At 69.3% G+C, this 55,439-nt stretch carries 56 protein-coding genes, 5 tRNA genes and 2 pseudogenes (2 of these 63 only partly in view); 35 read left to right on the forward strand and 28 right to left on the reverse strand.

Annotated features, from left to right (window positions below; translation table 11 throughout):
• Positions 1-133, forward strand: the 3' end of a protein-coding gene (locus OG417_RS47865) for an MFS transporter (protein ID WP_329244481.1). It extends 1,097 nt beyond the left edge of the window; 133 of the gene's 1,230 nt are visible here — the last part of the coding sequence; its start codon lies off the left edge, out of view; it ends in the stop codon at positions 131-133.
• Here the strand turns inward: OG417_RS47865 and OG417_RS47870 are convergent.
• Positions 123-1,142: an NADPH:quinone reductase gene (locus OG417_RS47870; protein ID WP_329244484.1), complete on the reverse strand. Its 1,020-nt coding sequence runs from the start codon at positions 1,140-1,142 to the stop codon at positions 123-125. The genes OG417_RS47865 and OG417_RS47870 overlap by 11 nt on opposite strands.
• Positions 1,143-1,217: 75 nt before the next feature.
• Positions 1,218-2,075, reverse strand: a complete 858-nt coding sequence (locus OG417_RS47875; RefSeq protein WP_329244487.1) for an aldo/keto reductase — start codon at positions 2,073-2,075, stop codon at positions 1,218-1,220.
• Between the two features lie 245 nt (positions 2,076-2,320).
• On the opposite strand from OG417_RS47875, the gene OG417_RS47880 reads away from it, so the two are divergent.
• Positions 2,321-2,908 carry a TetR family transcriptional regulator gene (locus OG417_RS47880; protein ID WP_329244490.1) on the forward strand — a complete coding sequence of 196 codons (588 nt, stop codon included), beginning with the start codon at positions 2,321-2,323 and terminating at the stop codon, positions 2,906-2,908.
• A 70-nt stretch (positions 2,909-2,978) separates the two neighbouring features.
• On the opposite strand, the gene OG417_RS47885 is transcribed toward OG417_RS47880, so the two are convergent.
• Positions 2,979-3,052, reverse strand: a tRNA-Met gene (locus tag OG417_RS47885).
• A gap of 85 nt (positions 3,053-3,137) precedes the next feature.
• Between OG417_RS47885 and OG417_RS47890 the strand changes: the two genes are divergently transcribed.
• Both OG417_RS47890 and OG417_RS47895 read left to right on the forward strand, forming a co-directional pair.
• Positions 3,138-3,275, forward strand: coding sequence for a hypothetical protein (locus OG417_RS47890; protein ID WP_329244494.1), 138 nt, complete (start codon positions 3,138-3,140; stop codon positions 3,273-3,275).
• Positions 3,257-3,583 (forward strand): LysR family transcriptional regulator substrate-binding protein, encoded by a 327-nt coding sequence (locus OG417_RS47895; RefSeq protein WP_329244497.1) that lies wholly within the window; start codon positions 3,257-3,259, stop codon positions 3,581-3,583. Before OG417_RS47890 ends, OG417_RS47895 begins: the two co-directional genes overlap by 19 nt.
• Positions 3,584-3,784: 201 nt before the next feature.
• Here OG417_RS47895 and OG417_RS47900 read toward each other — a convergent pair whose 3' ends face one another.
• Positions 3,785-4,834 carry an aspartate-semialdehyde dehydrogenase gene (locus OG417_RS47900; protein ID WP_329244500.1) on the reverse strand — a complete coding sequence of 350 codons (1,050 nt, stop codon included), beginning with the start codon at positions 4,832-4,834 and terminating at the stop codon, positions 3,785-3,787.
• A gap of 747 nt (positions 4,835-5,581) precedes the next feature.
• Between OG417_RS47900 and OG417_RS47905 the strand changes: the two genes are divergently transcribed.
• Complete coding sequence (locus OG417_RS47905; RefSeq protein ID WP_329244503.1) at positions 5,582-6,022, forward strand: hypothetical protein; 441 nt, start codon at positions 5,582-5,584, stop codon at positions 6,020-6,022.
• A 733-nt stretch (positions 6,023-6,755) separates the two neighbouring features.
• Here OG417_RS47905 and OG417_RS47910 read toward each other — a convergent pair.
• On the reverse strand, positions 6,756-7,463 hold the full coding sequence (locus tag OG417_RS47910; protein WP_329244505.1) for a hypothetical protein: 708 nt from the start codon (positions 7,461-7,463) through the stop codon (positions 6,756-6,758).
• A 202-nt stretch (positions 7,464-7,665) separates the two neighbouring features.
• Between OG417_RS47910 and OG417_RS47915 the strand changes: the two genes are divergently transcribed.
• Positions 7,666-8,088, forward strand: coding sequence for a DUF4259 domain-containing protein (locus tag OG417_RS47915; protein WP_329244508.1), 423 nt, complete (start codon positions 7,666-7,668; stop codon positions 8,086-8,088).
• Positions 8,089-8,299: 211 nt separating this feature from the next.
• Here OG417_RS47915 and OG417_RS47920 read toward each other — a convergent pair whose 3' ends face one another.
• Positions 8,300-8,830, reverse strand: a complete 531-nt coding sequence (locus tag OG417_RS47920) for a flavoprotein (RefSeq protein ID WP_329244511.1) — start codon at positions 8,828-8,830, stop codon at positions 8,300-8,302.
• Positions 8,831-9,869: 1,039 nt separating this feature from the next.
• Here OG417_RS47920 and OG417_RS47925 point away from each other — a divergent pair.
• Both OG417_RS47925 and OG417_RS47930 read left to right on the forward strand, forming a co-directional pair.
• The gene (locus OG417_RS47925; protein WP_329244514.1) at positions 9,870-10,268 is read left to right on the forward strand and encodes a hypothetical protein; all 399 of its coding nucleotides are present in this window, start codon (positions 9,870-9,872) and stop codon (positions 10,266-10,268) included.
• Positions 10,269-10,307: 39 nt separating this feature from the next.
• Positions 10,308-12,386 (forward strand): WD40 repeat domain-containing serine/threonine protein kinase, encoded by a 2,079-nt coding sequence (locus tag OG417_RS47930; protein ID WP_329244517.1) that lies wholly within the window; start codon positions 10,308-10,310, stop codon positions 12,384-12,386.
• A 33-nt stretch (positions 12,387-12,419) separates the two neighbouring features.
• On the opposite strand, the gene OG417_RS47935 is transcribed toward OG417_RS47930, so the two are convergent.
• From OG417_RS47935 to OG417_RS47945, 3 genes are all read right to left on the reverse strand, one after another.
• Positions 12,420-13,157 carry an aminoglycoside phosphotransferase family protein gene (locus OG417_RS47935; RefSeq protein ID WP_329244520.1) on the reverse strand — a complete coding sequence of 246 codons (738 nt, stop codon included), beginning with the start codon at positions 13,155-13,157 and terminating at the stop codon, positions 12,420-12,422.
• A 100-nt stretch (positions 13,158-13,257) separates the two neighbouring features.
• Positions 13,258-13,839: a DUF4303 domain-containing protein gene (locus OG417_RS47940; protein WP_329244524.1), complete on the reverse strand. Its 582-nt coding sequence runs from the start codon at positions 13,837-13,839 to the stop codon at positions 13,258-13,260.
• 453 nt (positions 13,840-14,292) lie between these two features.
• On the reverse strand, positions 14,293-15,303 hold the full coding sequence (locus OG417_RS47945) for an Lrp/AsnC family transcriptional regulator (protein WP_329244527.1): 1,011 nt from the start codon (positions 15,301-15,303) through the stop codon (positions 14,293-14,295).
• A 102-nt stretch (positions 15,304-15,405) separates the two neighbouring features.
• On the opposite strand from OG417_RS47945, the gene OG417_RS47950 reads away from it, so the two are divergent.
• From OG417_RS47950 to OG417_RS47970, 5 genes are all read left to right on the forward strand, one after another.
• Positions 15,406-16,644 (forward strand): M20 metallopeptidase family protein, encoded by a 1,239-nt coding sequence (locus tag OG417_RS47950; protein WP_329244529.1) that lies wholly within the window; start codon positions 15,406-15,408, stop codon positions 16,642-16,644.
• On the forward strand, positions 16,644-17,957 hold the full coding sequence (locus tag OG417_RS47955) for an MFS transporter (RefSeq protein WP_329244532.1): 1,314 nt from the start codon (positions 16,644-16,646) through the stop codon (positions 17,955-17,957). The genes OG417_RS47950 and OG417_RS47955 overlap by 1 nt, the downstream gene beginning before the upstream one ends.
• Positions 17,944-18,738: a cyclase family protein gene (locus OG417_RS47960; RefSeq protein ID WP_329244535.1), complete on the forward strand. Its 795-nt coding sequence runs from the start codon at positions 17,944-17,946 to the stop codon at positions 18,736-18,738. The genes OG417_RS47955 and OG417_RS47960 overlap by 14 nt, the downstream gene beginning before the upstream one ends.
• A 279-nt stretch (positions 18,739-19,017) precedes the next feature.
• Positions 19,018-19,452, forward strand: a complete 435-nt coding sequence (locus OG417_RS47965) for a MarR family winged helix-turn-helix transcriptional regulator (RefSeq protein ID WP_329244538.1) — start codon at positions 19,018-19,020, stop codon at positions 19,450-19,452.
• Positions 19,449-19,889 (forward strand): hypothetical protein, encoded by a 441-nt coding sequence (locus OG417_RS47970; protein WP_329244540.1) that lies wholly within the window; start codon positions 19,449-19,451, stop codon positions 19,887-19,889. Before OG417_RS47965 ends, OG417_RS47970 begins: the two co-directional genes overlap by 4 nt.
• Before the next feature lie 159 nt (positions 19,890-20,048).
• Here OG417_RS47970 and OG417_RS47975 read toward each other — a convergent pair whose 3' ends face one another.
• On the reverse strand, positions 20,049-20,903 hold the full coding sequence (locus OG417_RS47975) for a hypothetical protein (RefSeq protein WP_329244543.1): 855 nt from the start codon (positions 20,901-20,903) through the stop codon (positions 20,049-20,051).
• A 393-nt stretch (positions 20,904-21,296) separates the two neighbouring features.
• On the opposite strand from OG417_RS47975, the pseudogene OG417_RS54700 reads away from it, so the two are divergent.
• Positions 21,297-21,512 (forward strand): annotated as a pseudogene (locus tag OG417_RS54700) (alpha/beta fold hydrolase); the annotation flags it as partial.
• 88 nt (positions 21,513-21,600) lie between these two features.
• Positions 21,601-21,900 carry an alpha/beta fold hydrolase gene (locus tag OG417_RS47980; protein WP_329244545.1) on the forward strand — a complete coding sequence of 100 codons (300 nt, stop codon included), beginning with the start codon at positions 21,601-21,603 and terminating at the stop codon, positions 21,898-21,900.
• 20 nt (positions 21,901-21,920) lie between these two features.
• Here the strand turns inward: OG417_RS47980 and OG417_RS47985 are convergent, their stop codons facing one another.
• Genes OG417_RS47985 through OG417_RS47995 form a run of 3 tightly spaced genes read right to left on the reverse strand, consistent with a single transcriptional unit; the run spans position 21,921 to position 23,979 of the window.
• Positions 21,921-22,373, reverse strand: a complete 453-nt coding sequence (locus tag OG417_RS47985) for a cupin domain-containing protein (RefSeq protein WP_329244548.1) — start codon at positions 22,371-22,373, stop codon at positions 21,921-21,923.
• A 5-nt stretch (positions 22,374-22,378) separates the two neighbouring features.
• Positions 22,379-23,317: an NADP-dependent oxidoreductase gene (locus OG417_RS47990; RefSeq protein WP_329244551.1), complete on the reverse strand. Its 939-nt coding sequence runs from the start codon at positions 23,315-23,317 to the stop codon at positions 22,379-22,381.
• Positions 23,318-23,340: 23 nt separating this feature from the next.
• Entirely contained in the window at positions 23,341-23,979 is a 639-nt protein-coding gene (locus tag OG417_RS47995) for an HD domain-containing protein (protein WP_329244553.1), read from the reverse strand.
• A 356-nt stretch (positions 23,980-24,335) separates the two neighbouring features.
• Here OG417_RS47995 and OG417_RS48000 point away from each other — a divergent pair, with 356 nt between their 5' ends.
• On the forward strand, positions 24,336-25,310 hold the full coding sequence (locus OG417_RS48000; RefSeq protein WP_329244555.1) for a GlxA family transcriptional regulator: 975 nt from the start codon (positions 24,336-24,338) through the stop codon (positions 25,308-25,310).
• A gap of 115 nt (positions 25,311-25,425) precedes the next feature.
• Here OG417_RS48000 and OG417_RS48005 read toward each other — a convergent pair whose 3' ends face one another.
• From OG417_RS48005 to OG417_RS48020, 4 genes are all read right to left on the reverse strand, one after another.
• Positions 25,426-26,787 carry a HEAT repeat domain-containing protein gene (locus OG417_RS48005; protein ID WP_329244560.1) on the reverse strand — a complete coding sequence of 454 codons (1,362 nt, stop codon included), beginning with the start codon at positions 26,785-26,787 and terminating at the stop codon, positions 25,426-25,428.
• A 27-nt stretch (positions 26,788-26,814) separates the two neighbouring features.
• Entirely contained in the window at positions 26,815-27,231 is a 417-nt protein-coding gene (locus tag OG417_RS48010; RefSeq protein WP_329244563.1) for a nitroreductase family deazaflavin-dependent oxidoreductase, read from the reverse strand.
• A 166-nt stretch (positions 27,232-27,397) separates the two neighbouring features.
• Positions 27,398-27,982 carry a hypothetical protein gene (locus tag OG417_RS48015; RefSeq protein WP_329244565.1) on the reverse strand — a complete coding sequence of 195 codons (585 nt, stop codon included), beginning with the start codon at positions 27,980-27,982 and terminating at the stop codon, positions 27,398-27,400.
• Positions 27,983-28,077: 95 nt separating this feature from the next.
• The gene (locus tag OG417_RS48020; RefSeq protein WP_329244568.1) at positions 28,078-30,621 is read right to left on the reverse strand and encodes an ATP-binding protein; all 2,544 of its coding nucleotides are present in this window, start codon (positions 30,619-30,621) and stop codon (positions 28,078-28,080) included.
• Positions 30,622-30,766: 145 nt separating this feature from the next.
• Between OG417_RS48020 and OG417_RS48025 the strand changes: the two genes are divergently transcribed.
• From OG417_RS48025 to OG417_RS48035, 3 genes are read left to right on the forward strand one after another with little or no spacing between them, the layout of a single operon-like run.
• Complete coding sequence (locus OG417_RS48025) at positions 30,767-31,114, forward strand: FAD-dependent oxidoreductase (RefSeq protein WP_329244571.1); 348 nt, start codon at positions 30,767-30,769, stop codon at positions 31,112-31,114.
• Positions 31,114-32,268, forward strand: a complete 1,155-nt coding sequence (locus OG417_RS48030; protein WP_329244573.1) for an FAD-dependent monooxygenase — start codon at positions 31,114-31,116, stop codon at positions 32,266-32,268. The genes OG417_RS48025 and OG417_RS48030 overlap by 1 nt, the downstream gene beginning before the upstream one ends.
• A gap of 50 nt (positions 32,269-32,318) precedes the next feature.
• Positions 32,319-32,981 (forward strand): SGNH/GDSL hydrolase family protein, encoded by a 663-nt coding sequence (locus OG417_RS48035; protein WP_329244575.1) that lies wholly within the window; start codon positions 32,319-32,321, stop codon positions 32,979-32,981.
• Between the two features lie 22 nt (positions 32,982-33,003).
• Here the strand turns inward: OG417_RS48035 and OG417_RS48040 are convergent, their stop codons facing one another.
• Positions 33,004-33,681 carry a hypothetical protein gene (locus OG417_RS48040; RefSeq protein ID WP_329244578.1) on the reverse strand — a complete coding sequence of 226 codons (678 nt, stop codon included), beginning with the start codon at positions 33,679-33,681 and terminating at the stop codon, positions 33,004-33,006.
• Between the two features lie 183 nt (positions 33,682-33,864).
• On the opposite strand from OG417_RS48040, the gene OG417_RS48045 reads away from it, so the two are divergent.
• From OG417_RS48045 to OG417_RS48055, 3 genes are read left to right on the forward strand one after another with little or no spacing between them, the layout of a single operon-like run.
• Positions 33,865-34,167 (forward strand): VOC family protein, encoded by a 303-nt coding sequence (locus OG417_RS48045; RefSeq protein WP_329244580.1) that lies wholly within the window; start codon positions 33,865-33,867, stop codon positions 34,165-34,167.
• 17 nt (positions 34,168-34,184) lie between these two features.
• On the forward strand, positions 34,185-34,334 hold the full coding sequence (locus OG417_RS48050) for a hypothetical protein (RefSeq protein WP_329244582.1): 150 nt from the start codon (positions 34,185-34,187) through the stop codon (positions 34,332-34,334).
• Positions 34,331-34,846 (forward strand): hypothetical protein, encoded by a 516-nt coding sequence (locus OG417_RS48055; protein ID WP_329244585.1) that lies wholly within the window; start codon positions 34,331-34,333, stop codon positions 34,844-34,846. The genes OG417_RS48050 and OG417_RS48055 overlap by 4 nt, the downstream gene beginning before the upstream one ends.
• A 60-nt stretch (positions 34,847-34,906) precedes the next feature.
• On the opposite strand, the gene OG417_RS48060 is transcribed toward OG417_RS48055, so the two are convergent.
• A complete protein-coding gene (locus tag OG417_RS48060; protein ID WP_329244588.1) occupies positions 34,907-35,692 on the reverse strand; it encodes a DUF5995 family protein in 786 nt (261 codons plus the stop codon).
• Between the two features lie 207 nt (positions 35,693-35,899).
• Between OG417_RS48060 and OG417_RS48065 the strand changes: the two genes are divergently transcribed.
• Genes OG417_RS48065 through OG417_RS48075 form a run of 3 tightly spaced genes read left to right on the forward strand, consistent with a single transcriptional unit; the run spans position 35,900 to position 38,278 of the window.
• A complete protein-coding gene (locus OG417_RS48065; protein WP_329244590.1) occupies positions 35,900-36,610 on the forward strand; it encodes an arsenate reductase/protein-tyrosine-phosphatase family protein in 711 nt (236 codons plus the stop codon).
• A gap of 2 nt (positions 36,611-36,612) precedes the next feature.
• Positions 36,613-36,996 (forward strand): VOC family protein, encoded by a 384-nt coding sequence (locus OG417_RS48070; RefSeq protein WP_329244598.1) that lies wholly within the window; start codon positions 36,613-36,615, stop codon positions 36,994-36,996.
• A 13-nt stretch (positions 36,997-37,009) separates the two neighbouring features.
• Complete coding sequence (locus OG417_RS48075) at positions 37,010-38,278, forward strand: APC family permease (RefSeq protein ID WP_329244602.1); 1,269 nt, start codon at positions 37,010-37,012, stop codon at positions 38,276-38,278.
• On the opposite strand, the gene OG417_RS48080 is transcribed toward OG417_RS48075, so the two are convergent.
• On the reverse strand, positions 38,198-40,363 hold the full coding sequence (locus OG417_RS48080; RefSeq protein ID WP_329244605.1) for an MMPL family transporter: 2,166 nt from the start codon (positions 40,361-40,363) through the stop codon (positions 38,198-38,200). The two genes, OG417_RS48075 and OG417_RS48080, sit on opposite strands and share 81 nt — an antisense overlap.
• A gap of 324 nt (positions 40,364-40,687) precedes the next feature.
• Here OG417_RS48080 and OG417_RS48085 point away from each other — a divergent pair, with 324 nt between their 5' ends.
• Complete coding sequence (locus OG417_RS48085; protein WP_329244608.1) at positions 40,688-41,806, forward strand: sensor histidine kinase; 1,119 nt, start codon at positions 40,688-40,690, stop codon at positions 41,804-41,806.
• Positions 41,803-42,465: pseudogene (locus tag OG417_RS48090) on the forward strand (response regulator). The gene OG417_RS48085 and the pseudogene OG417_RS48090 overlap by 4 nt, the downstream one beginning before the upstream one ends.
• A gap of 27 nt (positions 42,466-42,492) precedes the next feature.
• On the opposite strand, the gene OG417_RS48095 reads toward OG417_RS48090, so the two are convergent.
• On the reverse strand, positions 42,493-43,131 hold the full coding sequence (locus OG417_RS48095; RefSeq protein WP_329244611.1) for a TetR/AcrR family transcriptional regulator: 639 nt from the start codon (positions 43,129-43,131) through the stop codon (positions 42,493-42,495).
• Between the two features lie 163 nt (positions 43,132-43,294).
• Between OG417_RS48095 and OG417_RS48100 the strand changes: the two genes are divergently transcribed.
• The 3 genes from OG417_RS48100 to OG417_RS48110 all read left to right on the forward strand — a co-directional run bounded on the left by OG417_RS48100 (position 43,295) and on the right by OG417_RS48110 (position 47,294).
• Positions 43,295-45,898, forward strand: coding sequence for a molybdopterin-dependent oxidoreductase (locus OG417_RS48100; RefSeq protein WP_329244614.1), 2,604 nt, complete (start codon positions 43,295-43,297; stop codon positions 45,896-45,898).
• Between the two features lie 82 nt (positions 45,899-45,980).
• Positions 45,981-46,931 (forward strand): amidohydrolase family protein, encoded by a 951-nt coding sequence (locus OG417_RS48105; protein ID WP_329244617.1) that lies wholly within the window; start codon positions 45,981-45,983, stop codon positions 46,929-46,931.
• Between the two features lie 72 nt (positions 46,932-47,003).
• A complete protein-coding gene (locus OG417_RS48110; protein WP_329244621.1) occupies positions 47,004-47,294 on the forward strand; it encodes a hypothetical protein in 291 nt (96 codons plus the stop codon).
• Positions 47,295-47,535: 241 nt separating this feature from the next.
• Here the strand turns inward: OG417_RS48110 and OG417_RS48115 are convergent, their stop codons facing one another.
• From OG417_RS48115 to OG417_RS48135, 5 genes are all read right to left on the reverse strand, one after another.
• Positions 47,536-47,694: a hypothetical protein gene (locus OG417_RS48115; RefSeq protein ID WP_329244624.1), complete on the reverse strand. Its 159-nt coding sequence runs from the start codon at positions 47,692-47,694 to the stop codon at positions 47,536-47,538.
• Between the two features lie 856 nt (positions 47,695-48,550).
• Positions 48,551-48,624, reverse strand: a tRNA-Phe gene (locus OG417_RS48120).
• Between the two features lie 24 nt (positions 48,625-48,648).
• Positions 48,649-48,723 (reverse strand) — tRNA-Asp (locus OG417_RS48125).
• A gap of 26 nt (positions 48,724-48,749) precedes the next feature.
• Positions 48,750-48,822: transfer RNA gene (locus OG417_RS48130), tRNA-Glu, on the reverse strand.
• Between the two features lie 93 nt (positions 48,823-48,915).
• A complete protein-coding gene (locus OG417_RS48135; RefSeq protein ID WP_329244627.1) occupies positions 48,916-50,472 on the reverse strand; it encodes a metallophosphoesterase family protein in 1,557 nt (518 codons plus the stop codon).
• Positions 50,473-50,534: 62 nt separating this feature from the next.
• On the opposite strand from OG417_RS48135, the gene OG417_RS48140 reads away from it, so the two are divergent.
• Both OG417_RS48140 and OG417_RS48145 read left to right on the forward strand, forming a co-directional pair.
• Positions 50,535-50,882: a metallopeptidase family protein gene (locus OG417_RS48140; RefSeq protein WP_329244630.1), complete on the forward strand. Its 348-nt coding sequence runs from the start codon at positions 50,535-50,537 to the stop codon at positions 50,880-50,882.
• Positions 50,883-50,990: 108 nt separating this feature from the next.
• Positions 50,991-52,259 carry an MFS transporter gene (locus OG417_RS48145; protein ID WP_329244633.1) on the forward strand — a complete coding sequence of 423 codons (1,269 nt, stop codon included), beginning with the start codon at positions 50,991-50,993 and terminating at the stop codon, positions 52,257-52,259.
• Here OG417_RS48145 and OG417_RS48150 read toward each other — a convergent pair.
• Positions 52,256-52,534, reverse strand: a complete 279-nt coding sequence (locus OG417_RS48150) for a PspC domain-containing protein (protein WP_329244636.1) — start codon at positions 52,532-52,534, stop codon at positions 52,256-52,258. The genes OG417_RS48145 and OG417_RS48150 overlap by 4 nt on opposite strands.
• 71 nt (positions 52,535-52,605) lie before the next feature.
• The gene (locus tag OG417_RS48155; RefSeq protein WP_329244639.1) at positions 52,606-53,667 is read right to left on the reverse strand and encodes a protein-L-isoaspartate O-methyltransferase family protein; all 1,062 of its coding nucleotides are present in this window, start codon (positions 53,665-53,667) and stop codon (positions 52,606-52,608) included.
• A 44-nt stretch (positions 53,668-53,711) separates the two neighbouring features.
• Between OG417_RS48155 and OG417_RS48160 the strand changes: the two genes are divergently transcribed.
• The 3 genes from OG417_RS48160 to OG417_RS54705 form a co-directional block, all read left to right on the forward strand.
• On the forward strand, positions 53,712-54,863 hold the full coding sequence (locus OG417_RS48160) for an acyl-CoA dehydrogenase family protein (RefSeq protein WP_329244643.1): 1,152 nt from the start codon (positions 53,712-53,714) through the stop codon (positions 54,861-54,863).
• A gap of 280 nt (positions 54,864-55,143) precedes the next feature.
• Positions 55,144-55,219: transfer RNA gene (locus tag OG417_RS48165), tRNA-Lys, on the forward strand.
• Positions 55,220-55,403: 184 nt separating this feature from the next.
• On the forward strand, positions 55,404-55,439 hold the 5' portion of the coding sequence (locus OG417_RS54705; RefSeq protein ID WP_442875624.1) for an IS3 family transposase. 330 nt of this gene lie beyond the right edge of the window; the window shows 36 of its 366 coding nt (coding positions 1-36); its start codon is at positions 55,404-55,406; its stop codon lies beyond the right edge, outside the window.

Raw genomic sequence — 55,439 nt, forward strand, 5'->3', positions numbered from 1 at the left:
CGCCGGCGGCTCACTGGCCGCCGCGATCGGCGTCCAAGCGCCGATACTCGCCGGAGTCCCCCTGCTCGTGGCCGCGGCCCTCATCCTCCGGCCCGGCCGTCGCGCCGACGACTCGCTCACCGTCACGACGTGACGTCCACCAGGACCTTGCCGACCGTGCCGCGCTCCACCGCCCGGTGCGCGTCGGCGGTGCGGTCGAGCGGAAAGCGGACCAGCGGCAGGCCGTGCTCCTCGCCGACCGACAGGGCGCCGTCGCGGACCGCGGCGGCGACGTCCTCCGCGGCAGCGGCGCGCACCGCGGAACCGGCCGTGTAGAGCACCAGGAACTGCAGGCGGGTGTTCAGCACCATGTTCCGCAGCACGTCCAGTTCGACCGGCCTGCCACCGTCGTTGGCGTAGGTCGCGATCGTGCCGCGCGTGCGCAGCACGGCCAGGTCGAGTGCGAGGTTCGCACCGAGCGCCACCTCGGCGACGATGTCCACGCCGTCCGGGGCGATCTCACGGATCTCGGCGGCCGGGTCGCCCTCCCGATAGTTGATCACATGGTGGGCTCCGGCGGCGGTGGTCAGCCGGGCCTTCTCCGGGCCGCTGATCGTGCTGATCACGGTGGCGCCGGCCCATCGGGCGAGCTGGACCACCGCGTGCCCGACCGCACCGGCCCCGCCCGCGGCGAGCACCACCCGACCGTCGAGCGCGCCGGGCCGCAGACGGCGCGGCCCGTCCTCGGCGACGGTGAGTGCACGGTGCGCGGTGAGCGCGGGGACGCCGAGTGAGGCGCCGACGTCGAAACCGGCCTCGTCGGGCAGGGACACGGCCTGCCCGGCGGGTACGACGGTGAACTCGGCGGCGGTGCCGGTGGGCCGCCCGGCGGCCGCCATGAACAGCCAGACCCGCTGACCGACCCGGCTCCGGTCGACCCCCTCACCGACGGCGTCGATCACCCCGGCGCCGTCCAGGTGCGGAGTGACCTCCGGAAACCCCTTGGGACCGGTGGCGCCGGAGCGGGCCTGCCAGTCCGCCGGGTTGACCCCGGACACGACGACCCGGACACGGACCTCGCCGGGACCGGGCACGGGCAGGTCACGGTCGACGAGCCGAAGAACGTCCGGGTCGCCGTTGTCGCGGTAGATGATCGCCTTCATGATCCGTCCGTTGGTGCTGATGGCTGTGGCACAGCATCCGTTTTCGTGTCCGTCTCCACGCTGTCGCGTCCCCGCCTAGCCGAGCAGGACATCGTTGGAGCGGGACTCGACGGCGTCGAGCGTGGCGAGCGTCGCGGCGTCGAGGGTGATCTCGCCGACCGCCAGGTTGGCCTCCAGGTGGGCGGCGTCGGCGGTGCCGGGGATGAGCAGCACGTTCGGGGCGTGGTGCAGCAACCAGGCGAGGCCGACCTGCGAGGGTGTGACGCCCAGCGACTCGGCCACGGTGTGGACGGCCGGCTCCTCGGTGACCTTGGGCAGGCCCGGGAAGGCCCCGCCGAGCGGGAAGAACGGCACCCATGCGATGCCCTCGGCCGCGCACAGCCGCAGCATGTCCTCGTCGTCGCGGGAAGCCAGGCTGTAGGCGTTCTGAACGCAGACGATGCCGGCCGGCAGGGCGCGGCGCAGGCCGTCGAGGGTGACGCCGCTCAGACCGATCGCGCCGATCTTCCCCTCGTCGCGCAAGGCGGTCATGACCGCGAGCTGGTCGTCGAGGTCGACCACCTGGTAGCCCTCGGGACGCAGCCCGGGACCGGAGTCGAGGCGCCGGAGGTTGACCACGGGGAGCCGGTCGGTGCCGAGGCTGCGCAGATTGTCCTCGACGCTGGCCCGGAGCTGCTCGGGCCGCTGCGCCGTCCGTAGCGGCAGGCGCCCGCCGGGATCGGGGTCGGCACCGACCTTGGTGACGACCAGTACGCCGTCTTCGGGCCGCAGGGCTTCGCGGATCACGGCGTTGGCGAATCCGAAGCCATAGAACTCGGCGGTGTCCACGTGATTCACGCCCAGCTCGACCGCGCGGCGCAGCAGGGCGACGGCCTCGGTGCGGCGGTCGTGCAGCCGGGGAAGCTGGGCCGCGCCATAGCCGATCCGGGACACGGAGCGGCCGGCGAACGAAGCAGTGGAGGTGCTGATGGGAGTGCTCCTTGATCGGTGATGACGACACGGGCACGGTACGGCGATCAGGTGACAGATGTCAATATTTGTCACCCCACTAACGGCGTACGGCTGACACAGATTGACGACCGTCAATCCGTTGGCCTACGTTCTCCGCTGTAGAGGTCCGGCGACCGGGCACGGCAGCCCTGAAGCTCGGCCTCGTACCAGCTCGGCAGGGGGATCTGATGCGCGGGGAGCCACTCGACGCGGAGATGATCGTGTCGGCCACCGAGGAGTTGCTGCGCCGGCACGGTCCGGAAAAGACCACCGTGCTCGACGTCGCGCGGCTGCTGGGAGTGAGCCACGGGAGCGTCTACCGGCATTTCCCGTCCAAGGCGGCGCTGCGCGAGGCCGTGATACGGCGCTGGCTCGACCGGGTGCGAGACGACTTCACCGCGGCGGTTCAGAATGCCGAGCTGAGCCCACCCGACCGGCTACGCGGTCTGCTCACCACCATGTTCGCCGCCAAGTGGGCGAAGGCGAGGGAGGACCCGGAGCTGTTCGCCACCTTCCGGGTACTGGCGGCGGAGCACAGCACCGTGTCCTCCGGCCATGTCACCTTCCTGCTCACCCAGATCCGCACCGTCGTCGGCGACGGCATCGCCAGCGGCCACTTCGCAGCCGGCGAACCAGAGGCGATCGCGCGAGCCATCTTCAACGCGACCAGCCGCTTCCACGATCCGACGCACGCCGCGGAGTGGCACTCCCCCGAGACCGAGGCGGAGTCCGCGGATGTCATCTCGCTCATCCTCGACGGCATCCGGGCACGGTGATCATCGACCTGGGCCGGTAAGCGAGAAGGCCCACACCCTCCCTGAGGAGAGCGGGGCCTTCCGCTGTAAGTGGCGCGAGCTGGATTTGAACCAGCGACCTCTGGGTTATGAGCCCAGCGAGCTACCGAGCTGCTCCATCGCGCTGTTGATCATCATACGGCATGAGCCGCCCCGAACCGACCCATTAGCGCCGAAAGCCGCCGCCCTCCCGTACGAGCTGGTGATCGCGGTGCAGATGGTCTTTGGCACGCGGCAGCTGCCGGGTGCGCTGGAGGCGCTGCGCCGCCGCTTCCCGCGGCTGGAGGTCACCGTTTTCGAGGGGCCGAGCTCCGCCGAGGTGGAGCGGGCGTGCTGGACCTCGCCCTGATGGCGGCGTGCGAGCAGACCCCCGCCGACGCCCACCACCTCGGCGACGAGGAGTTCGTCGTGGTGCTGGGTGCCGGGCACCGGCAACTCGCCGCCGACCGGGTCGAGCTGCGCGAGCTGGAGCGTGAGCCGTGGGTGCGGTTCGACCGCGACAGCGCGCTCGACGGCGTGCTGCTGAACGTGCTGCGGGAGAACGAACTGACCCCGACCGGCCGCCCGCGTGTCCCAGACGGCGACGGCCGTACGCTGGGCCGCCCACGGGCTGGGGGTGACACTCGTGACGGCCTCCGCGGTGCCCCGCGGTCATGAGCACCTCGTACGCCCGGCGTTCCCGGTCGTCTCCCAGCCCGTCATCGCCGTCGTCCGGCACGGCGCCGGCCCGGCGGAGACGCCCTGCTCGAATCCTGCGCCAGGAGACCTGGCACAATTCCACATTCTTGAGAAACAGCACCGCTTCCAGCGCGTCCAGCCGTACCGATGCTTCCTATGGCACCCCGGTTCCTTTTTGATCTACCGGGCCGTGCTCGTACGGCGGGCGGCCAGCTCGGCGATCTGGACCGCGTTGAGTGCGGCGCCTTTGCGGAGGTTGTCGCCGGAGACGAAGAAGGCGAGACCCCGATCGCCGGGGACGCCCTCGTCCTGCCGAATCCGGCCGACCAGGCTGGGATCGGTGCCGGTGGCGTGCAGCGGCGTCGGCACGTCGACCAGTTCGACGCCTGGCGCCCGGCCCAGTACGTCTCGAGCGCGGGCCGGGGTGACGGGCTCGGCGAACTCCGCGTTGATCGACAGTGAGTGGCCGGTGAGCACGGGGACACGTACGCAGATGCCGCTGACGGGCAGGCCGGGCAGTTCGAGGATCTTGCGGCTCTCGTTGCGGAGTTTCTGCTCCTCGACGGTCTCGCCCAGCCCATCGTCGACGAAGTCCCCTGCGTGGGGAAGCACGTTGAACGCGGTGGTGGCGGGGAATTCGGCCGCGGGCGGGAACTCTACGGCGTCGCCTCGGTGGACGAGCCCGCGCGGGTCCTGCGCCATCGCGGCCCCCAGCTCGGACAGGAGAGCCTCACCGCCCGCGAGTCCGGCTCCGGAAACGGCCTGGTAGGTGCTGATGACCAGGCGCTGCAGGCCGGCCGCGTCGTGGAGGGCCTTGAGGGCGGGCATCGCGGCCATGGTGGTGCAGTTGGGATTGGCGACGATGCCCTTCACCGCCCGGTCGAGAGTGTGGGGGTTGACCTCGCTGACGATGAGCGGGACGTCGGGATCCATGCGCCAGGCGCTGGAGTTGTCGATGACCAGTACGCCGGCCGCCGCGAACCGCGGCGCCTGTGTGCGTGACGTGGCGGCCCCGGCGGAGAAGATCGCGATGTCCAGCTCGCCCGGGTCGGCGGTGCCGGCGTCTTCAACCGGAATCTGGGCGCCCTTCCAGGGCAGGGTCGTGCCGGCGCTTCTGGCGCTGGCGAAGAAGCGGATCCGGTCCACGGGGAACCCGCGTTCCTCGAGGATCGCCCGTACGACCGTGCCGACCTGGCCGGTGGCGCCGACGACGCCGATGCGGAGTCCCATCTCAGTGCGCTCCTGGGGATGTCGTGGTGTCTGCTGCGGAAACCCGGCGGCCCAGCCGTTCGGCCCCGGTGAGGGCGTAGATCACGGTGTCGCATCCCCGTCCCTGAAAGTCCGGGTGCAGGACCCATCCGACCCCGACCTGGGCGTGGGCGGCGCTGGTGAGGATGAAGAGCCGCCGGTAGGCATCGATGTCGTCGGCATCCTGGTCCCCTGGTGGAGAGAGGTATACAAGGTGAAGCGCTGCCGACCCTGCCACCAATGATCGGCCTGATCCAGTTAATATTGCTTGCGGGAACCGTGAAGGACCGCTTACATATCAGGGCCCGAACGTCGCCACCGCGGACCTCCGCCAGGATCACCGGGCCCCTTCGAGGCAACCATTAATCGGATAAGCCCATGCCGAGGGTGCCTTCAAACGGCCCCATATAGCACGATCACGGTAATCAATCATCAATCGAAAGAGTTGCGATCCGACCCGGGATGACATCATGCCTGGCCCCGGGCTTGAGCTCGTAAATCCATCACCCTCTACCGGAAATGCCAGGTCACGGGCATCCAGTCGAGGATGAAAGCAGTTCATCAACACGCAGCGGAAAAGGGTTTGATAAAGGGACCGGCAGAGAAGTTCGGCGCACTCCGCGTGTTTCTGATCACCCGAATTCCGGCAAACCAGATCCAGCCGGCCAAGGTCTCAACAGACCGGAAGCACGCTCCCCCAGAGCGGCCCTGAGTTACGGAGATGACCCCATGCGCACGATCCTGGTGACCGCGACCGCCGCCATTCTCGCCCTCGGCCTGTCGGCCTGCAACAACAACGACACCACCGCCTCAGCCCCTTCCTCGGTCCCGTCGTCGGCCGCACCGGTCAAGGCCTCCCCTTCCACGCCCACGCAGCACGACACCACACCGACCAACCACGACGCGCAGCCCACCGAGGTCGGTGAAGCCGCCGGCGAACTCACCTACCTCGCACCCGGCAAGTTCCAGGTCGGCGACACCGTGTTCTTCACCGCCGACGACACCGTCCTGATCGTGGCAGGCGGCAAGTGCCCCGACGGCGCGGCCCGCCCGGACAACCGCTGCACCACCGACAACATGGAGATGTGGGCCCAGTCCGCCCAGCGCCTCGCGAAGGTCACCTTCGACGGCCAGACCGCCACCGTCATCCGCGAAGTCAACGACATCTAGGGATGGCGCCCTCCTCGGCCGTCGGCGCCTCCAGCGACGGGTGGTGGGCACGGCAGCACGTGCCCACCACAGCGCCGGACCGCTCAGCAGGTCAGGTCGCGAAGGTCGATCGAGTCGGCGAGGGCCCGGTAGCCGGCGTCGCTGGGATGGATGCGGTCGCCGGAGTCGTACGGCGCGGCCAACCGGGTGTGGTCGCCGCGATCGCGGACGACGGCGTCGAAGTCGAAGACCGCGTTGAAGTCGCCGGTGGTTCGCAGGTCAGCATTGTCCGGTTATGGGCGGTGATCACGCTCGCGGTGCCCTGCGGCGCCAGCGAGACCGAGAGATCGGGGGCCCGGCGCGACCTTCCCGGACAGCGGATCGCTGAGCACCACGGCACCGGCGGGGATGGTCACCGACGATTTCCCGCCGAAGGTGATCCGGCGGCTGCTTCCCGGCACGATCGCGGCCGAGTCCGACGCCGTCGACGTACCGATATAGGCGGAGGAGAAGGTGATGGCGGAGGTGCCCGAAGTTGTTCGACAGCCGGATCCGAAGGTTCGTGCCTCCGATCGTGGTGTGCACCGGGTTGCGGAGGGTGACGTCGGTGAGGCTGCCGCCGGCCTTGTCGTCGCTCGCGGCCCAGGTGGTGACGGTAGTGAGCGGACCCTCGGCTGGACGAGCGCCACGCTCGGCCTCATCTGAGCACCCAGCCATCGAACCAACCCGGCGATCCCCGCCACGCCATCACCGTCTACCGCGGCTCAGAGAGTGGAAGGGACAGGACCTTGTTCGCGAGCGGCCGGCGGTCGCTGTCGGGCGGGATGTCTGCGTCGTCCGCGACTGCCTGGTGTATTGCGCGGCGTTCCGACCCCGCCAGCATGCGCCAGCACAGCCGCGCCAGTTGCAGGCCGTGGTACTGCTCATTCTTGGTGCGAAAGTCGACAATGGCGGAAAGGACCGTCGGACCGTCCGCGAGTGACGGATCTCCCTCCATCAGCCCGAGCGTCAGCACCCGCATCATCGGTGTGCCGTCTCGAAATAGTTTCCGCACCTCCGCGGCATCGAACTTCTGACGGCGGGCGATCGAGGCGGACCGTTCAACGAGAAGGTCGAGCAGATAGACCTTGGCTGCTTTGTGTTCGTCGTCGCTCAACTCATCATGGATCAAGGTATAGGAATCGGCAAAGCGCGCCAGATCGGTGCGTTCGAGAATCACTGCGGTTTTTTCCGCACCTAGATCGCTGATCTCTTGCGTCAGCCGGAATTCGACACCCTGGGTGGTCACCGAGAACCGCTCGATCCGATCGATGACGAACGGGCTGATCAGCAGCAGCACACCGGCGGCGAGCAGCGCGATGGCCGATGCGGTACCTGCGACGCCGACCACCTTGATCACGCCGACCGTCAGCACGACGAGCCCGATGCCGCCGAGGAGGAACCTCGGCAGAAGCTTGGTCACTCTTCACCTCCGCCGGGCCAGGATCACCACCTACGGTCACGGCGGATCCACTCGTGACCATCAGCGGTCAGCCCGGCAAGCCAGTCGCGACGACCACTGGAACCCGAGTAACGCACCGGGGCCTCGTCGCTTCCTGGGAATGATAGACGGGAATGCACAGAGTCTCCTTTTGCGTCACTCGAATCCATGAGATCGTCTGCCAGTGGGGACTTGGGGAAAAGGGCCGTTCGACGACGACACGGCGATGGACTTCTTCGATGCCCTGTCCGACTCTGACGAAAACGTTCGCGTCGAGCGCCTGAGGGCGGCGATTCTGCGGGTGTCCAGGGCACCCGGATCCGTCGGCTACACCGAGGGCGTGGAGGCTGTGGTAGCGGCTTCACTCCTGGCCGGGATGACGCCACCTTTTACGAACGTGGAGTGGGTGGCGTCGCTGCCGTCCGCCCTGACGGCTGAGCTAGCGGACGACGCGGCCGTGGCTGTTGAGCGAGCACATTCTCCTGCCAGCGACCTGCACGAGTCGTGGAGCGAGGCAGGCGGATACGACCAAGTATGGAAGGCGTTGACTCCGGTACTGCGAGCGCTCAGAGCCGCCGGCGAACCGGAGCAGGACGGACTCTTCTGAACCGGGTGTCGCGTTCGCCACGAACGTGAACTCGATGTACCTGGTCGGGCGGCGAAGCCACTGGTCTATGAGCGACGTTTGTCGCCGGCATCGTCGTCACGTCCGCGTTAGGCGCCTTCGCCGGTCAGAGAGGCGCCAGGAGCGGGAACGTCACTTCGCGAAATCGCTGGTGCGGTGGCTGTACATCGGCTCACTCGCGTTGGTCGTTCGCTCAACCTGATTCGGCCTTCACGGCGATCGCATCGAGCGCGGCCTGCCAAGGGATCGGTGCGATGTTGCTCCCGGTAGCGCGATCATGCACCGGGTATCCGCCCGTTTCCCAGATGACCGTCACACCCCAGGAGCGGAGGCGTGCGATGTTCTCCACGAACGCCGGGTGGGAGGTGTGCGCCCGGTTCGACGATGGGACCGCCACGATGGGCAGGCCAAGACCGATGCCCTCCACGAGTATTCCGAGGGCGAGCGTGTCACAGATCCCCGCGGCCCATTTGTTGATGGTGTTCACCGTCGCGGGAGCGACGATCACCGCATCGGCGGGCGGCAGGACATCCGGCTCGTCCGGATGCTTGTACTCGCTGCGTACAGGGTGACCCGTCAACGCGACGAGTTCCTCGACGTCAACGAACCGACGCGCCGAAGGCGTGGTGAGCACACACGTGTCCCAACCACGCTCCTTTGCGAGCCCGACCAGTTCGCCGACACCGCGAGCGGGAGGACACGCGCACACAATCACGTAGAGCACGGGAGCGGCCATACCCTCAGCATCGCGCACAGATCAGCCGATGGATCTACGAGGATCGGCGGTTCCGACCCCGCCACCCGATGAGACCTGCGCTCATGGTGTGTCGTCCGTGGCCCTGTGCCAAGTCCGTCCCGCGTAGGTCTCGCGCCGCGCATACTCGCAGAGTCACGATCAGACGGGTTCCCACCGCCACCCGTTGTTGTCCTCACAGCGGATCTTCTCACCGTTGCCCGCGACACCGCCGGCACCATGATCAGACTTGCGGCAGAACTCCCCCGGCTCATAACACTTCCCGGAATTGGTCAGGGGATAGCAGCTCGGCCGCGGTGCGCGAGCAGCCCTCGACGGCGGCACGTGGCGGCGGGTGTGCACGGGGGAATGAGTCGCAGCAGCGCGATGACGGCGGGTGTGCGCAGGAGAGGGCGTCGCAGCAGCGCCGGGCCGAGGAGAGGACACTGCCGGGGTGGGGGCTGGTGGCACTGGTTGGCTCGTTGATGTACCCGACGATGAGCAGGCGTCGCCCATGGCGCCGAGAATGATCAGTACGGCGATGGCTAGACAGCCGCACCCGGCCGCCTGCTGTTTCTTCTGTGACACTGGGCTCCCCCGCATCTATCCACGCCGCTATATGACGCGTATCCCCCGATAACGGATGACTGCGTCCAAACAGCTGTTGGCGTAAGACGCAGAGCAGAGACGGTCGCCTGGTGCCCCCATCGCCCCTGGTGACGACCTGGGCGCTCGCCCTCGTCCACGACGACCACAGACCCAAGGCCGTGACGTCGACTCGGAACCCGCCACGCTCATTCACGGCGATGAGATGACGCCCGAGCGGACCGCTCCCATCCTCTGGTCCGCCAACTCGTCTCCGACCTGCTCACCGTCCAGGGACCCCTTGAGCGAAGAGCTCCATGAGCTCGCCCATCGGGTAGCCGTGTAGAGAAGTACGCGCCCGCCCGCGCGACGTCTCGGCCAGATCACGGGTTTCGAAACGGTAACTGTCCGGGACCTTCCCGTCTTCAGGGTGAAAAGTGTCTCCGTGCGCCACCTGACGAGGTCATTCGCCGAAGGAGCTCTTCGCCGCGGCCGCCAAATAGAACAGCTCCTGGAAGCATTCGAACAGGACGGCCGCCGCGGACTCCGCTGGGCCTCCATCTCCCCGGCGACCCGCTTCCACGGTTTCATCGTGTCGCTCCACACCGTGGAGGACATCGATTACCGGCTCACCGTCGACGAATACCCGAGCTTCTATGAAAGCGACGAAGAAGACTTCGGCCAGACCATCGGAGAGACCGAGTCGGCGGAAGAAGCCCTCGACCTGGCACACAGAGAACTCACCGCAAATCCCGCACGCTGGGTCAACCAAGGCGTCCTCCAGGACGAGTACAACGACGACGTCGAACAGGGCCGTCCCCTGGGCCGCCGGCATCCCACATGATGGCGATGCTGTCGTCATAAAGACCGCTATCTTCGTTCCATGCACGGTGAATCCGGGGAGATCCTCGCCGGCCGCTACCGGATTCTCGGGCTCATCGGGCGCGGCGGTATGGGCCGGGTGTGGCGCGCGTATGACGCCGAGCTCGATCGCGAGGTCGCCGTCAAGGAGCTGCGGCTGCCCGACGAGGTCGACGACGCCGAGCGGCGCGAGTGGTACGCACGGGCCGCCCGCGAGGCGCGTGCCGCCGCTCGCCTGCACCACCCCGGCATCGTGGCCCTGCACGACCGGGTGATCGGCGACGACGGCCGTCCGTGGCTGGTGATGGAGCTGGTCGGGGGGCGGTCGCTGGACGACGTGCTGCGTACGGACGGGCCGCTGCCCGTACGGCGGGTGGCGGACATCGGCCGTCAGATGCTGGACGCGCTGGCCGCCGCGCACGCCGCGGGCATCGTGCACCGCGACATCAAGCCGGCGAACGTGCTGCTGGACGGCGACCGCGCGGTTCTCACCGACTTCGGCATCGCGGTGCTGGAGGGCGACGCCACGCTGACGAAGTCCGGCATCCAGCTCGGCACCCCGGCGTACATGTCACCGGAGCAGGTCCGCGGCCACGCCGCCACGCCGCGGTCGGACCTGTGGGCGCTCGGCGCCACCCTGTACGCCGCGGTCGAGGGCCGCCCCCCGTTCCAGGGCCCGACGCACGGCGCGGTCTTCGTCGCCATCGCCACCGAAGACCCACCGCCGCCGACCCACGCGGGCCCCTTGACGGACGTTCTCACCGGCCTCCTCAACAAGGACCCCGACGCCCGGCCCACCCCCGAGTCCGTACGCGACCTCCTCATCGCGCAGGCCGCGCCACCGCCCGCCGTGCCTCCCGAGTCCGCGCCCGATCCGTACGGTGGCCGGTCTTCGGCGGCCACGCGTCCGGTGCCCGGCCCATCGCCTGAGCCCGCGCCCGGTCCGCCCGCTGGCCCGCCCCCGGAACGTCCCGGGTTCGCGCCGCATCCGGTGCCGCCCGGCCCCCACGGCGGCACGGTACGGGCGGGCACCGAAATCCTGGACGAGACCGGAGGCCGCCTGCGGCGTGGGCGGGTCGTGGCTGTCGTCGCGGGCGCCGTCGTCGTGCTCGCCGCCGCCGTCGGCGTCGCCGTCCGGGCCGGGACGGGTGACGCCTCCGTGCCCACGCACCATCCGACCACTACCCCGGCCGCCATCCCGGCCGACCGCGTGCTCGACACCGACTCGGCCGGGGTCTGGGGCGTGGCGTTCAGCCCGGACGGCAAGACGCTCGCCAGCGCCGACGATGACGACGCCGTCCGGCTGTGGGACACCGCCACGGGACGGCAGACCGCCGTGCTTTCCAGCGGTAACGGCGATCCGGAGAAGTCCCGGCACGTCGTGGTGTTCGGCCCGGACGGGAAAACCCTGGCCACCGAGGACGACAACGGCGACATCCAGCTTTGGGACGTCGCTTCCAGGCGGGTCATCACCACCCTCACCGACCCGGAGGGCGAGAGCGCCACGTCCGCGACGTTCAGCCCGGACGGCACGACCCTCGCCGTCGGCTCCTTCCGGTTCGGCGAAGACGCAGCGATCATTTCCGGGGTGCGGCTCTGGGACATCGCCACCCGGCGGGACACCGCCACCACCTCGACCACGGGCCATTTCATCTTCGAGACCGCGTTCAGCCCAGACGGCCGGACGCTGGCGTACGGCGAGGGCGACCGCATCCGCCTCTGGGACGTCCCCGGCCGCGGACTGAAAAGCCCGATCAACGCCCATCGCTCCGTCGACGCGGTGGCGTTCAGTCCGGACGGGAAGACCGTGGCCGGCGCCGGCGCCAAGGTCGAGGTCGAGACCTGGGACGTCGCCACGCACCAGCCCGGCCAACGCTTCGCCGGCGGTACGAGCGGCAAGGTCGCGTTCAGCCCCGACGGCCGTTACCTGGCCGCCTGCGACGAGGAGAACGGCCCGACCGCCACGATCTGGGACGCGCGAACCGGCAAGAAGGTCCGCGCGTTCGGCTCGACGACCGGCTACTCGGTGGCGTTCAGCCCGGACGGCAAGACGCTGGCCGGTGGTGGTTCGGACGGCCGCATCCACCTGTGGCGGCTGTGACGCCTCAGTCCAGCCCGCCGGCCACAGGCGGCCTCACATCCGGGATTTCAGCACGTCGATCTCGCAGCCCGGCGAGGACGGGTCGAAGCCGTGCTCGACGAGCCAGCGGACCGCCAGCAGGCTTCGCAGCGACCACCACGCGCGGATCACGTCGAGGTCGACGTCGGTGCCGTAGCCGGCGACGACGTCGCCAAGGTGTTCCTCGTGTCCGAGCGTCAAGATGGCGAGGTCGTACAGGGCATCGCCGTGGCCCGCCTCGGACCAGTCGATCACTCCGGTGACCTTGTCACCGTCGACGAACACGTGGCTGATCTGCAGGTCGCCGTGGGTGAACACCGGTGTCCAGGGCCGGAGCGCGGCCTCGGCGACCTGGCGGTTGCGCGTGACCAGGCCGGTGGGAAGGACGTCGTTCGCGATGAGCCACTCGCATTCGCTGTCGAGCTGCGATGCGACCTCGTTGAGGCTCCGGCCGGGCCATGGCGGCAGCGGCGCGTCGTGCAGCATCCGTACGGCGGCGCCCGCCGCGGCCCACGCCGCCGGCGACGCGGTCGCCGGCTCACCGAGGCGGCCGAGTGCCGTTCCGGGGACGGCGGCGAGGGCGAGCACGGGCGGCTTCCGCCACAGGACCTCCGGAGTCGGGATCGGCGCCATGGCCATCGCCTCGACCTCGACGTCGATACGCGTCTGATCAGCGTCGATCTTCAGGAACACGTCGCCGACGCGCAGGGTGGCACGCTCGTTATGGGCGACGACGACCTCGACCTCTTCCACGTCGGTCATTATCAACGGGGGTGACCACCGACGTCACCGGGTTATTCGCGCGCCCGCCGGCCCGGAGTGGGCACCCGCGGCCTTCGAAGTCGGCTGGGGTTCACGCCTCGTCGAGTTGCCGCAGGTACTCGGTCAGCTCGGGAACCGTCGGCAGCAATTGCGGGTCGACGCTCTTCCGGATCAGACCGGCCTCCTCGTCCCCGCGTTGCCCTTCGAGGATGACGACGACGAACTCGCGTGGAAGCGAGCTGTGGATGCCGCCCCGGCGCGCCGTCGTGGTCATCGCTTTGCAGACACTGGCCATCGCGGTGTCGTGCGCCGTCTCAAGCGCGTCCATCGCCGCGAACTGTTCGGCCTCGGTGGCAGCGGGCGCCAGGTACTCCTCAGTGAGACGGCGATACCACGGCGACATCGCATCGCTCGCGGCATCCAGGACGTCCCACCGCCACTCCGGCGGGGCGAACCGTGTCGAGTACCTGTAGTCCTCCCCGCCCGGGCGCATCTCGCGCACGGCTGCCTCAGTGTTGGCGGCCAGGGCAGGCGAGAGGATCCCATCACCGTCCATGTAGAAGAGATGGAAGGCCGCGGCGTACAGCCGCTCATCTGGAAACGCCGTTGCGAGGTCGGCCAGGATGCGGCATCCGCTGTCATGCCATGCCGTTTCAAAGGCGCTCCAGTCCATCGCCGCATACTACCCAGCTCTTTTCACCTCGGCCCCAGGCCGCATTCGCGTTCGCCACGGGCTCGGCACGTCATGCGCCCCCGCTGCGGCCACTGCTACCGTGCGCCCGGAAGTTATGGGGCTTGGCCTGCGGCAAGGCCATCGCCAGTGCGAAAAGAAGTCCCTCCGCTGGCGGCCGACATCCTGAGGTCCGCCGAGGTATAGCGCCGCGCACGACGCATCGGGGAGAAGGGGCGCTTCGTGCGAGTTGGTGGTCCTAGCGCGGAGTCCTCTCGGACGCGGCACCAGCCGTCATCGAAAGACCGCATCCGCCCCGTGTCGCTCCGGCGCGGCCTCGCGCTGTCGCATTACAAGGTCAGCCGCAGTGACTCCAGTCGGAGTTCCAGACGGCCACATGGCCGTTACCTTCGTTGACGGTGCCTCCCCGAACCTCAAAATCCTCTGAAAGAGGGCTCATCGAGGGAGGAGGGCGGACGGGACGATGACTCGGCCGGTCGAGCGGCCCGTCGCGTCCAGCATCCAGCCCATGCGTTTCGGGGTGCGCAGGTTGATGGCGTTGTCGCGGACTCTCAGGAAGGGCAGGCGTGCTCCGAGCAGCATCTCGATGCGCTGAATGTCGCCGACGGAACGGGTCCAGATGGTCATCGCGAGATTCGTCTCGCCGGTGGTGGAGATGCACATCCGCAGTTCGGGCAGGCTCGCCAGGGCGGTGACGGCGCGGTCGTGATCGGCGGCCTCGGCCCTGGCCGTCCAGGTGCTGCTCACCGACCAGCCCGATACCTCTGCCGCCAACTCGCAGCGGAAGGACAGCAGCCCCGAACGCAGCACCCGGTGGAGCTGGCGGCGGGTGGTCGCGGGGTTCTGACCGAGGGTCCGGGCGAGGTCGGCGGCGTTCGCTCGACCGTCTTGGGCGAGCGCGTGGATCAGTGGCGTCAAGGCCTGCGGGACCGCACCGCTCGGCCCCTTCGAAGCCGATTGGGCGATCCGCTGGAACGCCGCCTCCTGTGCAGGTTCGAGGGCATCGAGTCGCCAGTGGCTACCGTGGCGGTGGACGCGCGTCGCCACGTGGCTGCGCTGGCGCGCGATGCCCGGCAACGACTCCAGGTGATCGAGCAGGAACGCGGTCAGCTCCGGCAGGTCGTGGGTGATGACCGTGAGGAGGAGGTCCCGGCCGCGAGTCGATTCCTCGACGGTGACGACCCGCGGATCCCGGCACACGGCTCGTAGCACGTCGGGCCGGGTTCCCGGGAGGCAGTCGACCTCGACGAGCGACAGGGTCACATCGCGGTATCCGGCGCCCGGCTGCGCACTCACCCACGCCAAGCCGGCCGATCGCAGCCGAGTCCAGCGGGCGACGAGCGAGGAACGGCTGGCGCGGAGTATGCGTGCCGCGTCCGTCCACGTGACCCGTGGAGCGATCTGCAGGGCGTGCAGCAATTGCAGGTCTCGCTCGTCGAGTTGCACGAAACGCCTCCGAATCTGGCCATCTCTGCTTGATTTGGTCGATTATCGCTCCCGCACGCGTCCGTCGCCGATGCTGTCCGGACATCGACGGGAGGCGGCGACATGGAGATCCATCGCGAGGCGCAGGCGCTGCTCGGCGAGCTGACGGGTCTGCGGCACCGGCTGCATGCCCATCCGGAGATCGGCCTGGATCTTCCCAGGACTCAGGCGGCGGTGCTCGATGCCCTGGACGATCTGCCGTTGGAGATCACGCCGGGAGACCGGTCGACGTCCGTGACCGCGGTGCTGCGCGGGCGTGCGCCGACCGCGACGGAGGAACGGACCACCGTGTTGTTGCGTGCGGACATGGACGCCGTACCCGTGTCGGAGGAGACCGGACTGCCCTTCCGCTCACGCGTTGACGGCGCGATGCACGCCTGCGGCCATGACCTGCACACCGCCATGCTCGCGGGCGCCGCGCGCCTGCTCGCGACGCGGCGGAACCACCTGAGCGGCGATGTCGTCCTGATGTTCCAGCCGGGAGAGGAGGGCTGGGAAGGGGCCAAAGCCATGATCGAGGACGGCGTACTCGACGCGTCGGGGCGAAGAGCCGATGCCGCGTACGGGCTGCATGTCTTCTCCACCCTGCCACAGCGTCTGTTCACCCGCCCGGGCCCCATGCTGGCGGCGTCCTCCGCGCTGCTGGTCACGGTGCACGGTGAGGGTGGTCACGCGTCGGCACCACACCTGGCCCGCGACCCGATCACGGCCACCGCAGAGATGATCTTGGCTCTGCAGACCATGGTGACCCGGCGGTTCGACGCGTTCGACCCCGTCGTCTTGACGGTCGGCACGTTGCACGCCGGCACGCGGCGCAATGTGCTCCCCGCGACGGCGACGTTCGAGGCGACGATCCGCACCTTCGGCGACTCGGTCGCCGTCAGAGTGGGCGAGGAGGCTCTGCGCCTGATCCATGGGATCGCCGACGCCCACGGCGTCCGCGCCGACGCGCATTTCGTCCGAGAACGCCCGGCCACGGTCAATGACGCCGCCGAGACGGCCTTCGTGGAGCAGACGATCCGTACGGTCTTCGGCGATGACCTGCACGAGTCGCTTTCGCACCCGTTCACCGGCGCCGAGGACTTCTCCCGGGTGCTCGCCGAGGTCCCGGGCAGTTTCGTCGCGCTGGGTGCCCTGCCGGCCGGCGCGAATCCTCGACACGCCGCCTACAACCACAGCGGCCGTGCGGTCTTCGACGACGCCGTGCTTCCGCTGGGCGCCGCCTTGTACGCCGAGTTGGCGATGCGGCGGACGGCCGTACGGCCATCCCGCCTTCCGGCAACGACTGGGGAGGTCCTGTAATGAACGATCGTCTTTCCGCGCGCCCCACGCACCGGGCACTGCTCGGCACGGCCCTCGGGCACGCCCTCGAGTGGTACGACTGGGGGATCTACGCGATCTTCGTGCCGTTCTTCTCGACACGGTTCTTCGACCCGCACGACGAGGTCTCCGCCGTACTGTCGAGCCTCGCGGTCTTCGCGGTCGGGTTCGCGGCCCGCCCGGTCGGCGGCCTGGTCGTCGGACGCCTCGCCGACCGTGTCGGACGTAAGCCGATGATGCTGGCGACCGTCGCGGGTATGGCCGCGGGCAGCCTGATCATCGGGCTCTGCCCGACGTACGCGACGCTCGGCGCGGGAGCTTCCGCGATTCTCGTGCTCGCCCGCATCGTTCAAGGACTGGCCACCGGAGGTGAACTACCGTCGGCCCAGACGTACCTCGCGGAGTACGCGCCGCGGCGGCGCCGGGGTCTTTGGTCCAGTGTCATCTACATCGCCAGCGTCGGCGGGAACACCGTCGGTGTGCTGCTCGGTCTTCTGCTGTCGATGCTGCTGTCCAAGTCGGACATGGCGTCCTTCGGCTGGCGTGTCCCGTTCATCGTCGGCGGTGTCCTCGGTGCCGGGACGCTCTGGATTCGCCGCTCGCTCGCCGAGACCGCCGCATTCACCGCCGAGCGGAAGGAGCGGCCCCGGCTCTGGCAGGAGGTGCTGCGTCATCGCCGCCAGGCGGTCCAGGTCGTCGGCATGAGCGTCGGGCTCACGGTCGTCTATTACGCCTGGGTGATCGCCGCCCCGGCGTACGCCATCAGCGCGATGCACGTGAACGCGGACTCGGCCATGCTCGCCGGAGTCCTGTCCAGCCTCCTGCTCATCGCCGTACTGCCGGCGTGGGGCGCGCTGTCCGATCGGGTCGGTCGCCGGCCGGTGCTGCTGATCAGCACGCTCGGCACGGCCGTCTCACTGTTCCCGCTGCAGGCGATGATCGATGGCAGCGCCTGGCGGCTGGGCGTGGCCATGGCGATCGCGATGGTGTTCATCGGCGCCGGCGTGTCGATCCTGCCCGCCGCGTACGCGGAGATGTTCCCGACTCACATCCGTACGGTCGGGCTCGCGGTGCCGTACTCGATCGCCGTCGCCGCCTTCGGCGGAACGGCGCCGTACCTGCAGACGTGGATGGGAGAAACCGCCGGCCGGGCCGCGTTCACCGGCTATGTGGTGCTCCTGCTGGTGGTGTCCGCGATGACCGTCCTCACATTGCCCGAGACCCGCGGGATGAGTCTCACCACGACCGGGAACGACAGCGACGATACGGAGGGCATTGAGCGTGAAGCTGCTTGACCTGCTCGATGACGGCATCGAGGCGATCGACCTGGCACAGCCGCTGGAGACCGGAATGCCCGTGTCCCCGACGCATCCCGGCTTCCAGTTCGCACTTCGCCAGCGGCACGGCGACGTCGAACGCCCGGACGGAATGACCGGATCGCACGAGATGCTCGTCCTCGGCGGGCACGTCGGAACGCACATGGACGCGCTGTGCCACGTCGCCGTCGACGGCCGCATGTACGGGGGCGTGACGGTCGCCGACGCCCTCGAGAACGGCCGGTACAGCAGCCACGGCATCGACCAGGTGCCTCCACTCGTCCGCCGCGGAGTGCTCTTCGACGTACCCGCCGTACGCGGGCTGGACCGCCTCCCCCCGGGTGAGCCCGTGAGCGTGGAGGACCTGCGCGCCGGCGAGATCATGCCGAAGCGAGGCGACGTCGCGCTGGTACGCACCGGATGGGCACGACTGTGGGCCGACCCACCGGCCTACCTCGGGGACGAGCGCGGCGTACCCGGCCTCGCTGTCGAGGCCGCGGCCTGGCTCGCCGAACGCGGTGTCGCCGCGGTCGGCGCGGACACCATCGCACTCGAGCAGATTCCATCCGGCGGCGGGCTCACCAGCCTGCCGGTGCACCGCCTGTTGCTCGCCGAACACGGCATCAATCTGATCGAGGTGATGGCACTCGAAACCCTCGCCGCCCGCGGCATACGCGAATTCCTCTTCATCGGCGCACCATTGAACATCCGCGGCGCCACCGGCGCGCCCATCCGCCCGCTCGCCCTCATCGGGGCCTGAAGTGATCACCATGAAGATCATCCCGGCGACCGGCCAATACCCACGCGTGAAGACCTAGGTCGGTGCAGGCGAGTGCCGGGGGAATGACGACTGGCGAGGGTCATGAAGGCAGGCGCGTGCCTACACCGGGATGTGATCACAGCGAGCGTCAGGTCGCGTGCGTTCGCCGCAGGGGCGGCTCGTCGGGAGTTCGCGCGAGCCGGAGTACGGACCTGTACGACGTGGGGGGCGATGGTTTTCGCTTGCAGCGGCTAGCACGAAATCATATAGTCCGAAATCGTGACGTCCGAAACCGTACCATCTGGGTGGTCGGCTTTGCTCGCATTGCAGCGGGCCACCCACGCGACTCTGCAAGTGCTCTCCGCGGAGCTCGTCGATCTGGGCCTGACCGCCTCCGAGATCAACGCGCTGGCGAACCTGGCTGACGGCCGCGGGCGGACCGTGTCCGAACTCGGCGCGGCCGTGGGATCCCGCCCCACCACACTGACCAGCGTGCTGGACCGTCTGGAACGACGTGGGCACATCACCCGCGGCAGCCGCCCCGGAGACCGCCGCTCGGTACTCATTGAGCTCACGCCGTCCGGACAATCGGCCGCCACCACGATCCGGCAGGCCATCGGCGACTTGGAGCACCGCGCGCTCGACGGCCTGCCGGACGACGCGATCGCCCACCTGCGCACTGCCCTGCAAGCCCTGACGGAGATTTCCTCATGACCATGCGTCCCTCCGACGAACACGTCGTCGGCGCCCCCGACTTCGATGCGTTGATGGCCGAAGTGATGGCGACCGCCGAGCGGTTCGGCCACCGGGAACATGTCCATCTGACGTGGCTGGCCGTGCGACGGGTCGGTGTGTCCGCGGCGGTCGGCCTGATCAGCGACGGCATCCGGCGCACCGCCCGCTATGCGAAGGTGCCCCAGAAGTACCACGCGACCATGAGCCGAGCCTGGGTCGAACTGGTTGGTCACCACGCGACCGAAGACGGCGAAGACGACTTCACCGCGTTCGCCGGCCACCACCCCGCCCTGCTCGACAAGCGCCTTCTGACCCGCTTCTACCGCCCGGCGACGCTGACCTCCTCACAGGCCAGGACCGGCTGGGTCGAACCCGACCGCGCTCCTTTCCCGTGGCAGGACACGGGCCGACGGTAAACCCACGGCGACCGTGATCGGGCGATGGCGGCATGCCTGCCGTCGCGGGCACCCGCCCCGCCGCAGGTACGGGCGGCGGCATTCTTTGCGGTGGTCACTGAAACTCCGCCGGCCCGGGATCGCGGGAAAGCGTGCCCGGGCCGGGAAGGAGTGGTGAGGTCAGCTCGTCTTTTTGGTCAGCGATATGACGGTGGCGTCATTGGCATTGATCGAGTACTCATAGTAGGAATCGAATCCGGAAGCTTGGGTCTTGGTGCGCGCACTGCCCTTGTGGAATGTCGTGCCGGCCGGTGGTGTGGCCGTCGCGCTCCAGGGCGTCCGGGTGCCCTGGGTGCAGGCGATCTCCTGAGAGTATTCGGCCTGTATGCGCTGCCCCTTGCGCTTCTGCGTGATGGTGCCGGTGATGTCGACGAAGGCGTCCTTGTTACAGCGCACGGTTCCGTGCACGGTCGCGCTACCGTCCAGGGTGCTGACGGTGCCGTGGCCGGCGACGGTCACACCCACTTTCAGCACCGGCGGTGGCGGCGGGTTGAGGATGTGCACCGTCGCCCGCAGCCCCGGCGCCTCCCCCCAGCAGTGAAAGTCCACGGTCGCGTCGAACGCGCGGACGTACCAGTAAGGACCCCACTCGATCTTGTTGATCGTGAACGATCCCAACCCCCAGCAGAAGTACGAGGGCCGCCAGATGCTGATCCCCGGAGCGCCCTCGCCGGTCGTGTCCTGGTACGTGCCCGGCACCAGCGCTTCCCCCTCGGGAACGAAGAGACCGAGGTGCCAGTCGTTGCCGTCAGTCCCGTTGATCTCCATATCAACGGAGTGATGATCTGCGGCGCCGTCGACCTCCATTTGGTCCCCGGCCGTCGTGTCGTACGAAAAGGACTGACCCGAGGCGATCGGATCGTCGGGGTCGCTGGTCAACGAGAACGACCCGGACGTCACCGGCTGTGCGGACGCGGACCCGACCAGGAACAGGGATCCGATCACGAGCGCGGCCGCGGCGGCCACCATCGCCATCGCACGACTCCACGACACTTTCATGCGTTTCCCCTTGCTGCCGTGAATCCCCCGCTAAGGGTGATCATTGTGAATGGGGTGGATCGGCCGATACGGGGAAGACGCGCCTCGCGTTACCGTGGTTTACTCTCTGACCGGTACACGCCATAGAGCCGCTCACGGCGTCCGAGCTGGTCCGTTGCCGAGGAACGACGGTTGATGGGGCCGCTACGCGTCCCAACCGGCCCCGCGACAGATCGCGGCTAGACGGTGAGGGGCTTCACGGTGAACTGGTAGTCATAGCGGATGAGCTCGTCCTCGCCGAGGATGAGGAAGACGCGGGCGGCCCAGGCGAGCTCTTCGTCTTTGGTGGTCAGCTGGATGGTGAACGTGACGGCGTCGTGGTGAGCGAATGTGTCGTTTGCTGAGCTGAAGCTTCTCGATCACCTCGAAGCCGAAGGACCCGTCGACGCCGTGGGTGCCTCCATGGGGTGCGCGACCGTGCTGCATGCGGCCGTAAACGCTCCCCACCGGTTCGACCGGCTGGTGCTGCTGACCCCGCCGAGAGCATGGGAGACACGTACGGACGCCCGCCGCGCGTACCAGGCCGCAGCGGACCAAATGGAACGCGAGGGCCGAGACGCCTGGGCCGCCGGCCTGGGCCGCCGGCCTACGCCGTCTCCCGCCACCACCCATCCTCGCCGACGTATGGAGCTCCTTGGCGGCCCCGGACGTCCCGGACGCGCTGCTACCGGCGGTGCTCCGCGGAGTGGCGGAGTCCGACCTGCCCGACCGCGCGGCGTTGGCGGCGTTGCCCCATCCCACGTTGGCCACCGCCTGGGAAGGAGACCCGACCCACCCGCTCTCGACGGCGCAGGAACCCGCCGAGCTGATACCCGACGCGGAACTCCACATCACACGCACCTCCGCCGATCGGCCGGCCCGCGGCCGGCAGATCGCCTCCTTCCTTTCCCAAGATGAGGGCGCCCCGGCGCCACCCGCCCCTAGTTCACGCTGATCACGCTGGAGCGACGCGGGCTACTTGTGCGGGTCGTCAATCTTGAGCTTTTCTCCGGTGGTGGAGACGAAGACGACGAGGAGCTTCGCCGGTTTCGTGTTGCTGACGTTCTCTGTCGCAACGTGGTGGGCTCCGGGCTGCTCGACCCAGTTCTCGCCTTGGTGGTACGTGCGCATCGGTTGGCCTTCCAGCCGGCTGCGTACGGTGCCTTCGAGCACGTAGGCGTAGACGAACGCGTTGCCGTGTCGGTGGGGCGCCGCTCGGGCACCCGGCGGGAAGGTCACGGTCGCCGCGGTGAAGGTTTTGCCGTGGACGTTCGGCAACGCCTGTTGGATCAGGGGTGTCAGGGTCTCGGAAGGGTGTCCCGAAGTGACGACCGCGGTGACCGGCGTGACCGGATGCTCCGTCGCAGCGGAGCATCCGACGACCGCGGCGGCCGTGCCGGCGATCAGCGCTCCGCCGGCGATTCGCATACTGATCATGACTGCTGTCCTCCTTGTTCGTCCGCGACCTGAATGACCGTCTTTCCGGGCGTGCGGCGGTGGCGGGCGAACGCGGAGGCCGTTTCGGAAAGCGGTCGCACGGCACCGACGATGGGCTTGAGCCGTCCGGTCCGCAGGCGCCGGGCAAGATCGGTCAGCCGGGCGCGGTCGGGTTCGACGACGAAGAAGATGGCGCGCCCGTCCTTGGGCTGCACGGTGGGTGGCATGGCGATGGTGACGAGGGTGCCGCCGGGGCGTACGAGTTCGGTCGATCGCTCGAGGATGTCGCCGCCGATGACGTCGAACACCACATCCACCTCGCCGACGTGCCGCAAATCGTCGGCGTCCAGGTCGAGGAACGACTGCGCGCCGAGGCCGAGCGCGACATCACGGTCGTCGGCTCGGCCGGTGCCGATGACGCGGGCGCCCACCTCTCGCGCGAGTTGGACGGCGATCGAGCCGACGCCGCCCGCGGCGCCGTGAATGAGGACGGTCTGGCCGGTCGTGAGGTGGGCGTGGTCGAACAGGCCCTGCCAGGCGGTCAGTCCGGAAATGGGCAGCGCGGCGGCTACGGTGTGGTCGACGTCGGCCGCGAGGGGGGCGAGGTCGCGAGCCTCCACCGCGGTGAATTCGGCCAGGGATCCGTTGCGGGCCCAGTCGGTCAGCCCGAACACCCGCTGGCCCACGGTGAGGCCGGTGGTTCCGTAGCCGAGCTCGACCACGACGCCGGACAGCTCGTGCCCGGGGATGCTGGGAGTCCGGTCGCGGCCGGCGCGATCGGACCACGTTCCCGGCCAATCGAGCTCTCCGGGGGTGAAGCCCGCGGCGTGTACGCGCACGATGACGTCGTTCTCCGCAGCGTGGGGGTAAGGCATGTCGGTCAGGGTGAGGCCGCCGACACCCGCGTCACGGTCTCGCGCGGTGATCGCTCGCATGCTCGAATCCCTTCCGTGTCCGATCAGCTCGGCCAGGACGAGCCGACGATGCGCTCGACCATCGTCGTGCGCTGGAATCCGGGGATGAAGTGCTCGAGAACGTCGGAGTTCACGGTGCCGTTCGTTGTTTCGGGACGGTCCTTGAGCCCGTCGACGAAGGCTCGCAGGAACTCGTTCTTGAAGTCCCCTCGTGGGTGAACGGCGAGGATCTCACCCAGCTGATCTTGTGCCAGTTCGTCCAGGCCGAAGCCGATCGCGTCGGTCAAGACGCCGAGGTGGGTGGTCGCGATCTCCGGGCCCATCCGGCCGGGAATGCCCGGCGTGGTGTGCAGCGCGATCGCCGTCCAGACGGTGTCGGCGGCGGCCGTCGAGAAACCCCGGTCCAGGAGGAACTTGCGCGCATGGTCGGCGCCATCGACTTCGAAGCGCTGTTCAACGTCGGAAAACGGAGTCAGGAGGCCGGTGTCGTGGAACATGGCCGCCAGGTAGAGCAGCTCCGGGTCCGGTTTCACACCGAGCTCATGAGCGTGAATCAGGCCGAAGAAGAAGACCCGCCGAGAGTGGTGGTAGATGAGGGGACTGGTCGTCTCCTGGACCAGCCTGGTCGCTTCGGCGACCGCCGCTGTCTCAGGAATCGCCAAGCCCGCGATGACCTCTGCCATGATCTTTGACTTTCTGCGAAGTGTGCCGGCTGTGGACCCTGCGTCCGACGTTCATGCTGGCGACGAGGCGGCGTACGGCGCCGCCTTCATCCAGCCAGAAAACACTTGAATCCGGACGGGCGGGTCACAGCCGTGTGCCGAAGATCGCGACGCCTACCCTCGCCACGGCACGACGCCGTCCAGTGGCGGTCGGAGGGGTCGCTTCGGCGCCCGCTGCCGGTGGGGCGGCCTGACCCACGAGCACCCTCGTATCTCAGAGTAACGGTGTGTTACCAAAGAACGGTGTCCATGCCTTCTGTGTCGCCGGTCCGACCGCGTTCGGTGCCGCCGGGATCCGCTCTGGAGGGACCGGAGTGGTGAACGCCGCCCCCCATCGCGTCGCGGTCCTCGTCTACGACGGAGTGACGTTGCTGGATTTCGCCGGTCCCGCAGAGGTGTTCAAGGAGGCGAACCGGTTCGGTGCCGACTACCGGATCGTGCTGCTGTCGCCGACCGGCGCGGGGGTCACGTCGAACCTCGGGGTCCAGATCGCGGTCGACGGCGCCGTCTCCTCGGAGCCGGCCTTCGACACTGTTCTGGTGGCCGGGTCCGACCTCTATCCGCGCGCCCGTGTCCCCGGCGACCTGGCGGACGCCGCGCGGATACCGGCGGCCACGGCCGGCCGGATCGCGTCGATCTGCACCGGGGCGTTCGTCCTCGCCGCCGCCGGCCTCCTCGACGGCAAGCGCGCGACCACGCACTGGAAGGTCGCGCACGAGCTCGCCGCCCGGTGCCCGACGTGCCGCGTCGAGCCCGACGCGATCTACGTTCGCGATGGCGCCACGTACACCTCGGCAGGGGTGACGGCCGGCATCGATCTGGCGCTCGCTCTCGTCGAAGAGGACCACGGGCCCCAGCTGGCGCGCGACGTCGCCCGCGCCTTGGTGGTGTACATGCAGCGTGCGGGCGGCCAGTCCCAGTTCTCCGCACCGCTGCAGGGACCGCCGCCCCGCTCGCCGGCTCTCCGTAAGATCACCGATTTGGTGACGGCGAACCCCGACGGGGATCACTCGCTCGGTGAACTCGCGAAACACCTCAACGTGAGCACGCGGCACCTCACCCGGCTTTTCCACGACGAACTGTCCACGACACCGGCCCGCTATGTAGAGAACATCCGATTCGACCTGGCCAGAGCACTGCTCGACCAAGGCCATACCGCGACGCAGGCCGCGATCCTCGCCGGGTTCCCGAGCTACGAAAGCCTGCGACGGGTGTTCGCCAGGAAGCTGTCGATCAGCCCCGCCGCCTACCAACGCCGATTCAGCACGACCCGCCGCGCCAACGCGGGTTAGGTTGACGAGAAGTGCGATTCTGCCGGAGCCTCAGCAACCTGTTGACGACATCCATACCCGAGGTCAGGCGTGCTGCGCGTGTGCTAACAAAGCCGTCGGTCTTTGGTGACGTTGATCAGATCCGCAGTGCGCCGCGCGGGTGGCCGTGGGCGCGGCCGCAGGCGGTCAGGGCGAGAAAACTCTGCCCTTCCACTCGAGTATGGCTGCCGAAGGAGGACGGATCCGTCGATGCCCGTGCGGCGAACAGAGTCGCGTCACAGGTGTCGGGGATGCCGAGTTCCTGTTTGAGCCGCTTGTAGCGGGTCATGAAGGCATGCTGATCGTACGGGTCGATGTCGTCGAACGCGTCCTCTGGGAACCCGTTCTCGTCCTCGAGCAGGTACCCCTCCTCGGCGGGGTGGCGCGGGCCGATCTGCCGTTCGGGCTCAAAGGCGTCGTAGAAGCGGACGATCTCCCCGTTCTCGCCAACGCACCAAGCGGTCCAGCCGTCGCCGCAGCTCATCCCGTACCAGTGCGCGACGCCGAAACGGCGACTCAACATCCTGCAACGATCGCGCACGACTTCGCGCCAAGCGTCTTCATCCTCCCTGGGGTCGGCGCGATGGACGTCCTCGGCCGGCTCGCCGAAGATCAGGATCCAGCCATCGAGCCGCGGAGTCACATAGATCCGCGAGCATCGCCGGTGTTCCTTACCCGGACCGCTCCAGTCGTGGTGATCGTGGTTCCAGGCCGACGCGCCGAGCCGCATCGTGACCGGTTCGGGATCCGACAGACCGAACGCATCCATCACTTCCGCCTGGTCGCCGGTCGGGATCGCGAACCATGAGCCGCAAAGGTGCATCGGCTCAGGGGTCTCGGCCGCGATCTTGATTCTGATCAGCCGCCGGACCAGGTCGCGGTCCCGTTCGTCGAGAGCGGCGGGCCCACCGATCGCGGCGAGCGCCTCCAACGCGGGCCGGCGCAGTCGGCCTCGGGATCGACGGACCTCCTGCAGCATCGGCACCACGCCCGGCCCGATGTCCCGCAACGCCCACATGCCGCGCTGCCTGACATCGTCGTCCGGATCGACGAGCAGCTCGATCAGGTCGGATGCATACGGCAGCGCCGCCTCGCCCCTGAGCTGGAGCACGTAGGCGCTGTCGCCCCGGACCTTTGGACTCGGATGCTGAAGACCGACAGCGAACGCGGACAAGTCGTCGATCTTGAGACCGCAGTACGCCCAACCCGCACGACGGGCCACCTCCGGCGTCGGGGCTGAGGCCATCGCCTCGATCAACGGCTCCAGAGCAGGCCGGCCGATCTCGCGCAGCAACTGGCCGGTCACAGACGAGTCCACAGCGGATTTCTCATCGCAGAGAATAGCGACGAGCGGGCCCACGGCAGGTGCCCCAAGAGCAGCCAACGCCATTCCCGCGGACATTTGCGCCTGCCGATCGCCGGCGCTGACGAACCGGTCGACCAACTCCTGAATTCCCATGTGGGCAGACAGAGGAGCTGACCCGGCTCAGGCGCGGGTCAGCTCGACTACCGGGATCGTGCGAATGCCGGCGGTCTTCTCCTCGTACCCGCCGAAAACGGGGTAGCGCTGCACCACGGTGGCCCAGATTCGGTCGCGCTCCTCGCCTTTCAGGTCGCGCGCCGTCACCCGATAGGTCTCGGTTCCGGTCTCGACCTCGGCCTGACCGGCGGAGGTGATGTTGTAGTACCACCCTGGGTTCTCGGGTGCACCCCAATTCGAGGCCATCACGAACAGGACGTTCTTGTCGTCCGATGGCAAGTACACCATGGGGGTGACCCGCTCAATGCCGCTCTTGCGTCCTCGGTGGTGGAGCACCATCACGGGAATACCGGCCAGCTGGCCGCCGACCTGCCCCGCGTTCGCTCGGAACTCCACGATGATCTGGTCGTCTATGTCGCTCATCGCCCTGCCTCCTGGCCGCAGTCCGAGGTTGCCTTTCCTCTTTACACGGCAGGGCCCCGAAGCAGCCTCCGAACGGCCCATTTTGACCTTATCGTGCGCTGGTGAAGCTGGGGGATGCCCTCGGCTGCGGGCACCGTGCTTGAGCGCTTCGGCACGCCCGGCTGGATCATTCGGGATCTGGGTGAGCCGACCTGAGTTTCCGGTGCAGCCGGGCCGGGTCGGCTTCGGTCACGGCCGTCTTCCCGTCCAGCTGCCAGCCCTTCCCGTACGCCGCGGCGAAGGCCTCCTCCCCCAGCGCGGCCCGTCCTCGGTGGGTGAGCTCGCGAACCTGCCGATCGGTGCGGTCGTGAGCGCCGCGCAGCCGGGAGGCGGCGCCGAGCAGCACGGCCGACTCGTGATGCCGCCCGTGCGCCCCGGCGAGCGCGGCCGCGTTCACCGCCACCAGTGACAGGATCGGCAGGTCCCGGGTTTCCAACCCCGCCGCGTACGCCTTCTCCAGCGCCTTCTCCGCGCCGGTCAGGTCACCCGTCTCCAGGCAGAGCGAGGCCCGTGCGCTGCCGACCAGCGTCCGCGCGTGGTCGCCGGGGAAGGCGGTGTCGCCGTGCAGACCTCGTTCGGCGTCGTCGAGCAGTTGCCCCGCCCGGGCCAGGTCGCCGAGCCGCACCCAGAAGACGGCCTCCCACGCGTCGACCAGCACCAGCATCTCCGGCGAGTTCGCGCGCAGCGCCCACTCCCGGGCCGAGCCGATCATTCGCGATCGCCAGGTCGGTGTCGCCGCGCCGCAGGTGCAGGTCGATGCAGCGCAGGTCGCTGAACACCTCGTCGCCGAGGCTGAGCGAGCCGAGCTCACCGGCCAGCGACCGAGCCTCGCGCAGGTCGGCCAGCGCGCCGTCGAGGTCGTCGTCGTACTGCCGGAGCTGGGCGCGCATCGGCAGCGCGGTGGCCTGGCCCCAGCGGTCGCCGACCTGCCGGAAGCAGGTCAGGGCCGCCTCCACGTCGGTGCGCATCTCGTCGAGCTCGCCCGCGTTCTCGGCGAACCGGGCCCGGAACATGCGGGCCAGCCCGGACAGCCACACGTCGTCGCCGTCGGCCAGACGCTCGATGATCGCGAACGTGGCCTTCTCCTCCTGGAGGAACGCGAGCGGGAGCGCGGTGAGCGCGCCGTAGGGGCCGGGCGGCTCCGGGTACGCGAGCAGCCGGTCGGCCAACTCGCGCAGCCGCGCCCGGTCGCCCGCCACCTCCCCGGCGGTCGTCCCTGGCCGGGTGACGACCCGATTGATCAGGTAGATCGCGTGCGCGCAGTCGCGGTCGGGCGCCGGCTCGCCGCCGGGCACCGCCAGTGCCTCGCCCAGCCAGTAGGCCGCGTCGGGGTGCCGGCCGAACATCTGCCAGTACCAGGTCAGGCTCAGGGCGCCGGCGCAGGGCGGCCAGCGCGTTGTCGTACTCTGCGCTGATGACCCGCATGGCCGTCGGCTGGCCGGGACCGCGCAGCCGCGGGTCGTACCGGGCCATCAGCTCGGCGAAGTGGCCGGCGGCCAGGTCGCGGACGGTGCCGAGGGCGCCCGTCTCGGCCAGGCGGTCGGTGCCGTACTCGCGCAGCGTCTCCAGCATGCGGTAGCGGCCCGGGTCGGGCGCGAGCTGCAGCAGTGACCGGTCGACCAGGCCCGCGAGCAGCTCGGGGATCTCGGCGGCCGGCACCGCCGTGCCGGCGCAGACCGCGGTGGCCGAGGCCGATGTGACGCCGCCGGGCAGGATCGAGACGCGCTCGGCGACCGTACGCTCGTGCTCGCCCAGCAGCTCCCAGCTCCAGGCGATGACCGCGCGCAGCGTGCGGTGCCGGGGAAGCGCGGTGCGGCTGCCGGTGGTGAGCAGCCGGAACCGGTCGGACAGCCCGTTGGCCAGCTCGGGCAGCGACAGCGTCCGCAGCCGGGCCGCGGCCAGCTCCAGCGCCAGCGGCATCCCGTCCAGGCCGCGGACCACCCGCCGGACCTCGGGCAGCGTCGTCTCGTCCACGTCGAAGCCCGGGCGTACGGCCGCGGCCCGCTCGGTGAACAGGCGTACCGACGCCGCCCTCCGGGCCTGCTCGACGCCGTCGTCCGCCCCGGGCAGCGCGAGCGGGCCGAGCGGCACCAGCGCCTCGCCGTCGACCGCGAGGGGTTCGCGGCTGGTGGCGAGCACGCGCAGCCCGGAGCATCGGGACAGCAGTGCCGCGACCAGATGGGCCACGGCGTCGATCAGGTGCTCGCAGTTGTCGACCAGCAGCAGGCTCTGCCGGTCGTCGAGCCGGTCGACGAGCACGTCCAGCTCGTCGCCCTCGACCCGCATCCGGGCCTCGAACATCGCGCCGCCGCGCGGCCCGATCCCGGCGAGCACGGCCGCGCCGACCTTGGCCGGCTCGGTGACCGAGGCGAGGTCGATCATCCAGGCGCCGTCGCGGTACTCGTGGCGGTGGCGGCGGGCGGCCTCGACGGCGAGCCGGGTCTTGCCGGCGCCGCCGGGACCGAGCACGGTGACCAGGCGCCCGGCGGCGAGCAGCGTGTCGATCCGGGCGAGGTCGTCGTCGCGCCCGATGAAGCTGGTCAGCGGCGCGGGCAGGTTACCCGGCCTGGTCCGCGCGGCGTCGGCGGCCGGGGCGGGCGGCTCGGCGCGCAGCAGGCGCAGGTGGCGCTCGCGCAGGGCGGCGCCCGGGTCGGTGCCGAGGACGTCGGCCAAGGTTTCGCGGACCCGCTCGTACCAGGCCAGGGCCTCGGCCTGGCGCCCTTGCGCGGCGAGCGCGTCCATGAGCAGCGCGGCCGCCCGCTCGTGGACGGGGTGCTCGGCGAGCAGGGCGGTCAGGCGGGCGGCGGCCGCGTCGGCACGGCCCAGCGTCAGCTCGGCGGCGGCGAGGTCGGCGACGGCCTCGACCGAGGCGTGGGCCAGCCGGGTCGCGGCGGCGGGCGCCACCGCGGCGACGACCGTGGGCTCGGCGCCGGGACGGTCGCCCCACAGCGCCACGGCCTCGCCGAGCACGGCCGCCGCGGCATTCGGGTCGCCGGCGCGCAACCGGTCGCGGCCGACGGCGGTGAGCTGCTCGAACCGCATCGCGTCCACGTCGGCCGCGTCCACGTCCAGCCGGTAGCCGCCCGTGACCTGCGCGACGGCGGTGGCCGAGCCGAGGGTCCGGCGCAGCCGGGAGACAAGGGCCTGCAGGGCGTGGGCGGGGCCGGCCGGCAGGTCCTCGGCCCAGATCGCGTCGACCAGGACGCCCTGCTCGACCGCCCGCCCGCCGGCGAGCGCCAGCCGTACGGCCAGACCTAGCAACCGCGCGCCCGGAACGGGCAGGGCGGCGTCACCGCGAGACGCCTGAAAGGCGCCGAGCAGCGTGACGCGAAGCCGCGTATCCCCGTCCATCTCCCAATCTTCGCGGGCGCACCCTCGAGTCCCCAAATCATGGCTTTCCCCTTGTCAGCGCCGTGTGAGCGCCGTGTGAGCGGCTCGCTTCAGTCTTTGCGTGCCGGAAGAGAACTGACGGTGAGCTTCGGAAGGGGAGTTCTTCGTGCATGACGTAGTGATCGTGGGCGCCGGCCCGGTCGGTCTGTTCCTCGCCTGCGAACTCGGCCTCGCGGGCTGCTCTGTCCTGGTGCTCGAACGGGAGCCGGAGCCCCGCTCCCCGTGGAAGGCGGACCCGCTCGGGATGCGGGGCCTGTCCGCCGCGTCGGTCGAGGCGTTCTACCGCCGCGGGATGCCGCACCCGCTGCTGACGGCGTCGGGCGTCCACGACGATCCCGGCGCGGATGAGCCGTCGCCCCCTCGTGGCGTGGGCCACTTCGCCGGCATGATGCTCGATCCGGCCAAGGTCGACGTCGCCGCCCTGCCGTTCCGGCTTCCCGCGAGGGAGGCGTGATGACGAACCTCGAAGCGGTCGAAACGGTGCTGTCCGAGCGGGCATCCAAGCTCGGCGTGGAGGTCCGGCGCGGCGTCGCGGTCTCCGCCGTCACCCAGGACGACGAGAGCGTGGTCGCGCAAGCCGGCGAGCACGAACACACGGCGCGCTGGGTCGTCGGCTGCGATGGCGGACGCAGCACGGTGCGTACGCTCGCGGGCTTCGACTTCGTCGGCACCGAGCCGCAGTTCACCGGCTACGTCGTGCTCGCCACCATCGCCGATCCCGGCAAGCTGCGCCCTGGGTTCAACCTGACGCCGACGGGCCTGTACCTCCGGACGCCCGCGGAGGGGTACATCGGCATGCTGGAGCCCGACGGCGGCGCGTTCGATCGCTCGCGGCGGCCGACTCGCGAACATCTCCAGGCGGTTCTGCGTCGTGTATCCGGCACCGACGTGACGCTGAGCGAGGTCCATCTCGCCTCGACCTTCACCGATCGGGCGATGCAGACGACGACCTACCGGCAAGGGCGCGTCCTGCTCACGGGCGACGCCGCTCACATCCACTCTCCCCTGGGAGCGCAGGGGCTCAACCTCGGCATCGGCGACGCCATGAACCTGGGATGGAAGCTCGCGGCGACCGTACGCGGGTACGCGCCGGACGGGCTTCTCGACACCTACGCCCGCGAGCGCCATCCGATCGGCGCCTGGGCGCTCGACTGGACGCGCGCCCAGGCGGCGGTCATGAAGCCGGACCCGCACGCACAGGCGATCCAAGGAGTGATTCGCGACCTGATCGGGACCCGTGACGGAACGACCTACGTGTTCGACAAGATGTCGGGATCGTCGATCCGCTACGACCTTGGCAGCGAGCAGCCGCTGGTCGGTCGCAACGCCCCGGACCTGCGGCTTGAGGACGGCACTCGCCTCGGCGACCTGATGCAGGATGGACGAGGCGTCGCGCTCGATTTCAGCGTCGACCGCTGCCTACACGGTTCAGCGATGGGCTGGGAGAGCCGGATCCGGTACGTGGCCGGACCGGCGAGAAACGGCTTCGGAACAGGTGCCGTGCTCATCCGGCCTGACGGCATGGTCGCCTGGGCAGGTGATCGCGCCCCTGATCGTGAAGCGTTTGAACGGGCCGCTCGCCATTGGTTCGGCAGCCCGGAGATCTAACGACGCGAACACGAACCTTTCCTCTCCTCAACCGAGTTCCAGGAGCGCATATGACGATCACCCTCCGACCGGGAAGCACCGTGATGTTCACCGGCGATTCGATCACCGACTGCCAACGGCTGGAGAGCGAACACGGCCTCGGGTTCGGCTACCCGCTGCGCATCGCGGGCGAGTGGGGACTCCGGCACCCGGAGCGGGCCGTGACCTGGCTGAACTCCGGGATCGGGGGCAACAAGGTGATGGACCTCGAACCCCGGTGGCAGGCGGACGTGCTCGACGCGCGTCCGGACGTGGTGTCGATCCTCGTCGGCATCAACGACGTCGGCTGGCACACGTACGCCCCGGACGGCTACGTGATCCCCGCGGAGGACTATGCGGCAGGTTACGACCGCCTGCTCGCGCCCCTCGCCGAGGCAGGTGTCGATCTGATCCTCATCGAGCCGTTCCTCCTGCCGGTCCGCGGCCCTGCCGAGGTCGGCGACGCGAACCTCGGCGTCGAGGTCCGGAAGGAGTGGCGGGCCGACCTGGACCCGAAGATCCAGGTCGTGCGCGAGCTCGCCCGCGAGTACGGCGCGCACCTGCTCGCCGCCGACGGCATGTTCGCCGAGCTGGCCGCGACGACCGGGCCGGAGTACTGGGCCGCGGACGGCGTGCACCCGACGCCGGCCGGTCACGCCGCACTCGCGGCGGCCTGGCTGCGCCTGGTCACGTGACCACCGAGACGAGCTTCCCGCCCTATCCGGGTGTGACGGTGCTGCCCAGCCACGGCATCAGGCCCTGCTGCGCGACTCTCAGCACCTCATCCTGGGGCAGTTCATCGGCTCGCTCGATCACCACGAGGCCCCAGTCCTTCCGGCCGACTGCGCCAAGCGTCACCGCACGCTCGCGCAACAGATACCTCACCGCCGACGGGACGTCTGTCACCGGGGGGCTCACCTCGTACCTGGCGAGCTTTCTGACATACCAGTCCAGCCACTGCTCCCCATCCCTTCTCGCGGCTCGGGACAGTGCGACCTCGGCATTTCCGTCGAGGAAGACCATGACGGGACAGACCGGTGCGAGCACCTCCGTGAGGTCGGCCATGAACGCGTCGATCGTCTCTTCACCGTGCCCCATGGCCAGCAACGTCGGCACGAACGGCACCAGGGCGTCCGCGATCACCACGTCATCGCCACTCGCCAGAACCGAATCAACGAACTTGGCCGTTGACGCGATCAACGTCTCTACGTCGACGGCACCGGTCGCTGTGAAAGCCTCGGCCACCGCAGCGAACTGCGGCCTGGTCAGGACCTCCTCCTCGCGGAAGTGGTCCACCCGCAGTCCCGCATCGGCCAGCCAACGGGACAGTCCGCCACACAGCGTCGACTTGCCCACGCCCGGAGATGCTCCCCACACGGTGATCAAAACCGTCACGGCCGCCGAGCCTAGTACTCCGCGTTCGATGCCGACCTGGCGAGATGGCGCACGTTCGTCGTGGATCGGGCGGGGTTCACGCCGGTGATCCGAGCGCGGCGCTGACCGTCCTGCCGACGGGACGCCCGGCGTACCGGCCCGCGATGCCGCCGTGTTCGGGTGATGGGCGGCCGGCATGTCACCGTGCTCGCCGAGTTCTACCAGACCATCACCGGATGGCAGATCACCCACAGCGACGGCGATTCCGCCTACCTGGGGGAAGGACCCATCCAGCTCGCTTTCCAGCGGGTCGATGGATACCAGGGGCCGCGATGGCCGGACGCCGCCAAGCACGCCCACCTCGATTTCACGGCCGCCGACCTCGACGCCATGACCAAGGAACTGCTGGCCTTGGGCGCGACCAAGCCTGACTTCCAGCCCGGCGAAGGCCGCTGGACGGTCCTCGCCGACCCCGAAGGACACCCTTTCTGCATCGCCGCGGCCTGACCGGGAGTACCACCTCGATGCAGGCTCTGGCGGAAACCGACGGGCGGACCAGGTTCGTCTGGCACACCGACGTCCTCCCCGCCACTCTCGCCACCCCGATCGCCGAGTTCGTCGAACAAGGCTCGAAGGTCATGCGCCAAGCCCTGGAGACCGCGGGGGTGGCATGATCGATTCCGTGTTGGTCGTCCAGCGGGTTCGCATCGTCTGGACCGCGCGTGGCAGGGGTGCGGTTGAGGCGACCGCGCGGGGCCGGCTTCCGAACGCATTCCCGTTCCCGCGCGGTGGGAGCGGCCAGGTGCTGGTGCACGAGGTCTTGATGCGCGAGGCCGACGGATATGCCCGATCCGAGGACTTCCGCATCCACGACGACCTTTCCGAGGTGGACTGGCTGCGTCTGAAGCGCGAACCGGACGGCGCAATCCGAGTTGAACGCCGACCGGTCTGGGCGTCCTACCCGATCAGTCGACGCATAGTCCACATATGCACCCTTGAACCCGGCCAGAGCGCGCGATACCAGGCGAACTTCAGACTCTCTGGCTACTCGATGGAATGGACCTACGACGACTGGACGATCAACATCGCACGTGAGCCACCTCGAGCCGACCTGTTCCTCGGCCGGAAATTCGACTTCGAGCGCGACGACAGGGTCTCCCTCTACGGAAAACCCGCCCACCGATGATCCTTTGTGCGCCTACACCGGACCTGATCACAGCGGGCGTAACGGTCGATCCGCCGATCGTCACCCCGTCTCCTGCCGGGCGGAGGGTCGCTCCATGGCGTTGTCCAGATGATTGATGACGGCCGGCACGTCATCATTCTCAGTGCTTCGGATCAGCTCCAGGGCCGGCCGGACGAGGCTGCCCGGTCGCGCTATCAACCGTGCGAGCACGGCGGCCCGAACGTCGAGCCGCTGGATGGTGGCCTCGCGCTCCTCCTCGTTCTGACCGGCGAGCAGGACGGCGTTGTACCACGCCTCCTCGCGGGACTGACGGACACTGAAGTCGAGGATCCGCTCGTCGGTGCGGGCTCCGACCCGATCCAGCAGCGACATGAATGGCGACAGGGCGTCGACCGAGTCCTGCATTGCCACCACCACCCGCGCAAGGATGCCGTTGATCAGTAGAAAGTCGCGTCGCAACGCATGGATGGCCTCGCCTGGACTGGTCCGCGCAGCGGCGACGGCCAGGTCGAGGTTGATGTGCGCGTTCACACCGAGTATCAGGTGCTGGACGATGATGGTGTCGGGGTCGTCGAGCAGTCCGAACGCCTCGCGCCAACAACGCGGCCCGCTCTGATCACGCCGCCAGGCGTCGTACGCGTCGAAGTAGCGGTTGCCGAAGTGCGTATCGAAACGGTCCATTCTGGCGCCATCGTCGAACAGCCCACCGTGAACGGCCGTACGGACCTCAACGGTCACCTGTCGGTAAAGCGCCGCGAAGTACCCGACCCGGTCACCGGCGCGGCCGGCCTCCCGCACGATCCCGGCAAGCCCGTCCACGACATCGTCGATGTTCTCTGCCGCCACGCCCAACTCCCCTCTCGCGCCCCCCTCGAGAGGACGCGCCAGGCAGTACACCGGTTGGCGGCGGTACGTGCGAGTCCGTACCGCCGGCCGCGGAGGCGGTGCGAGCCGGTGAAGCGTTGTGGCAGGTCTGTCGATGGCCTCGCTGACCGTAGTTCGATCAAATTAGTTTGATGTATCGTCTCGGCTGTGGATGGGAAGCCTCCCGACGTGTTGGCCCTGGCGGGCCACGAGCTGCGGTGGCGGCTGCTCGGTGAACTGGCGAGAAGTGACCGGCAGGTGCGCGAGCTGACCCGTTTGGTCGGCCAGCCGCAGAGCCTGGTTTCGTACCATCTCGCCCGGTTGCGGGCTGGTGGTCTGGTGGCGATGCGGCGTAGCTCAGCCGACCGGCGAGATACCTATTACCGGATCGACCTGGCGCGCTGTGGGGACTTGCTCGCCGATGCCGCAGCAGCGCTTCATCCGGGTCTACGGCCGGCCCCGCCTCTTCGTACGCCGCAGGTCTCGCCCGCGGCTCGCGTGCTGTTCCTGTGCACGGGGAACAGCGCGCGTTCTCAGATCGCCGAGGCCCTACTCCGACATCGCGGCGGGGAGGCGGTAGAGGTCTTCAGCGCGGGCAGCCATCCCAAGCGTCTGCACCCGGACGCCGTACAGGTGATGCGCGAGCGGTTCGATATCGACATCTCCGGCCAGCGGGTCCAGCATCTGAGCGAGTTCACCGACCAGGACTTCGACGCCGTGATCAGCCTGTGTGATCGGGTTCGCGAGGTCTGCCCCGACTTTCCCGGTCCACCAGAGCTGATCCACTGGAGCATTCCCGACCCGGCGGCCGAGGGCGAGTATCCGGCGTTCGAGCGAACCGCCGCGGAACTTGAGACGCGCGTCCGCTTCCTGCTCCACCACCTGTCAAGGGAGGACTGACGATGTCCGACGAGATGGTCAACGTCCGCTACATGGTCGACGACGTTCAGGAAGCCGTCGACTTCTACACCACTCACCTGGGATTCGAGCTGCGCTCATCAGCGGCGCCCGCGTTCGCCGACGTCACCCGCGGCAGGCTGCGGCTGCTGCTGGGCGGGCCGAAGTCATCGGCTGGACGGCCCATGCCCGACGGCACCAGGCCCGGTCCGGGCGGCTGGAACCGTATCCACCTGATCGTCGATGACCTGGCGGCCGAGGTGGACAGGCTGCGCACGGCCGGGCTCTCCTTCCGCAACGACATCGTCACCGGGCCAGGCGGGTCACAGATCCTGCTCCTGGACCCGTCCGGCAACGTCGTCGAACTCTTCCAGCCCGCCGCCCGCTGACGAGGATCGGCCCATGACACGGCAAGCGACCACGAACGATCCGGGACGCCTGCAACGACGCCTCGGACTGAGCGATGCCGTGGTCATCGGCCTCGGCTCAATGATCGGGGCGGGGATCTTCGCCGCGCTCGCTCCGGCCGCGTCAGCGGCGTCGTCGTGGGTGTTGCCCGCCCTCGCGATCGCGGCAGTGGTCGCGTACTGCAACGCCACGTCTTCGGCGCGGTTGGCCGCCCGTTATCCCGCCTCCGGCGGAACGTATGTCTACGGGCGGGAGCGGCTGGGCGGATTCTGGGGCTACCTGGCCGGGTGGGGGTTCGTGGTCGGAAAGACGGCATCGTGCGCGGCGATGGCGCTGACCGTGGGTGCCTACGCCTGGCCAGGCCATGCCCGGGTGGTCGCGGTCGCCGCCGTGGTGGTGCTGACGGCCGTCAACTATGTCGGTGTCAAAAAGAGCGCCGGACTGACCTGGGTGATCGTCATCGTTGTGGTGGCCGCGCTCGCCGTGGTGGTGGCGGTCTGCCTGACCGGTCAGGGCGCCGACGTTGCCCGCCTGGAGCTGAGTGGGGAGGCGCCCGGATGGGGTGTCCTACGGGCGGCCGGGCTGTTGTTCTTTGCCTTCGCCGGATACGCGCGGATCGCCACCTTGGGTGAGGAGGTGCGGGACCCGGACCGTACGATCCCGCGGGCGATCCCGCTGGCGCTGGCGATCACCTTGATCATCTACGCGGCCGTGGCCGTCGCGGTGCTGATGGCGCTGGGCCCGGCGAGGCTGGCCGGCGTCACCGCGCCGCTGGCGGACGCCGTACGCACCGCCGGAGTGCCAGGGCTGGTCCCGGTCGTGCGCGTCGGCGCCGCCATTTCGGCGCTCGGCTCGCTGCTGGCGCTGATCCTCGGTGTCTCACGCACCACCTTGGCGATGACACGGGACCGGCACCTGCCGCACGCCCTGGCCGCGGTCCATCCCCGGTACGGCGTCCCGCACCACGCGCAACTGGCGGTGGGCGTCGTCGTCGTTGTCCTGGCCGCCACCGTCGACGTTCGGGGAGCGATCGGTTTCTCCTCGTTCGCGGTCCTGGTCTACTACGCCATCGCCAACGCCTCCGCCTGGACCCTGACCGCAGCCGAGAGGCGCCCGCCCCGGGTCGTTCCCGTGCTCGGCCTGGGCGGATGCCTGCTGCTGGCGTTCACCCTCCCCGTCTCATCAGTGATCGCCGGGGCCGGGGTGCTGGCCCTCGGCGCCGCCGCGTACGGCATACGCGCCGGGCTGAGACCGGCCGCATGACCCGACGGGGCTCACGGCCTGTGCGGTCGAGGTCGCGTTCGGTGTCCGGCGTCCGGGCATCCACCAGTTGGCCTTGCCGCACAGTTCCATCACCGCGGGAACGAGGACCATCCGGACGATGGAGGCGTCGACGAGCACCGCGACGGCCATGCCCAGACCCCCCTGCTTGACCGCGACGTCGGGACCGAGCAGGGAGGTCGTGAAGACGGCGATCATGATGGCGGCCGCGGCCGTGATGACCTTGGCGGTCCGCGCCAGCCCGCGAGTGACGGCCATCCGGGTGTCGCCGGTGCGCTCGTACTCCTCGCGGACCCGTGAGATCAGGAAGACCTCGTAGTCCATGGACAGGCCGAACAGGACCGGGAACATCATCATCGGCACCCAGGTCGTGATCGGCATGGCGGTCGGGAAACCGAGGGCCGAGCCCAGCCACCCCCACTGCACGACCGCGACGATCACGCCGTAGGCGGCGCCGATCGACAGCAGGTTCATCACGGCGGCCTGCAACGCGATCGTGACCGACCGGACCAACGCGATCAACAGCACCAGGGACAGCGCGATGACGACCGCGATCATCAAGGGCAGGCGCGAGCCGACCTCGTCGGCGTAGTCGATCGTGCCAGCGTTCGGGCCGCCGACGTAGACCCCTGCGCCGCCGGGGGCCTTGGGCAGCACATCGTCGCGGAGCCGGTGCACCAGGTCCGTGGTCGCCGCATCCTGGTAGCCGGTCTTGGGGAAGGCCATGAAGGTCGCGGCCTGTCCGTCCTTGCTGACGCGAGGCTGGGTGACGTAAGCGATGCCCTTGGTCTTGCTGACCGCTCCGACGAGGGGACGTAGATCGGCGTCCTTGGAGCCGAGTCGGGTGGCGAAGATCAATGGAGCGCCGTAGCCGGGACCGAAGCCCTCGGAGACGATCTTGTATGAGGTGTAGCTGCTCCTGTCGTGGGGCTGGACACTGGCGTCGGGCAGGCTCAGCCGCATCGACAGCGTGGGGGCGGCCAGCACCAACAGGACCACGCCGGCCGATATCGCGGCGACCAGCGGCCTGCGCTGCACCACGGCGGCCCAGCGCTCTGCGGGAGTGCGACGCTCCCCGGACGGGACACTGCCGGCCCCCTGCCGGCGGGACGTGCGACGGGGCAGACGCAGCAAGCTGATCTTGCGGCCGGTGAAGCCCAGGAACGCCGGCAGCAGGGTCACCGCGGCGATCATCGCCACGAGCACGATCACCGACGTGGCGATGGCAACTCCGGTCATCAGCCGCTGTCCCATGACGACCAGGCCCAGCAACGCGATCACGACGGTCGTGCCGGCGAACAGCACCGCACGACCGGCCGTCGTGATGGCCTTGACAGCGGCGCTCTCAGGCTCGTCGCCGCCCTGCAGGCTGTCCTTGTAGCGGGTCACGATGAACAGTGCGTAGTCGATGCCGACGCCGAGCCCGACCATGGCGGCGAGGATCACCGTGAAGTCCGGCGAGGGAAACACGTACCCCACCAGCTTCATCAGGCCGATGCCGCCGAGGATCGACAGGAGCGCGGTCACGATCGGCAAGCCCATCGCCACCAGTGACCCGAAGGCGATGAACAAGATCACCGCTGCCGCCAGAACACCCACGCTCTCGGCCGGACCCGGACTGGGGGTCTCCGCCTTTTCTGCTCTCTCCCCGCCCAGCCCCAGCGTCACGCCGTCACCGGAGGCGTCCTTGACCGCGGCCACCAGGGGCTTGACCTCGGCCTTCGTCGCCTCTTTCTTGGTCAGCGGGATGGTCGTACGGGCGATACGGCGGTCCTTCGTCACCAGACTTTCGTCCTGATAAGGCGAGGTCACCGGTCCCGTGATAGATGAGGCGGCCAGATCGGCGATGACCTTCTCGATCCTGCGCCGGGTCGCGGGGTCATCGATCCCCTTTTCTGCCTTGATCGCGAGAGTCAGCGTATCCCCTTGCTGCTCGGGAAAGTGCTTCTCGATCAGCCCCTGCGCCTTGGCGGATCCGGAGTCTCCGCCGGAAAAGTCGTTGTCGGAGGCGGCACCATAGCCGAAGCCGACAAACGCCACGACGATCACGCCGATGATCCAGGTCATGAGGACCAAGCGGCGGCGACGGTAACAGAATCGGGCCAGCCTCGCCAGAACTCCACCCGTACGGGGAGTCTCGGTTGCCATCATCTTCTCCTCGAGCCTTTCTGCACTTTCACAAAGCAGACTGAAATGCGGGAGTAGGGCCCGATTTTGCCTGTCGACCGCAATTCCGGTCGTCCCCCGAACGCAGGCAATCCGCGCTACGGTTAATGACGCACCCTGATACCGCGGGAGCCGCAGGTGCGGTGAACGTACTGCGTGCGCGGTAGATGACCGTTCGTCCGCCAGCAGGAATCGCACGCGGCAAGACCTGGCTAAGGTGCGCACATGGGCACAGATCGGGCCAGCGTCAGAGACGGGGCGATCGCCGTCTGCGTGACGGCGATCCAACTGGTCACCGGCCTGGCCGGACATCACCCCGGCACGGATCTCGATCTACTCGGCTATGCGCTGATTGTGACCAGCGGCCTGGCGCTGGCAGTGTCCAACCGCGCTCCGATTCCCGTCCTGGCCGTCACCGGGCTGTGCGCGTTGAGCTGGCAGGCTGCCGGTTTCGAGGTACCCACCGTCGCGTTCCTGTTCGCGGTATACGCCGCCGTGCGGGCCGGGCACCGCAAGATCACGGCGGCGGCGAGCGCGACCATGCTGGTCACTCTCCCGCTCGCGATACTGGCCTCCCCACTCGACAGGACCGTGAGCGAGGCGCTCGCCCAGGCCCGAAACGCCCTCGGGCTGGCCTGGCTGATCGCCGCCGCTGCCGCTGGTGAAGCACTGCGGCAGGCCGAGAAGCGTGCCGACGAAGCCGAACGCACCCGGGAGGAGACCGCTCGACATCGCGCCAGCGAGGAGCGGCTGCACATCGCGCGGGAACTCCACGATTCACTCACTCACCACATCTCGATCATCAGGGTGCAGTCCGGCGCCGCCGTCCACCTGGCCCGCAAGCGTGGCGAAGACGTGCCGGAGGCCCTGCTGGCGATCCAGGAGGCCGGCCGGGAGGCGACCCGGGAACTACGCATGACCCTGAAGACGCTGCGCGACGACGCCGAGACGCCGTCGCATGGGCTCGATCACGTCCCGGACCTGATGGAACGGGCCCGTGGGATGGGCCTGAGCACGACACTGACGATCGAAGGACAACGACACGACGTGCCCGCCGCAGTGGATCAGGCCGCCTATCGGATCGTTCAGGAGTCGCTCACCAACACCGCCCGTCACGCTGCCGCCACGACGGCCTCGATCCAGATCGACTACCGACCGGACACCCTTGCCGTACGGGTCGATGACGACGGCAACGCCATGCCGGGCACCGCCCCGACGCCCGGGATCGGGCTGCTCGGGATGCGTGAGCGAGTCACCGCGCTCGGCGGCCGTCTGCGCGCGGAACCGCGTAGCGAGGGCGGCTTCAGGGTCCAGGCCGAGTTCCCCGTCGGCCGACCGTCATGATCCGTGTCCTGCTGGCCGACGATCAGCCGCTCCTTCGGAGGGGATTCCGGGCGATGCTCGATGCGGAGGACGACATCGAAGTGGTGGCCGAGGCCGGCAACGGCGAGGAGAGCCTGGCGCTCATCAAGGAGCACTTGCCCGATATCGCGCTCATCGACATCCAGATGCCGGTCATGGACGGCCTGGAGGCGACCCGCCGCATCGCCGCAGACCCGGCTCTGGCCGGGGTGCATGTCGTCATCCTGACCAACTACGGCTTTGAGGAGTACGTCTTCAACGCACTACGCGCGGGCGCCGGCGGATTCCTGGTCAAAGACATCGAGCCAGAAGACTTCCTTCATTCCGTACGCGTCGCCGCACGCGGCGACGCCCTGCTCGCACCGTCGATCACCAAAATGCTGATCAGCCGGTAAGTCGAACTGCCGCTCAACACGGAAGTCGGCACCGGGCTGCAGGACCTGACCAACCGCGAACGCGAGGCCGTCGTCTTGGCCGCGCAGGGCCTGTCCAACAACCAGATCGCCGACCGCATGGTGATCAGTCCAATGACCGCGAAAACCCATATCAACCGGGCCATGATCAAGCTCCATGCCCGCGACCGCGCTCAGCTGGTCGTCTTCGCCTACGAATCCGGCCTGGTAGCCCCTCGAAACCGCTGACATCGACGGGCCCCCATGCCACGTCGCTCAGCGGCCAGGGCCGGCGGGTGCGGCTGGTGCTGTGGCCAGGGGGTAGACGACCTCGTCCATGATCTGGCCGGCGAACCGGGTATCGGGTGGCTCGCCGGGCATCAGCAGCCGCTGGAGGACGAGCGCGGGGAACAGGCCGGCCAGCAGGTCCAGGTCGTGGCCTTCGGGCATCTCACCGCGGGCCTCAGCTCGCTCGAACACCGTCCGGAAGGCTGCCATCCGTGGCGCGAGGAAGTTCTCCCAGAAGACCCGCCGCAGTCCGGCGTCGCGGGCCAGGGCGCTGACCATGCCGGTCGTCACCCGGGCGCCGAACCGGCTCTCCGCGCTGGTGATGGATTCGGCCAAGGCGCGCAGGTCCTGCCGCAGTGATCCGGTGTCCGGGACGTCGGGGACGCCCTTGAGACTGTTGAGCGCGTCGACGACGAGGTCGGCCTTGTCCCGCCATCGCCGGTAGATCGTGGTCTTGGCCGCGCCGGCCCGGGCGGCCACGGCATCCATGGTCAGGCGGTCGTAGCCCACCTCGGCGAGCACGGCGAGCGCCGCCTCCCGCAGGGCCAGGTCCCGTGAGCTGTCCAGGTAACGGCCGCCACGACCGCGAGCCTTGCTCGTGTCGCCGACCCCGTGGGTCCGGCTCATGCCGGCCTCCTCGCCGTACCGCCACCGCTACGGAATAGTTTCGATACTGTATCGTAGCGTCTAGATTCGTTCGGTGCGAACTCGTGGACGCTCGGCGCCGGCGCTGAGCGCAGAGGACGCCGCAGGTGGCGCCTGCGGCGAATCACAGATGGACAGGAGCACCATGGAACCAGGGTTCACGGTGACCGTTAATGGCGTCGCCCGCGAGGTGGCCGCAGGGCCGGAGCGCAGCCTGCTCGAGGTGCTCCGCGAGGAGCTGGGCATCACCGGACCCAAGCTGGGCTGCGGCGAGGGGATGTGCGGGGCCTGCACGGTGCTGCTGGGCCGCCGGGCCGTGACGGCGTGCACCACCCCGGCCGGCGAGGCCGCCGGGCACCAGGTAACGACGGTGGAAGGGCTGGCCGAGGACGGCCTGCTCCACCCGGTGCAGCAGGCCTGGATGGAGACCGGGGCGATGCAGTGTGGCTACTGTACGCCCGGCTGGCTGACCGGCTGCGCGGCGCTGCTGGCCCGCGTCCCTCACCCCGACGACGCCCGGATCGACGCCGAACTGGCCGGGCACCTGTGCCGGTGCTGCACCTACCCGCGGATCCGGGCGGCGGTTCACCGGGCGGCCGAGCTGATGGAGCAGCCGGAGTCGCTGGAGCCGGTGCCGGTCCCGGCCGCCGAGCCGGCCGTCGCGGCCGGCGCCGCGACCCGGCCCTGGGACCTGGTCGCCTCGGATCCTGACGCGTTCCTGGCCGGGCTGCCGGAGGGCCTGGTCAGCGTCGCCGAGCGGGAGACGGCCCCGGGTGTCTTGACCACCAGCACGCGGGCCTGGCTGCACGTGGGGCCGGACGGGGTGGTGACGGCCTTCACCGGCAAGGTGGAGGCCGGGCAGGGGACCCGGGGCGCGCTGTCGCTGCTGGTGGCCGAGGAGCTGCGGGTACCCCCCGGGGCGGTCCGGGTGCTGATGGGCGACACCGGCGTCTCCCCGTTCGACATGGGCACGTTCGGCAGCCGGTCCATTCCGGACGCGGCGCCGCTGCTGTGCCGCGCGGCGGCGGCGGCGCGGCGGGTGCTGCGCGAGGCCGCCGCGCAGCGATTCGGCCTGGCCGAGGCCGACGTCACCCTGGCCGAGGGAATGGCGGTCGGCCCGGACGGGGCGCCCAGCGCCTCGTTCGGTGAGCTGGTAACCGGGATGCGCCGGGTGGAGCAGGCCCGCGCGGATGAGCAGGTCACCGATCCGGATGCCTGGCGCCGGGCGGGGCGCCCGGCGCGGTCGGCCGCGGCCGGCACCGCGGTCACCGGGAGCAAGCGGTTCCCTTCCAACCTGGCTGTGCCGGGGATGCTGCACGGATGCGTGCTGCGGGCGCCGGCCTACGGGGCCCGGCTGCTCGGGCTGGATCTGGCCGCGGCGCAGGCCATGCCCGGCATTCAGGTCGTCCGCGACGGCGACTTCGTCGGCGTGGTGGCGCCCACGGCCCGCGAGGCCCGCGCGGCGGTCACGGCCATCGCGGCGGACTGGGAGCTGACCCCCCAGCCCGGCCCGGCGGAACTGGAAGCCTACCTGCGCGCTCACCCGGCCGAGGGTCAGGGCCACAGCGCCCCGTACCGGCACGCTGCCGGCGACGTCGACGCGGCGCTGGCGTCCGGGCCGCTCCGGCTGGAGGCCACCTATAAGACCGCGTACGTGGCCCACGTCCCGCTCGAGCCCCGCGTCGCCCTGGCCCGGTGGGAATCCGGGCGGTTGACGGTCTGGACGGGCACGTCCACCCCGTTCCGGGCCCGCGGGGAGCTGGCCGAGGCCCTCGGCCTGGACGAGGCGGCCGTCCAGGTCATCGTGCCCGACTACGGCGGCGGGTTCGGCGGCAAGCACGGCGCGGCCGCGGCCCTGGAGGCGGCGAGACTCGCGCGGGCTGCCGGCGGCCCGGTCAAGGTGGCCTGGAGCCGGGAGGAAGAGTTCCGCTGGGGGTACCTGCGGCCCGCCGCCGTCATTGACGTCGCTGCCAGCGCGGACGCTGCCGGGCAGCTCACCGGCTGGTCGTTCACCAATATCAACTCCGGGCGGGCCGGCATCGACACCCCCTACCGGGTGCCAAGCCGGCGCATTGCCTACCAGCCCGCGGACTCTCCGCTGCCCCAGGGCTCCTACCGGGCGCTGGCCGCCACCGCGAACAGCTTCGCACGCGAGTCGCACATGGACGAGATGGCGCGGCTGGCCGGGGCGGACCCGCTGGTGTTCCGGCTAGACCATCTGGACGACGAGCGGCTGGCCACGGTCTTGCGCCGGGCCGCCGACCGGATCGGCTGGGACCGGCACGACCAGCAGCCCGCGGGCCATGGCCTCGGCCTGGCCTGCGGATGGGAAAAGGGCGGCCGGGTCGCCACCGCCGCCGAGGTCCGGGTGGACGACGACGGCAGGCTGCACGTGCTGCGGCTGGTGACCGCCTTTGACTGCGGCGCGGTCATCGACCCGGCCAACCTCGCCAACCAGGTCGAGGGCGCCACCGTGATGGGCCTGGGCGGGGCCCTGTTCGAGCAGGTGGACTTCGCCGACGGCGTGATCCGCAACGCCTCCCTGTCGCAGTACCGGGTGCCCCGCCTGCCGGACGTCCCGCCCGTGGAGGCCATCCTCATCGACCGGCCAGACCAGCCGTCAGCCGGCGGGGGCGAAACCCCGCTGATCGCCGTGGCCCCGGCGCTGGCCAACGCCATCCGGGCCGCCACCGGCACCCGGATCCGCTCGATGCCGCTCGCGCCCAACGGAAAAGTCAGTCGCGCATGATGGCCGCTTTGCGGCATCGCGGACTACGCACGCTGTACGTCGTGTCCACCGCATTCGCACCAGCTCAAGGAGGTTCGCCCTAATGCGCGTCGTGGCGATCGAGGAACACCACACGATCCCGGAGATGAGCAGCTCCATGGATCTGTCCTGGCTGCCGTCCGAGGTACAGGGCCGCCTGCGGGTCCCGGTCGCCGAGCGGCTGGCCGACATGGACGCCGCCGGCATTGACATGCAGGTGCTGTCCGTGGTGGCGCCCACGCCCCGGATGCTGCCCGCCGAGACCGCGGTGCCGCTCGCCGTAAAGGCCAACAAGGAACTGCAGGACATGGTCACCGCGCATCCGGACCGGTTCGCCGCCTTCGCCACGCTTCCGGTCACTGTCCCGGACGCGGCCGCGGCCGAACTGGAGCGAACCGTCGGCGAACTGGGCTTCGTCGGCGCGATGATCCACGGCACCATCGCCGGCCGGTTCCTCGACGACCCGTTCTTTCACCCGATCCTGGAAACCGCAGCCCGGCTGAACGTGCCGATCTACCTGCACCCCGCCCCGCCGCCGAAGGCGGTCGCAGATGTGTACTACAACGGCTTCAAGGACCCGGTCAACCAGCTCCTGGCCACCGGCGCCTACGGATGGCACTACGAGACGTCGCTGCACGCAGTACGCATGATCGTCGGCGGGGTGTTCGACCGGCTCCCCGGGCTGAGGGTGATCCTCGGTCATCTCGGCGAGGGCATACCGTTCCACCTGCCCCGCATCGACGACAAACTTCCCCAGTCCGCTACGGGCCTGCCTAAGCCGGTCAGCGGCTACTTCCGCGAGCACTTCTGGATCACCACCGCCGGCTACTTCTACGACGGCCCGTTCCGGTTGTCCCTGGAGACGTTCGGCGATGACCGGCTGATCTTCTCGGTCGACTACCCGTATGCGGACAACCGGCGCGCCGCCGACTGGTTCGACCGCCTCACCCTGACGCCCGAGGTGCGGGAGAAGATCGCGCATGGCACCGCCGACAAACTGCTCCGCCTGCGCTGAGCCTGTAGGTGCCGAATATGCTGTCGCCTGCGCTGGCACCTGACAGTGTTCGACCCGGGCCCGGAAGGACGCGTGTTCGCCGGCATACGCGGCGGCGAACTCGCGACGATCACCTACCGCCGTGCGTGGGACAACGCCCGCAAAGGCGCTCTCAGCCCCGCTGAGTACGCCTCACCCCTCGCCCGACGCGTCTACGACCTCCGCCACGCCTGCGTCTCCACATGGCTCAGCGGCGGCGTCCCACCCGCCCAAGTCGCCGACTGGGCCGGCCACAGCGTCTCTGCCTTGCTCAAGGTCTACGCCAAGTGCATCGAGGGCCAAGACGAGACAGCTAAGCGGCGCATCGAGGCGGCTTTCCGCTAGTGAATAAGCCTGCGGAGATGAGGAGCGTCGCACGTCGCCCTCGAGAAGCGCTCGCTAAACCGGTGTGCACATCGTAGAGTTTGAGAGTGGTTCGATAGCTAGAGATCTGTATGGCCCTACCTGAAGATCTGTAGATCTCATGAAGAAGAGGCTCGACCCCGAGCCCAGATGAAAGACGCGGAGCCGAGCCGTTCGCGGAGGGCTCAGGGTGGCCACCCTGGGCCCTCTCCCACTCACTCGGCTAGTGATCGTGCCAGGTGAGCACCCAAATGACGGTCCGCCAGATCATCAACAGCGAACTGATGATGATCCGGACCCACCACCACGGGCTGGGAGCGCGACGCTGCCGCTTACTCACGTCACCGCCGTCGCCGCAGGATTTCCAAAGATGCTTGCGCATCCGGTCCTCCCACCTTGGGGGAACTTCAACGGTGCCGGGTCGACACCGCCGCGTACCGACCTCCCCCAGTCCGGTCGGTACGATCGTCACCGGCCGAAGACGAGGCGAAGACGCGAGAGCCTCAGCGTGATGAGCTTAGACCGGTAGCCGACAGTTTCGCGGCTCGACACTCGATGTGGCCGTATAGCCCGTTTAATGCGGACATCTCGGATAGCCAATGGACGGCGTCATGGAGCCCTCTGGAGCAAGGGGCGCCGCCCATGCCCCGAAGGCACAACTGGCGTCGTAACGAACCATTGCGCTAGCCGCAGCGCGGCTTCACCTGCCGAGTTCCACCGAGCCTTCCGACATTTGAGGTGTTGGTGATCGGATGGATCAACTTTTTCGTCCTGATCGAACCTGGACGTCCACACCGGTAGACCCGGCGCAGGAGAGGGCAGGGTCTGCGACCCTGGCACCGGTGCGCTACTGGATCAACGTTGTCGTGCCAGGCGTTGACGAAATCTTGGTCAACCCCGATGACATGGAGGGCCAATAAATCCTTCAGTGTGCAAGAGCTCGACAGCGTGGTAGCTCAAGCACGGGCCTGCGACTAGATCGTCCGTAACTTCGGCCTCGACTATCAGGACGACCGTCCCTCAGAGCCGTAGCGCCGAGGTCTACGGGCGGTCGCCCCACTTAAGTGAGCCAGATCGATCCTGTATCGACGCCCGCGCTGAGCGGCAGGAGCTTGGGCACGTATTGGGCACAGACCTTCGCCGAGGGCCGGTGACGGCCGAACACAACCGGACACAACGCGAACAGCGCCCGAACCTGTCTCCGCAGGTCGGACGCTGTTTTCGCTAGTCTCAGGGAGTGGGCAGGGGCGGGGTCGAACCGCCGACCTTCCGCTTTTCAGGCGGACGCTCGTACCGACTGAGCTACCTGCCCGCACGGCACCGGGTGGTGCCTCAGCGGTCCTGACGGGATTTGAACCCGCGGCCTCCACCTTGACAGGGTGGCGAGCACTCCTAACTGCTCCACAGGACCTTGCCTTGCTACCCCGAAGGGTATCGTGCCCCCAACGGGATTCGAACCCGCGCTGCCGCCTTGAAAGGGCGGAGTCCTAGGCCGCTAGACGATGGGGACTCGACGGCGTGGCCGCCGTGTTGCCCTTGGCGCCTGCCGTCGGGGACACCGAAAGCATAGGGGACAACCGCCCCAACCACCAAAGTGATTCCCCTACCCCGGCCGTCCCGCCGCGCTGGAACTCCCTGACCTGGGCGAACCCGACGGCGAGCCCGACCGCGAACCTGACGGTGAGGCGGGCGTGGTGAACGGTGTTCGGGCGGACGGTGGTGGGGCGATCGGGCGGTCCGGCTTGGGTTCGAGGGTGCGTTCGATCTGGGCCGAGGTCAGGCCCAGGCCGCCCAGGCGTATGTCGTCCCAGCCCTGGAGGCGGTGGCTGGCGCGGTTGAAGTACAGCACCGACATCTCGATCGGGGTCGGCTGCTCGTGTTCCAGGCCTCGCATGCCGGCGCCTCCCGTGGAGCCCTGGACGAACAGGCGGGTGCCCGAGGGCAGCAGGCGGGTCGAGCGCTGGTGCAGGTGGCCGCTCAGCACCAGGGGCGCCGTGCCGTCGAACGCCTGGCCCTCGGCTGGATCATGGACCAGCACCACGTCCGGGGCCTGGTGGGAGGCCGTCAGCTGCGCGGCGGCGCCCTGGCCGATGGCGAGCATCTCGCGGGCGTCCACGTCGTCTCCGCGTGTCGTCTTGTCGGGGGTGAAGCGCGGGTCGCCGATGCCGAAGATCCGCAGGCCTCCGACGTCCTTGACCTGGTTGTCCAGTACGACCGCGTTCTTCTGCCGGCGTACGGCGCGTTCGGTGTCGGTGGAGTCGTGGTTCCCGCGGATGAACACGTACGGGATCTTGAGCTTGGAGATGTCGTTGGCGAACTTCTCCTCCGCCTTGGAGCCGTGGTCGGTCAGGTCGCCCGTGTCGATGACGAGCTGGATCTTGAACTGCTTGGTCACCTGGCGGATCACGCTCCACGCCACCGGGTTGAGGTGGATGTCGGAGACGTGCAGGACGCGGATGGTGGTCGGATCGGGCTCGTACGTCGGCAGCGTCGAGGTCACGTCGTACAGGCGTGAGACGTTCCCGATGAGCTGCGCGAGCTGGGCCCGGTACGCCCCGAAGCGGGAAACGATGGACTTGGCGTCGCCGACGACCTGGGGCGCGCCGGCGAGGATCCCGGTGAAGCGCGGCTCCGCGACCGACTGCGGGTCGAACGTGACCGCGCCCAGGATGCCGACGACCAGCAGGCCGTTGAAGGCCGCGAGGGTCGACCACAGCATGCGCTTCCACGTGCGGAACACCACGAGGCCGGCCAGGGCGGCGCACGCCAGCGCCGCCAGCGTGGCTTTGGCGATCATGACGATGAAGCCGTGACGAATGTCACCGCCGATCGTGGAGGTGAGGTGGTCGACGGCGGCCGGGTCCTCGATGAGCTTCTGGGCGGGTTCGGGACGGATCTGGGTGACCTGGGCGTCGATGCGGACCGGGCCGGAGTGGCTGTCGAGGCGGAGCGTGCCCAGCGGCGGGATGTCGATCACGGTGCCGCCGGAGAGGGACGGGCGGAGGGAGAAGGTGACGTCGGCGGGGCCGATGTCGGTGCTGGCGTGACCGCCGTACAGCATGCCGAGCCAGCCCGCCAGCAATCCCACCGCGACCACCGCCGTGATCCGCGCGGGGAGCCGGACACGCCGCATCGCCGCGACACGGCGGACTTCTGTCATTACTCGGGTCAACACGTTGGTACCTATGCTCGCTTCTGCCACTCTCCACGCACAATGGCAATGTGATCGACGTCAGTCGCGAGGAGTTCGAGGAACTGGTCGGCGAAGCGCTGGACACCATCCCGCCAGGGCTCACCCGGCTCATGAAAAACGTCGTGATCATGGTCGAGGACGACCCTCCGCCGCAGGCAGGCGTGCTGCTCGGCCTGTACGAGGGCGTGCCGCTGACCGAGCGCGGAGGCACTTACGCCGGCTTCCTGCCCGACCGGATAACGATCTTCCGGCGTCCGCTGCTGGCCGTCTGCGAGACCCGTGCCGACCTCGTACGAGAGGTGCGGGTGACCGTCGTGCATGAGATCGCTCACCATTTCGGCATCGGCGACGAACGGCTCCACGAACTCGGATGGTGATCTTTCCCATACACACGTTCGCACACAATGGGTCACACCTCAGCGACGCAGCGTGAGATAATCCCCTGGGACCGCCCGGTCACGGACAGCGATGACAGGGGAGCGCGCGTGGGTGGACGACATCGACGGCCGTTGGATCGGCAGGCCACTTATGGCGACGTGTTCGGTGTCGGCGAGTTCCGTTCCCTCTGGCTGGCCCAGGCCCTTTCGTACATCGGCGACCAGTTCGCCCAGGTCGCTCTCGCCGTGCTCGTCTACAACAACACCCACTCGCCGCTGAAGACCGCCGTCGCGTACGCCCTGACCTACCTGCCGCCGATCCTGGGCGGCCCCGTGCTTTCGATCCTGGCCGACCTGCTCCCCCGGCGCCGGGTCATGATCGTCTGTGACCTCGCGCGGGCCGGCATCCTCGCGCTGATGGCGGTTCGGCCGTTGCCGTTCGCGGCCCTGTGCGCGCTGATCTTCTTCAGCGTGCTGCTGGGCACGCCGTTCACGGCGGCGCGGGCCGCGCTGCTGTCGGAGGTGCTGCCCGGCGACATGTACGTCGTGGGCTCGGCGATCAACAACATCACCCACCAGCTGACGCAGATGCTGGGCTTCCTCGCGGGCAGTGCGGTGATCTTCGTCGTCGGCACGCACCAGGCGCTGGGGGTCGACGCGGTGACGTTCGTGCTGTCCGCGCTCATCGTCATGACCGGCGTACGGCGGCGGCCGGCGCCGCTACGCGACGCCAAGACCCGCGAGTCGCTGTGGCAGATCACACGCCGCGGTGGCCGCCTGGTGCTCGGCGACCGCACGCTCCGGCCGCTCGTGTGCTTCGCGTGGCTCTGCGGCTTCTACGTGCTGCCGGAGGGGCTGGCCGCGCCGTACGCCAAAACGTTCGGCGACAGCCCGTTCATCGTGGGGCTGCTCATGTCGGCGACGCCGACGGGCATGGTGATCGGCGCGTTCGCGTACAGCCGGTTCGTCCGGCCCGACAACCGGCTGCGCATGATGGGCTGGATGGCGATGCTCGCCTGCGCGCCGCTGGTGGGTTCGGGGCTGCGCCCGCCGCTGTGGGCGGTCGTCGCGCTGTGGGCGCTGTCCGGCGTGGGCTGCGCCTACCAGGTGGCGGCCAACGCCGCCTTCGTGGCGGCCGTGCCCCCGTCCGGACGGGGGCAGGCGTTCGGCTTGGCCCAGTCGGGCATCCTGGCCAGCCAGGGCATCGGCATCCTGTCGGGCGGCGCGCTGGCCCAGGTGCTCGGGCCGGAGCCGGTCGTCGCCCTCGCCGGCGTGGCGGGCCTGACGGTGGCGACGATGCTGGCCATGTCGTGGACCCAGGTGCGCACCGAGGTGATCGCCTCGACCCACGACCGCGCGATCAGCGCCGCCGCCTAGTTACGACTGGTCTGCTTGTTGATGAGCTCCTGGGCGATGGAGACGTCCTTGCCCTCCTCGGGGATGAGCAGCACCGCGGCGGCGTACAGCAGGATGCCCGCGCCGCTGGTGAGGATGGTCACCACCGCCGCGCCGATCCGTACGAGGGTGGGGTCGACGTTGAAGTAGGCCGCGGCGCCGGAGCAGACGCCGGTGATCATGCGTCCGTCGCGGGTGCGGGTGAGGCGGCGGGGGCCGGTCGTGTCGCTGGGTTCGTGCGTCATGTCGTCGTTCATGCCTCGATCGTGCCCGGGTCCGTACCCCCTTCGCCATGGGGGCTTGCCCTGATCCGTCCCTGAGAGAGCCCCTATGGCCCCTCGGCCACATCGATGACGCACGACCTCCGGACGAACCGCCAACCCTGAGACGGGGCCGGAGAGTCCCCGAACGCGGCCGTCACGCGCAGCCGTGAGCGGTCCAGCGGCCGTGCCGCGCCCAGGCCGTAGATCAGGCGGTCGCGGGCGGACGGCGAGCCGTACGTCAGCATGCGCTCGCCGTCGATCACCACCACGCTCCGCGTGTCGTACAGGCCGGGCCTCAGCCCGCCGGAGAGGTCGGACAGCGCGAGCGTGCGGGGCTCGGTGAGCGCGATCCGGGCGAACACCGCCGGTTCGATCACCGGCGCCCGCTCCTCTCGCGGCGTCTGGCGCAGCAGCTCGCGCAGCGGCGCGGCGTGCGCCGCGTCGTCGAGGATCAGGAACTCTCCCCCGCCGACCGCCACGAACCCCTCAGGGCCGCTGTGCGGCCCGCGCAGCCGCTGGAATCCGCAGTCGTACACGCTCTCGCCGCGCAGCACGTCGCCGTCGCGGCGGAACGCCACCGACAACTGCACGCCGACGCGCAGCCACAGCGGGAGCACGAGCAGGCCGCCGTCGGCGAGCTGGTCGCGCCAGGCCACGGAGATGTCCGACGTGCCGATGGTCAGCTCGATCCGGTCGTACGGCGCGTGGTCCGGCGCGCCCGCCCAGCCGTCGCCGGTGCGGACCTCGACGTTCGCCACGCCGGACAGGCGTGCGCGCGCGGCCGCCGCGAGGTCGTCGTCGATCTCGATGGTGATCACCCGGGCGGCGAGCCGGCCGAGCAGCGCCGCGTTGTACCCGGTGCCGGCGCCGATCTCGAGCACCGAGTGCCCAGGGTCGACCCGCAGCTGCTCCAGCATGATCGCGACCACCGCCGGCTGGCTGGCCGAGCTGATCGCCACGCCGGCGCCGTCCCGCTTGGTGATCAGGACCTTGTCGTCGTACGCCTCGGCGCGCAGGCTCTCGGGTACGAAGAGCTCGCGGGGTACGGCCGTCATCGCCTCGGCCACCCGCCCGTCGCCGAGCACGCCCTTTTCGGTCAGGAGGCGTACCAGATCGCGGGGGGCCATGGATCCCAACGTACGCTGAGGGTCGAACCCCCTGGGAGGTCTTGATGGATCTGCTGCGCGTCGACGACCGGCTGACCGACGAAGAACGACTGGTCCGCGACACGGCCCGCCGATTCGCCGCCGAACGCATCGCGCCGCACGTGGCGGACTGGTTCGAGGCCGGCACCTTCCCGGCGCGCGAGCTCGCGCCCGAGCTGGGGTCCCTGGGTCTCCTCGGCATGCACCTGTCCGGGTACGACTGCCCGGGCGCCGGCGCGGTCGCGTACGGCGTCGCCTGCCGTGAGCTGGAGGCGGCCGACTCGGGGCTGCGCAGCTTCGTGTCGGTGCAGGGTTCGCTGGCGATGTCGGCGATCCACAAGTTCGGCTCGGAGGAGCAGAAGCGCGAGTGGCTGCCGCGGATGGCCGCCGGCGAGGCGATCGGCTGCTTCGGCCTGACCGAGCCCGACCACGGCTCGGACCCGGCGAACATGCGCACGCACGCCAAGCGCGAGGGCTCGGACTGGGTGCTGAACGGCTCGAAGCTGTGGATCACCAACGGCTCGGTGGCCGACGTCGCCGTCGTCTGGGCGCGCACCGACGACGGCATCCGCGGGTTCCTCGTACCGCGGGACACCCGCGGGTTCTCGGCGCGCGACATCCACAAGAAGCTGTCGCTGCGCGCGTCGGTGACCTCGGAGCTGTCGCTGTCGGACGTACGGGTGCCGTCGTCGGCGATGCTGCCGGAGGTGCGCGGGCTGCGCGGGCCGCTGAGCTGCCTGTCCGAGGCCCGGTACGGGATCATCTGGGGAGCGATCGGCGCGGGACGCGCGTGCTACGAGGCGGCCGTGGAGTACGCGGGCAGCCGCGAGCAGTTCGGCAAGCCGATCGCGGCGTTCCAGCTCACGCAGCAGAAGCTGGCCGCGATGGAGATCGCGCTGGGCCAGGCGGGGCTGGTCGCGCTGCACGTCGGGCGGCTCAAGGAGGCGGGCGAGGTCACGCCGCAGCAGGTGTCGTTCGGCAAGCTCGCGAACGTACGGGCGGCACTGGACGTCGCACGCTCGGCCCGTACGGTGCTGGGCGCGAACGGCGTCACGCTGGAGTACCCGGTGATCCGGCACATGACGAACCTGGAGTCGGTGCTCACGTACGAGGGCACGGAAGAGATCCACACGCTGGTGCTGGGCGAGGCGATCACCGGCGTTTCCGCATACCGCTGACGGACCGCGCTGCCAGACCTTCCCGGCGGGCGCGAACGGCCTTGCGGGAGGCCAGGCGCTCAGGAGAATCTTGCGGCCCGCGCCCAAGGCACTCCGTCGGGCCGGGGTTCGGCGAGAATCTTGTCCGCGTCCCGCGTGTCCAGCAACGATACGCACGACCCGGTCGCGCGCTCGCTCGCCCGAGGCGCGATCGGCCCCGTACGGGCGGCGGATCGCCGGGGCCGATCGCCCATGGTGAGGATCACGCGAGGCCGTCCCCTCCGGTACGCTCGTTACCAGCGGGGCGTTAGCTCAATTGGCAGAGCTGTGGACTTTTAATCCATAGGTTCCGGGTTCGAGCCCCGGGCGCCCTACCACTCCCCTGGCCGCTGACCTGCGGTTTCTCCGGTTCCGTGGATCTTGTAGTGATCGTTTCGGGGCCGCGGGTGCTGTGGGTGCCGAAAACCCTATCCACGGCCTGTGACCTGCAGGTTTGCCGACTCGATCAGCTTGACATCCGCCGACGAGACCGGCTCGGCAGCGTCCTCCATGAGTACCAACATGCTGCATGACCTGCACGGACGTAATTTTCGGCAC

This window comes from Actinoallomurus sp. NBC_01490 (assembly GCF_036227085.1).
Lineage (GTDB): Bacteria > Actinomycetota > Actinomycetes > Streptosporangiales > Streptosporangiaceae > Actinoallomurus > Actinoallomurus oryzae.

Excerpts from the sequence above, each read along its gene's own strand:
- OG417_RS47905 (WP_329244503.1), top strand. The coding sequence starts at position 5,582 with ATGCGCACGATCCTGGTGACCGCGACCGCCGCCATTCTCGCCCTCGGC.
- OG417_RS47955 (WP_329244532.1), top strand. The coding sequence starts at position 16,644 with ATGAACGATCGTCTTTCCGCGCGCCCCACGCACCGGGCACTGCTCGGC.
- OG417_RS48085 (WP_329244608.1), top strand. The coding sequence starts at position 40,688 with ATGGGCACAGATCGGGCCAGCGTCAGAGACGGGGCGATCGCCGTCTGC.
- OG417_RS48095 (WP_329244611.1), bottom strand. The coding sequence starts at position 43,131 with ATGAGCCGGACCCACGGGGTCGGCGACACGAGCAAGGCTCGCGGTCGT.
- OG417_RS47985 (WP_329244548.1), bottom strand. The coding sequence starts at position 22,373 with ATGCGAATCGCCGGCGGAGCGCTGATCGCCGGCACGGCCGCCGCGGTC.
- OG417_RS47995 (WP_329244553.1), bottom strand. The coding sequence starts at position 23,979 with ATGGCAGAGGTCATCGCGGGCTTGGCGATTCCTGAGACAGCGGCGGTC.
- OG417_RS47950 (WP_329244529.1), top strand. The coding sequence starts at position 15,406 with ATGGAGATCCATCGCGAGGCGCAGGCGCTGCTCGGCGAGCTGACGGGT.
- OG417_RS48150 (WP_329244636.1), bottom strand. The coding sequence starts at position 52,534 with ATGAACGACGACATGACGCACGAACCCAGCGACACGACCGGCCCCCGC.
- OG417_RS48115 (WP_329244624.1), bottom strand. The coding sequence starts at position 47,694 with ATGCGCAAGCATCTTTGGAAATCCTGCGGCGACGGCGGTGACGTGAGT.
- OG417_RS47990 (WP_329244551.1), bottom strand. The coding sequence starts at position 23,317 with ATGCGAGCGATCACCGCGCGAGACCGTGACGCGGGTGTCGGCGGCCTC.
- OG417_RS48160 (WP_329244643.1), top strand. The coding sequence starts at position 53,712 with ATGGATCTGCTGCGCGTCGACGACCGGCTGACCGACGAAGAACGACTG.
- OG417_RS48100 (WP_329244614.1), top strand. The coding sequence starts at position 43,295 with ATGGAACCAGGGTTCACGGTGACCGTTAATGGCGTCGCCCGCGAGGTG.
- OG417_RS47880 (WP_329244490.1), top strand. The coding sequence starts at position 2,321 with ATGCGCGGGGAGCCACTCGACGCGGAGATGATCGTGTCGGCCACCGAG.
- OG417_RS47930 (WP_329244517.1), top strand. The coding sequence starts at position 10,308 with ATGCACGGTGAATCCGGGGAGATCCTCGCCGGCCGCTACCGGATTCTC.
- OG417_RS47940 (WP_329244524.1), bottom strand. The coding sequence starts at position 13,839 with ATGGACTGGAGCGCCTTTGAAACGGCATGGCATGACAGCGGATGCCGC.
- OG417_RS47900 (WP_329244500.1), bottom strand. The coding sequence starts at position 4,834 with ATGGGACTCCGCATCGGCGTCGTCGGCGCCACCGGCCAGGTCGGCACG.
- OG417_RS48155 (WP_329244639.1), bottom strand. The coding sequence starts at position 53,667 with ATGGCCCCCCGCGATCTGGTACGCCTCCTGACCGAAAAGGGCGTGCTC.
- OG417_RS47870 (WP_329244484.1), bottom strand. The coding sequence starts at position 1,142 with ATGAAGGCGATCATCTACCGCGACAACGGCGACCCGGACGTTCTTCGG.
- OG417_RS48135 (WP_329244627.1), bottom strand. The coding sequence starts at position 50,472 with ATGACAGAAGTCCGCCGTGTCGCGGCGATGCGGCGTGTCCGGCTCCCC.
- OG417_RS48055 (WP_329244585.1), top strand. The coding sequence starts at position 34,331 with ATGATCGATTCCGTGTTGGTCGTCCAGCGGGTTCGCATCGTCTGGACC.
- OG417_RS48005 (WP_329244560.1), bottom strand. The coding sequence starts at position 26,787 with ATGGGAATTCAGGAGTTGGTCGACCGGTTCGTCAGCGCCGGCGATCGG.
- OG417_RS48020 (WP_329244568.1), bottom strand. The coding sequence starts at position 30,621 with ATGGACGGGGATACGCGGCTTCGCGTCACGCTGCTCGGCGCCTTTCAG.
- OG417_RS47975 (WP_329244543.1), bottom strand. The coding sequence starts at position 20,903 with ATGGCGATGGTGGCCGCCGCGGCCGCGCTCGTGATCGGATCCCTGTTC.
- OG417_RS48050 (WP_329244582.1), top strand. The coding sequence starts at position 34,185 with ATGCAGGCTCTGGCGGAAACCGACGGGCGGACCAGGTTCGTCTGGCAC.
- OG417_RS48010 (WP_329244563.1), bottom strand. The coding sequence starts at position 27,231 with ATGAGCGACATAGACGACCAGATCATCGTGGAGTTCCGAGCGAACGCG.
- OG417_RS48015 (WP_329244565.1), bottom strand. The coding sequence starts at position 27,982 with ATGATCGGCTCGGCCCGGGAGTGGGCGCTGCGCGCGAACTCGCCGGAG.
- OG417_RS48070 (WP_329244598.1), top strand. The coding sequence starts at position 36,613 with ATGTCCGACGAGATGGTCAACGTCCGCTACATGGTCGACGACGTTCAG.
- OG417_RS48075 (WP_329244602.1), top strand. The coding sequence starts at position 37,010 with ATGACACGGCAAGCGACCACGAACGATCCGGGACGCCTGCAACGACGC.
- OG417_RS48030 (WP_329244573.1), top strand. The coding sequence starts at position 31,114 with ATGACGAACCTCGAAGCGGTCGAAACGGTGCTGTCCGAGCGGGCATCC.
- OG417_RS47970 (WP_329244540.1), top strand. The coding sequence starts at position 19,449 with ATGACCATGCGTCCCTCCGACGAACACGTCGTCGGCGCCCCCGACTTC.
- OG417_RS48035 (WP_329244575.1), top strand. The coding sequence starts at position 32,319 with ATGACGATCACCCTCCGACCGGGAAGCACCGTGATGTTCACCGGCGAT.
- OG417_RS48105 (WP_329244617.1), top strand. The coding sequence starts at position 45,981 with ATGCGCGTCGTGGCGATCGAGGAACACCACACGATCCCGGAGATGAGC.
- OG417_RS48080 (WP_329244605.1), bottom strand. The coding sequence starts at position 40,363 with ATGACCTGGATCATCGGCGTGATCGTCGTGGCGTTTGTCGGCTTCGGC.